Here is a 57,671-nt window from a genome sequence, read left to right on the forward strand (position 1 = left end):
TTGAGCTTGGCGCCGGTCACCCCGCCCTTGGCCCGGTTCTGGAGGGCGTGCGCCTCCCACAGCCACCAGCCGCCGGCCGCCAGCGCGACCGCGGTGTAGAACCAGCCGGTGTAGCCGAGCGGGGTGAGCAGCAGCGAGACCGCGACCATCACCCAGCTGTAGAGGACGATCTGCCGGGCGACGGCCGCGTTGCCCGCCACCACGGGGAGCATCGGCACTCCGACCCGCGCGTAGTCCTCGCGCACCTTCATCGACAGCGGCCAGTAGTGCGGCGGCGTCCAGAAGAAGATGACGAGGAAGAGGACGACCGCGGCCCAGGACATCGAGTTGGTGACCGAGGACCAGCCGATGAGGACGGGCATGCAGCCCGCGATGCCGCCCCAGACGATGTTCTGCGCGGTGCGCCGCTTGAGGATCATCGTGTAGACCACGACGTAGAACAGCAGCGCGCCGAGGGCGAGGGCCGCGGAGAGCCAGTTGACCAGCAGGCCGAACCAGAGGGTGGAGACGACCGCCAGGGTGAGGCCGAAGACCAGGCCCTCGCGCGGCGAGACCATCCCGGTGACCAGCGGACGCTGTGCCGTGCGGTCCATCAGCGCGTCGATGTCGCGGTCGATGTACATGTTCAGCGCGTTGGCGCCGCCCGCCGACAGGTAGCCGCCGAAGCAGGTGGCGAGCACCAGCCAGAGGTCGGGCACCCCCTGCTCGGCCAGGAACATCACCGGCACCGTCGTGATGAGGAGCAGCTCGATGATCCGCGGCTTCGTCAGGGCGACGAATGCCTTGACACGGGCCCCGAACGGTCGATGGCCCCCCGGGCCGGTGGCCAAGACGACCCCTGCGGGTCGGGACTCGACGGCCGTCACGTACACCCCTGACAGAGAAATCCCAGCAGGCCCCCGGGGAGGAGCCGCCCCTGCCGGTGGGCGAGGGGGGATATGGAGACCCGGTACGGCCTGCGCGTACCACGCCACTCTAGACGTTGCCCGTACGCCGATCTTCGCGGGGGTGGCCTCGTGTTGAGCCCCGCGCCGCCATCGCACGTACACATGCCCGACAGGCGAACGGCACACGGTGGGCGCACCCCCCGGCACCTGTCCGGGTGTGGGCCCGGCCGACTGGTAAGACGCTTGTACGAAGGGACGGGCTGTGCTGCGAGGGTAGGCTCGACAGCGCCCGGTACACCCCTCGTCACCGGGATTCGACATGTGGAGAGGAGCCCTGACCCAGGGTGAGCACCAAGCCGACCACCACAGACCTCGAGTGGGCCGAACTGGACCAGCGGGCAGTCGACACCGCCCGCGTCCTGGCCATGGATTCCGTACAGAAGGTCGGCAACGGCCATCCGGGTACGGCCATGAGCCTGGCCCCCGCCGCCTACACCCTCTTCCAGAAGGTGATGCGGCACGACCCGTCCGACGCCGACTGGACCGGCCGCGACCGGTTCGTCCTGTCCGCGGGCCACTCCTCGCTGACCCTCTACATCCAGCTCTACCTGGCCGGCTTCGGTCTGGAGCTGGACGACCTGAAGGCGTTCCGCACCTGGGGCAGCAAGACCCCGGGCCACCCGGAGTACGGGCACACCACCGGTGTGGAGACCACCACCGGCCCGCTCGGCCAGGGTGTCGCCAACGCGGTGGGCATGGCCATGGCGGCCCGTTACGAGCGCGGCCTGTTCGACCCGGAGGCGGCCCCGGGCACCTCCCCGTTCGACCACCACATCTTCGCCGTCGCGGGTGACGGCTGCCTCCAGGAGGGCATCTCCGCCGAGGCGTCCTCGCTGGCCGGCCACCAGAAGCTGGGCAACCTGATCCTGCTGTGGGACGACAACCACATCTCGATCGAGGGCGACACCGAGACCGCCGTGTCCGAGGACACCGTGAAGCGGTACGAGGCGTACGGCTGGCACGTCCAGCGCGTGGCGCCCAAGGAGAACGGCGACCTGGACCCGGCCGCCCTGTACACGGCGATCGAGGCCGCCAAGGCGGAGACCGGCCGGCCGTCGTTCATCGCGATGCGCTCGATCATCGCCTGGCCCGCCCCGAACGCGCAGAACACCGAGGCGGCGCACGGCTCGGCGCTGGGCGAGGAGGAGGTCGCGGCCACCAAGCGCGTCCTCGGCTTCGACCCGGAGCAGCACTTCGAGGTGTCCGACGAGGTTCTCGGCCACACCCGCGGGGCGCTCGACCGGGGCCGCGAGGTCCGGGCCGAGTGGGAGAAGGGCTTCGCACAGTGGCGTTCGGCCAACCCGGAGCGGGCGGCCGAGTTCGACCGGATCCGCGCGGGCGAGCTGCCGGCGGGCTGGGCGGAGAAGCTGCCCGAGTTCGAGACCGGCAAGGGCGTGGCCACCCGGGCCGCCTCCGGCAAGATCCTCCAGGCGCTCGGCGCGGTGATCCCGGAGCTGTGGGGCGGCTCGGCCGACCTCGCGGGCTCCAACAACACCACGATCGACAAGACCTCGTCGTTCCTCCCCGAGGGCAACCCGCTGCCGGAGGCCGACCCGTACGGCCGCACCGTGCACTTCGGCATCCGCGAGCACGCGATGGCCGCCGTGATGAACGGCATCGCGCTGCACGGCAACACCCGCATCTACGGCGGCACGTTCCTCGTGTTCTCCGACTACATGCGCAACGCCGTCCGCCTCTCCGCGCTGATGCACCTGCCGGTCACCTACGTGTGGACGCACGACTCGATCGGCCTCGGCGAGGACGGTCCGACCCACCAGCCGGTGGAGCACCTGGCCTCGCTGCGCGCGATCCCGGGCCTCAACGTGGTCCGCCCGGCGGACGCCAACGAGACCGCGGTCGCCTGGCGCGAGATCCTGCGCCGCTGGACCAAGCAGTACGGCGTGGGCGCCCCGCACGGCCTCGCGCTGACCCGCCAGGGCGTGCCCACCTACGAGCGCAACGAGGACGCGGCCAAGGGCGGCTACGTCCTCTTCGAGGCCGCCGGGGCGGACGGGCAGGACGCCGAGCCGCAGGTCGTGCTCATCGGCACCGGCTCCGAGGTGCAGCTCGCCGTCGAGGCGCGCGAGCAGCTCCAGGCCGCCGGGGTGCCCACCCGGGTCGTCTCGATGCCCTCGGTCGAATGGTTCGAGGAGCAGGACCAGGGGTACCGGGACTCGGTGCTGCCCCCGTCGGTGAGGGCGCGCGTCGCGGTCGAGGCCGGGATCGGGCTCACCTGGTACCGCTACGTCGGCGACGCGGGCCGCATCGTCTCGCTGGAGCACTTCGGTGCCTCCGCGGACGGCAAGGTCCTCTTCCGCGAGTTCGGCTTCACCCCGGAGGCGGTCGTGGCGGCCGCCCGGGAATCGATCGCCGCCGCCGCGCGCTGACGCCCGTACACGACAAACAGGAGATGCAATTCTCATGACAGACGCACTCAAGCGCCTCTCCGACGAGGGCGTGGCGATCTGGCTGGACGACTTGTCCCGCACGCGGATCACCTCCGGCAACCTCGCCGAGCTGATCGACCAGCAGCACGTCGTCGGTGTCACCACCAACCCGTCGATCTTCCAGAAGGCGATCTCCGAGGGCAGCGGGTACGACACCCAGCTCACCGACCTCGCCGCCCGCAAGGTGACCGTCGAGGAAGCCGTCCGCATGATCACCACGGCGGACGTCCGGGACGCGGCGGACATCCTGCGCCCGGTGTTCGAGGCCACCCAGGGCCAGGACGGCCGGGTCTCGATCGAGGTCGACCCGCGGCTCGCCCACAACACCCGGGCGACGGTGGCCGAGGCCAAGCAGCTCGCCTGGCTGGTGGACCGTCCCAACACCCTGATCAAGATTCCGGCCACCGAGGCGGGTCTGCCGGCGATCACCGAGGTCATCGGCCTCGGTATCAGCGTCAACGTCACGCTGATCTTCTCGCTGGAGCGCTACCGCAAGGTCATGGACGCCTACCTGGCCGGTCTGGAGAAGGCCAAGGAGCGCGGGCTCGACCTCTCCAAGATCCACTCGGTGGCGTCCTTCTTCGTGTCCCGGGTGGACACCGAGATCGACAAGCGCCTCGACGCGCTGGGCACCCCGGAGGCGAAGGAGGCCCGCGGCAAGGCGGCCCTCGCCAACGCCCGGCTGGCCTACGAGGCGTTCGAGGAGGTCTTCGGCTCGGACCGCTGGGCCGCTCTGGACAAGGCGCAGGCCAACAAGCAGCGTCCGCTGTGGGCCTCGACCGGTGTCAAGGACAAGGCCTACAAGGACACCCTGTACGTGGACGACCTGGTCGCCCCGGGCACGGTGAACACCATGCCGGAGGCCACCCTGGAGGCCACCGCCGACCACGGGCAGATCACCGGCGACACCGTGCGCGGTACCTACGACCAGGCGCGCGCCGACCTGGAGGCCGTGGCGAAGCTCGGGATCTCCTACGACGACGTCGTCCAGCTCCTGGAGGACGAGGGCGTGGAGAAGTTCGAGGCGTCCTGGAACGAGCTGCTGGCCTCGACCGAGGCGGAGCTCAAGCGCCTCGCTCCCTCGGAGGGCTGACCTACCTTGTCCGGTATTGACGGAGCCAATCCGCTCCGTGATGCTGCCGACCGACGGCTCCCGCGTATCGCGGGGCCGTCGGGCCTGGTCATCTTCGGTGTCACGGGCGACCTCTCCCGCAAGAAGCTGATGCCCGCGGTGTACGACCTCGCCAACCGGGGTCTGCTGCCGCCGGGCTTCTCGCTGATCGGGTTCGCCCGCCGCGAGTGGCAGGACGAGGACTTCGCGCAGGAGGTCCACGACGCGGTCAAGCAGCACGCGCGCACGCCGTTCCGTGAGGAGGTCTGGCAGCAGCTCATCCAGGGGATGCGCTTCGTGCAGGGCACCTTCGACGACGACGACGCGTTCGAGCAGCTCAAGTCGACGATCGAGGATCTCGACAAGAAGCAGGGCACCGGCGGCAACTTCGCCTTCTACCTGTCCGTGCCGCCGAAGTTCTTCCCCAAGGTCGTCCAGCAGCTCAAGAAGCACGGGCTGGCGGACCAGAAGGAGGGCTCCTGGCGGCGCGCGGTCATCGAGAAGCCGTTCGGCCACAACCTGGAGAGCGCCAAGGAGCTCAACCAGGTCGTGCACGAGGTCTTCCCGCCGCACGAGGTCTTCCGGATCGACCACTACCTGGGCAAGGAGACGGTCCAGAACATCCTGGCGCTGCGGTTCGCCAACACCCTCTTCGAGCCGATCTGGAACCGGTCCTACGTGGACCACGTGCAGATCACCATGGCCGAGGACATCGGCATCGGCGGCCGGGCCGGCTACTACGACGGCATCGGCGCGGCCCGGGACGTCATCCAGAACCACCTCCTCCAGCTCCTCGCCCTGACCGCCATGGAGGAGCCCTCCTCCTTCGACGCGGACGCCCTGGCGGCGGAGAAGACGAAGGTCCTGGGCGCGGTGAAGCTGCCGAAGGACCTGGCCGAGAACGCGGTGCGGGCGCAGTACACGGCGGGCTGGCAGGGCGGCGAGAAGGCGGTCCGCCACCTCCACGACCAGCGCATCGACACCCCCTCCAAGACCGACACCTACGCCGCGATCAAGCTGGAGATCGACAACCGCCGCTGGGCGGGCGTCCCCTTCTACCTGCGGACCGGCAAGCGGCTCGGGCGCCGGGTGACGGAGATCGCGGTGGTCTTCCAGCGCGCCCCGCACTCGCCGTTCGACTCCACCGCCACCGAGGAACTGGGCCAGAACGCCCTGGTCATCCGAGTCCAGCCGGACGAGGGCGTGACCATGCGCTTCGGCTCCAAGGTGCCCGGCACCTCGATGGAGGTCCGGGACGTGTCCATGGACTTCGCCTACGGCGAGTCGTTCACGGAGTCCAGCCCCGAGGCGTACGAGCGCCTCATCCTGGACGTCCTCCTCGGCGACTCCAACCTCTTCCCGCGTGTGGAGGAGGTCGAGCTGTCCTGGAAGATCCTCGACCCGATCGAGGAGTTCTGGGAGAGCAACGGCAAACCCGCGCAGTACCCGGCGGGCACCTGGGGCCCGGACGAGGCCGACGAGATGCTCGCACGAGACGGACGGAGCTGGCGCCGGCCATGAAGATCGACCTTACGGACACCACGGCCAGCAAGATCAACAAGGCGTTGGTGCAGGGCCGCCGCGCGATCGGCACCCCGGCCGTCGGCATGGTCCTCACCCTGGTCATCGTGACCGATGAGGAGAACGCCTACGACGCCCTGAAGGCGGCCAACGAGGCCTCCCGCGAGCACCCCTCGCGGACCCTCGTCGTCATCAAGCGCGTCTCGCGTTCGCCGCGCGACCGGGCGAAGGCCCGGCTCGACGCCGAGGTGCGGGTCGGCGCGGACGCCGGCACGGGCGAGACGGTCGTCCTGCGTCTCTACGGCGAGGTCGCCGACCACGCCCAGTCGGTGGTGCTGCCGCTGCTGCTGCCGGACGCGCCGGTGGTGGTCTGGTGGCCGGTGAACGCCCCGGCGGACCCGGCCTCCGACCCGCTGGGCGCGCTGGCCCAGCGCCGGGTGACGGACACCTACTCCGCGGAGGAGCCCGTGCGCGAGCTGGCCTCGCGGGCGCGGGCGTACACCCCCGGCGACACCGATCTGTCGTGGACCCGCATCACACCGTGGCGCTCGATGCTGGCCGCCGCGCTCGACCAGGTGGTCTGCGAGGTCACCGGCGTCGAGGTGGAGGGCGAGGAGTTCAACCCGAGCGTCGAACTGCTGGCGATGTGGCTGGCGGACCGGCTGGACGTGCCGGTGCTGCGCTCGCGCTCCTCGGGCCCGGGGCTGACCTCGGTCCGGATGGAGTCCACCTGCGGGCCGATCGTGCTGGACCGGGCGGACGGGGCGCTGGCGACCCTGTCCATCCAGGGCCAGCCGGACCGCGCGGTCGCCCTCAAGCGGCGCGACACCTCCGAGCTGATCGCGGAGGAGCTGCGCCGGCTGGACCCGGACGACACCTATGCCTCGGCGCTGCGCTTCGGCGTGGAGCGGCTGGGCGACAGGGCCGCGTCGTCCGCCGAGCCGGCGCAGGACCCGGCGGATCCCCCGGCCGGGGCGGAGGGCGTCACGGACTCCGGCGGCTCGCAGGAGGCGGCCCCCGCCGACGACAAGACCGCCAGGAAGCCCGCCCCCGCGAAGCGCGCGGCGGGCGCGAACCGGAAGGCGGCGGCCAAGTGAACGCCCCCCAGCTGGTCGTGCACCAGGACAAGGAGCTGATGGCCCGGGCCGCCGCGGCCCGGCTGATCACCCGGATCGTGGACGCCCAGGCCGCACGCGGCACGGCCTCGGTGGTCCTCACCGGCGGCCGGAACGGCAACGGCCTGCTGGCGGCCCTGAGTTCGGCACCGGCCCGGGACGCGATCGACTGGTCACGGCTCGACCTGTGGTGGGGCGACGAACGGTTCCTGCCGGAGGGCGACCCGGAGCGCAACGTCACGCAGGCCCGCCAGGCCCTGCTGGACGCCGTCCCGCTGGACCCGGCCAGGGTCCACGCCATGCCCGCCTCGGACGGCCCCCACGGCCCCGACGCGGACGCCGCCGCCGCCGCGTACGCGGCCGAACTGGCCGCCGCGGCCGGTCCGGAGGACCACGGTCCGGTGCCGGTCTTCGACGTGCTGATGCTCGGCGTCGGCCCGGACACGCATGTGGCCTCGCTCTTCCCCGAGCTGCCGGCCGTCCGGGAGACCGAGCGCACGGTGGTCGGGGTGCACGGTGCGCCGAAGCCCCCGCCGACCCGGGTCTCGCTGACCCTGCCGGCGATCCGGGCGGCCCGTGAGGTGTGGCTGCTGGCGGCGGGCGCGGACAAGGCGAAGGCCGTCCGTATCGCGCTCTCCGGGGCGGGTGAGGTGCAGGCCCCGGCGGCCGGGGCGTACGGCCGCGCCCGGACGCTGTGGCTGCTGGACTCGGCCGCCGCGTCGGAGCTGCCCCGGGACCTGCTGCCGCCCCCGGCGGCCTGACCCCGCCGGTCACCGCGTCCACGACGAGGCCCGGTCCGTTCCCCCACAGGAGCGGACCGGGCCTCGTCGTTCGCCCGCACCGGTGGGCTCAGTCCACGTCGCCGGGGCGCTCCAGGAAGGGCGCCAGCAGGCCCGGGACCGCCGCGTCGGCGAAGGCCAGGCCCTCGTCCCCATCCGCGTCGTGCACCGCGTAGGCGCCCGCGCCCGCCGCCGTGGTGGCCCACAGCGTGAGCAGTCCCGCGCGGCGCTGGAAGACGGACCGGCGGATGGTCCAGCCGATGATCCCGGTCCGCTGGAGGGCGACCGTGCTGCGGCGGACGCTGCCGGAACGGGTGAGCAGGTAGCCGCCCGAGACGGCGTGGCCCAGGGCCCGGTAGGCGTCCAGGGCGAGGAGTACGGCCACCGGGACGGCCACGGCGGCGAACCCGGCCGCGATCCACAGCAGGACGTCCGTGAACAGCGCGCCCAGGAGGGCCCCCAGCCCGGCGGGGAGCAGGACGGCGGTCAGCGCCCACCGCAGGCGCCTGCCGCGCGCCGCGCGGGGATGGCGGACGAGGTCGGTCGCGGTGGGGGCGTCTCTCTCGCGCAGGACCTGGGCGCCGACCCGGTCGGCGAGGGCCCGGGGGACGGCGGGCAGCAGGACGTTCAGGTCGGCGTGCTTGTCCTTCTGCTCGGTGGCCAGGCCGGTGGCGACCGCGTCCAGCCGCGCCCCGCCGAAGAGCCGTACGCCGAGGGGTTCCACGAGGTCCACTCCGCGCAGCCGGCGTTCCTCGATCGATATCGACCGGGCGGTCAGCAGCCCGCGCCGGACGCGCAGGGTGCCGCCGGGCTCCCGCTCCAGCCGGTAGTTCCACCACATCTCGATCCACAGGCCGAGCGCGCCGACCACGCCCGCGACGAGGGCGGCGACCAGCAGCACCAGGACCGCCCAGACCAGCGGGGTGTCCCGGAAGCGGTCCTTCACCCAGTCGATGACCTCGCCCTGGGCCCCGAACCACTGGCTGACCTGCATCACCGCGCCGACGGCCGCGCCGCCGAGCACGGGGGCGACGAAGGAGACCGGGGCGTAGCGGATCCAGCGGAGGTCGAGCGCGGCGAGGGTGCCGTCCACCGGGACGGACGCCCCGGCACCGGCCGGTCCCCGGTCCAGCAGTTCCCGCCGCAGCCGCTCCCCCTCGGCGCGGGACACCGCGTCCAGGACGAGGGTGGACTCGCCGCCGCCGGTGTGCTCGCCGGTCCCGATGCGGACCTTGACCAGGCCGAGGACGCGCAGCAGGAGGTTGGCGGTCAGGTCGACGCTGCGGATGCGCTCGCGGGCGAGTGAGCGGCGCTTGACGAGGAGCAGGCCGGTGCGCAGTTCGGCGCGGGCGGGGCCGATGCGGTAGCGGGTGCGGCGCCAGCGCACCCAGTCGGCGCCGGCGCCGGCCGCGACGAGCAGCACGGCGCCGGCCAGGACCCAGCCGAGGGCCCGCCACAGGGGCATGCCGCCGGCGAGGCCGAGCAGGGTGGGCAGTCCGGCGCCGCCGGCGACGGAGGCCATGACGGCGGCGGTGGCCAGCACGGTACGCCCATCGAGCCGGGACCAGGGCGGGGCTGCGGGGTTCCCGGCCGCAAACGCGGCGCTCGCTGCGTGCGCCGCGTTCGCCGGGCGCGGCGCCGGGCCGGCCAAGCCCGGCGCCGGGTCCGGACCCGGGCCCGGCGCTTCCGCTCCCGGAGCCGCCGGGTCCCGCGAGTCGGGCGCGCGGCCGGGGTCCGGGTCCGGGGGCCCGTCGTCCGGGGGCGAGTCCGGGAGCGGGTCCGGGGGCCCGTCGTCCTGGGGCGAGTCCGGGAGCGGGTCCGGGGGCCCGTCGTCCGGGGGCGAGTCCGGGGGCCCGTCGTCCGGGCCCGGGGCCGGGGAGCCGTCACTCGGCGTCGGGTCCGGGGAGCCGTCCCACGGGGTCCGGGCCGGGGGCCCGTCGTCCGGCCCCGGGGTGCTCATGTCGCGTCCCCGGGCGTGGTCCCCGTGATCCGGGTGAGCTGCTCGGCGAGGTCTGCGGCCACCTCGTGGTCCAGGCCCTCGATCCGCAGCGCGCCCTTGGCGGAGGCCGTCGTCACCGTCACCGTGGCCAGCCGGAACGCCTGCTCCAGCGGGCCGCGCACGGTGTCGACGGTCTGGATGCGGGACATCGGCGCGATCCGCCACTCCTGCCAGATCGCGCCGGTGCGCACGTACACCGCGTCCTCGGTGACCTCCCAGCGGTGCACCCGGTACCACCAGGCGGGGAAGAAGGCGGTGCAGGCGAGCCCGACCGCGCCGACGGCCGCCGCCGCGATCCACAGCCCGCTCCGGGCCGGGCCGATGAACGCGCCGAGGACCAGCAGGACGCCCGCCGGCACGGCCGCGACCAGCAGACAGGTCACCCGCCACCAGCCGACCGCCCGCGGGTTGACCCGGTTGACCGGCGGCCGGAGCCGTACCGCCTCCTCCCCCCGCATGCCCTACCGCCCCCGCAGCGCCCGGTAGCGGGCGGCCAGGGCCGCGGTGGAGCTGTCCAGGTCCTCGCCGCCCCTCCCCTCGGTGAGCACGGGCTCGATGCGCTTGGCGAGGACCTTGCCCAGCTCGACGCCCCACTGGTCGAAGGAGTCGATGTTCCAGACCGCGCCCTGGACGAACACCTTGTGCTCGTACAGCGCGACGAGCTGGCCCAGCACCGAGGGGGTCAGTTCGTCGGCGAGGATCGTGGTCGTCGGGTGGTTCCCGCGGAAGGTCTTGTGCGGGACCAGCTCCTCGGGCACGCCCTCGGCCCGGACCTCCTCGGGGGTCTTGCCGAAGGCCAGGGCCTGGGTCTGGGCGAAGAAGTTGGCCATCAGCAGATCGTGCTGGGGCACCAGAGCGTCGAGCAGTCCGGGCACGGGCCGGGCGAAGCCGATGAAGTCGGCCGGGATCAGCTTGGTGCCCTGGTGGATCAACTGGTAGTACGCGTGCTGCCCGTTGGTGCCCGGGGTACCCCAGACCACGGGCCCGGTCTGCCAGTCGACGGGGTTGCCCTCGCGGTCCACGGACTTGCCGTTGGACTCCATGTCGAGCTGCTGGAGGTAGGCGGTGAACTTCGACAGATAGTGCGAGTAGGGCAGGACGGCGTGCGACTGTGCGTCGTGGAAGTCGCCGTACCAGATGCCCAGCAGGCCCAACAGGAGCGGGGCGTTGGCCTGAGGCGGGGCGGTGCGGAAGTGCTCGTCGACGAGGTGGAAACCGTCGAGCATCTCGCGGAAGCGGTCCGGGCCGATGGCGATCATCAGGGAGAGACCGATGGCGGAGTCGTAGGAGTACCGGCCGCCGACCCAGTCCCAGAACTCGAACATGTTGGTGGTGTCGATGCCGAACTCCTCGACCTTCCCGGCGTTGGTCGAGAGGGCCACGAAGTGCTTGGCCACGGCCTCCTGGCCGGCTCCGAGCCCGGCAAGCAGCCAGTCGCGGGCCGAGGTGGCGTTGGTGATCGTCTCGATGGTGGTGAAGGTCTTCGAGGCGACGATGAACAGGGTCTCGGCGGGGTCCAGTCCGTGCACGGCCTCGTGCAGGTCCGCGCCGTCGACGTTGGAGACGAAACGGACCGTCAGATCCCGCTGGGTGTAGCCGCGCAGCACCTCGAAGGCCATGGCGGGGCCCAGGTCGGAGCCGCCGATGCCGATGTTGACGATGTTGCGGACGGGCCGGCCGGTGTGACCGGTCCACTCGCCGGAGCGGACGCGGTCGGCGAAGCGGGCCATCTTGTCGAGCACCGCGTGGACGGCCGGGACCACGTTCTCGCCGTCGACCTCGATCACCGCGTCGCGCGGGGCGCGCAGGGCGGTGTGCAGGACGGCACGGTTCTCGGTGATGTTGATCTTCTGGCCGCTGAACATGGCGTCGCGCAGCCCGGCCACGCCTGTGGCGTCGGCGAGTTGACGCAGCAGGGAGAGTGTCTCGTCGGTGACGAGGTGCTTGGAGTAGTCGATGTACAGATCGCCGACCTGGAGGGTGTACCCGCTGCCGCGGTCCGGGTCGGCGGCGAACAGCTCGCGCAGGCCGGTGCCGTCGAGCTGCTCGCGGTGCTTGGCGAGAGCGGCCCATTCGGGGGTCCGGTTGAGCCTCGGCCTCGTAGGACGTTCTGCGTTCATCTCGGACATCAGCCCACTTCTTCTCGTACGTGCGTGCATGCCCCGCTGCGCCTCCAACCTAATTGATCAGGGCGGCGGGGGCCGACAACCACGGGGCGGTACGGCCGAGATGAGCCCGGCCGGACGGCCGGGAGGGCCCGGTGCCGTGCGGCGGGGAGGGCCCGGTGCCGGACGGCGGGGAGGGCCCGGAAACGCAGAAGTCCGGCCGTCACCCTTCGGTGTCCGGCCGGACGTCGTCAGATCTCGCCCCGCAGTTTGGCGAGCGCCTCCGCGAGGATCGCCTCGCCGTCCGCGTCGCTGCGCCGCTCGCGCACATAGGCGAGGTGGGTCTTGTAGGGCTCGGTGCGCGGCGGGTCCGGCGGGTTGTCCCGGTCCTGACCGGCCGGGAACCCGCAGCGCGGGCAGTCCCAGGTGTCGGGGACCTGAGCGTCACTGGCGAAGCTCGGCTGCGTCTCGTGCCCGTTCGAGCACCAGAAGGAGATGCGCAGGCGCGGTGCGGACTCGCCCCGCTCCGCCTCGCCCATCGGCCCCGCTCCGACCCGGCTTCCCCGGATCGCGTTGCCACTTGCCACGGTCGTAACTCCCTGCGTGATGGTGCTGCACAGCGTCTCACAGCGCTGCGCCGCGAGTGCCCCAGTCTACGTAAGGCCCAACCGTCGTCCAGTGATTGGAGTGACCCGGCGGTCCGGAAGCCGTCGGAGTGGCGCGAGCGGGATGCCTCCTAGCTGTCCAGCTTCATCAGCAGACCGAGCACGACAATGCACGCGAACCAGAGCAGACCGACCACGACGGTGATGCGGTCGAGGTTGCGCTCGGCGACCGAGGAACCGCCGACGGAGGACTGCATCCCGCCACCGAACATGTCGGAGAGGCCGCCGCCCTTCCCCTTGTGCATCAGCACCAGCAGCATCAGCAGCAGACTGAAGACGATCAGGGCGATCGAGAACCCCATAACCACGGCTGGACCAACTTCCTCGGACTGATCGGTACGGAAAAGAAGCACGGAAAGAACTGCGGGGGCGGGCCCGGGTGAGCCCGGCCCCCGCAAGGGTACGCCGGATCGGCGCTACGGCATACTCGCCGGTCGCGCCGCCCGGCGGTTCACCGGCGGCTCACTGGTCGCGGAACCGGACGATCTTCACGAACTCCTCCGCGTCCAGCGCCGCGCCGCCGACCAGGGCGCCGTCCACATCGGGCTGGGCCATGATCGCGGCCACGTTCCCGGCCTTGACCGAGCCGCCGTACTGGATGCGGACCTTGCCGGCCAGCTCCGGCGAGTACAGCTCGGCGAGCCGCCCGCGGATCGCCCCGCAGACCTCCTGGGCGTCCTCTGGGGTCGCCACCTCGCCCGTGCCGATGGCCCACACGGGCTCGTAGGCGATCACGACCGACTCGGCCTGCTCGGCCGGGACGTCCTTGAGGCCGCCGTCGACCTGGGCGAGGGTGTACGCGACCTGCTCGCCCGCCTTGCGGACGTCCAGGCCCTCGCCGACGCAGAGGATCGGGGTGAGGCCGTGCCGGTAGGCGGCCTTGACCTTGGCGTTGCAGACCTCGTCGGTCTCGTCGTGGTACTGGCGGCGCTCGGAGTGGCCCACGGTGACGTAGGAGCACTTCAGCTTGGCCAGCATCGGGCCGGAGATCTCGCCGGTGTAGGCGCCCGAGTCGTGCGCCGACAGGTCCTGGGCGCCGTACTTGATCTTCAGCTTGTCGCCGTCGACCAGGGTCTGCACGGAGCGCAGGTCGGTGAAGGGCGGCAGTACGGCGACCTCGACGGCCTCGTAGTCCTTGTCCGCGAGGGCGAAGGCGAGCTTCTGGACGTGGGCGATGGCCTCCAGGTGGTTGAGGTTCATCTTCCAGTTGCCCGCCATCAGCGGGGTACGGCCCTGAGCGGGTGCTTCAGTCACTTTGGTTCAGTCCTCCAGTGCGGCGAGCCCGGGAAGCGTCTTGCCCTCGAGGTATTCGAGGCTCGCGCCGCCGCCGGTCGAAATATGGCCGAATGCATTCTCGTCGAAGCCCAGGATCCGCACGGCGGCGGCGGAGTCCCCGCCGCCCACCACGGAGAAGGCCGGGGAGTCGACGAGCGCCTGGGCCACGGCCTTGGTGCCCTCGGCGTAGTCGGGGTGCTCGAAGACGCCCATGGGCCCGTTCCAGAAGACGGTGGCCGCGTCGGCGAGCTTCGCTGCGTACAGCTTGCGGGTCTCGGGGCCGATGTCCAGCCCCTCCTGGTCGGCCGGGATCGCGTCCGCGGCGACCGTGGTGGGGTTCGCCGGGGCCTTGGTCTTCAGGTCCGGGAACCCGGGGGCGACCAGCACGTCCACGGGGAGCACGAACTCCACACCCCGCTGCTCGGCGCGCTTGAGGTACTCCTGGACCGCCGGGATCTGGTCCTCCTGGAGGAGCGAGGCGCCGACCTCGTGGCCCTGGGCCTTGAGGAAGGTGTACGCCATGCCGCCGCCGATCAGGATGCGGTCGGCCTTCTCCAGCAGGTGGTCGATCACGCCGAGCTTGTCGGAGACCTTGGCGCCGCCGAGGACGACCGCGTAGGGGCGCTCGACGTTCTCGGTGAGGCGCTTGAGGACGGAGACCTCGTTCGCGATGAGGTAGCCGGCGGCGTGCGGCAGGCGGGCGGGAAGGTCGAAGACGGAGGCGTGCCTGCGGTGCACGGCGCCGAAGCCGTCGCCGACGTAGAGGTCCGCGAGGGCGGCGAGGCGGTCCGCGAAGGCGCCGCGCTCGGCGTCGTCCTTGGCGGTCTCGCCGGGGTTGAAGCGCAGGTTCTCCAGGACGGCGACCTGGCCGTCCGCGAGGCCGGCCACGGCCCGCTGCGCCGACTCGCCGACCGTGTCGGTGGCGAACGCGACCTCGGCGCCGAGCAGTTCACCGAGGCGGGCGGCGGCCGGGGCGAGCGAGAAGGCCGGGTCCGGGGCGCCCTTGGGGCGGCCGAGGTGGGAGGCGACGACGACCCGGGCGCCGGCCTCGGCGAGCTTCGCGACGGTCGGCAGGACGGCGCGGATACGGCCGTCGTCGGTGATCGTGGTGCCGTCCAGCGGCACGTTCAGGTCGGCGCGGACGAAGACGCGCTTGCCGGCGACCCCGTCGGCCAGCAACTCGTCGATGGTCTTCATGTGGTTACGGCTCCTCGAAACTGCACGGTCGAACGGCACGGAGAAGGGCCCGGGCGGCGCGGCGTTGCGCTGCCCGAGCCCTGACTCTCACATCTGGGTGCTCTCGCTGCGGATCAGGTCAGACCCGTATATCAGAGCTGCTCGCCGACGAAGACGGTGAGGTCCACCAGACGGTTGGAGTAGCCCCACTCGTTGTCGTACCAGCCGAGGATCTTCACCGAGTTGCCCTCCTGGACCATGGTCAGGGAGGCGTCGAAGGTGCAGGAGGCCGGGTCGCCGGTGATGTCCGAGGAGACGATCTGGTCCTCGGTGTAGAACAGGACGCCCTTGAGGTCGCCGTCGTCGGCGGCCTTCTTGAACGCGGCGTTGACCTCGTCCTTGGTGACCTCGCGCTGGAGGGTGACGACCAGGTCGGTGGCGGAGCCGGTGGGGACCGGGACGCGCATCGCGATGCCGTCGAGCTTGCCCTTGAGCTGGGGCAGGACCAGGGCGGTGGCCTTGGCGGCACCGGTCGTGGTCGGGATGATGTTCTCGGCGGCGGCGCGGGCGCGGCGCAGGTCCTTGTGCGGGAAGTCCAGGATGCGCTGGTCGTTGGTGTAGGCGTGGACCGTCGTCATCAGGCCCTTGACGATGCCGAAGTTCTCGTCGAGGACCTTGGCCATCGGCGCCACGCAGTTGGTGGTGCAGGAGGCGTTGGAGATGATGTTGTGCGCCGCCGGGTCGTACTTGTCGTGGTTGACGCCCATCACGATGGTGATGTCCTCGTCCTTGGCCGGGGCCGAGATGAGGACCTTCTTCGCGCCGCCGGCGAGGTGCTTCTCCGCGTCCGCCTTGCTCGTGAAGATGCCGGTCGACTCGATGACGATGTCGACGCCCAGCTCGCCCCACGGGATGTCGGCGGGGTTGCGCTCGGACAGGACCTTGATGGTGTGGCCGTCGACGGTGATGGTGTCGGCGGTGTGGGACACCTCGGCCTTGAGACGGCCCAGGATGGTGTCGTACTTCAGCAGGTGAGCGGTGGTCGCGGTGTCACCCAGGTCGTTGACAGCCACGATCTCGATGTCAGCACCCTGCTCCAGCAGCGCGCGGAAGTAGTTACGACCGATGCGGCCAAAGCCGTTGATGCCTACGCGGATCGTCACGAACCGATCTCCTCGTCAGGTACGCCGGCCGTTGCCAGCCGGCGAGTTTTATAGGGATGTCCCCGACCGCCTCCGACCCTACCGCTCCGAGGGCCGCGTGGTGACATCGAGAGGCGTACGTATGCCGCGGCCCGCACCTTACCGGCCAGTAATCGCCCGGACCGTCCGAAACCGCTCGCATGAGCGGGCCCTCGCACACAAGACCGCCGGTGCCCGAACTGGGCACCGGCGGTGGTGAGTTGGGGTTCTTGCGGGAGTCCTGGCGTGAATTCGCTCGTCCTCGCGTGGCCGTGCTCGCCCGTGCTCGTCCGTGCGGACGGCGGGACCGGCGGGCGCGGGATCAGCCGACGAGGCCCTCCGCCATCTCCTCGGAGAGATTGGACTCGGTGCCGGGGATGCCCAGATCCTGGGCGCGCTTGTCCGCCATCGCCAGCAAGCGCCGGATACGGCCGGCGACCGCGTCCTTGGTCAGCGGCGGGTCGGCGAGGGCGCCCAGCTCCTCTAGGGACGCCTGCTTGTGCTCCATGCGCAGCCGGCCGGCCGCGGCGAGGTGCTCCGGCACCTCCTCGCCGAGGATCTCCAGGGCGCGCTGCACCCGGGCACCGGCGGCCACCGCCGCGCGGGCGGAGCGGCGCAGGTTGGCGTCGTCGAAGTTGGCCAGCCGGTTCGCGGTGGCCCGGACCTCGCGCCGCATCCGGCGCTCCTCCCAGGCGAGCACCGACTCGTGCGCGCCGAGCCGCGTCAGCAGCGCGCCGATCGCGTCACCGTCACGGACGACGACCCGGTCCACCCCGCGCACCTCGCGCGCCTTGGCGGCGATGGAGAGCCGCCGGGCGGCGCCCACCAGGGCGAGAGCGGCCTCCGGGCCGGGGCAGGTGACCTCCAGGGAGGAGGAGCGGCCGGGCTCGGTCAGCGAGCCGTGCGCGAGGAACGCGCCCCGCCAGGCCGCTTCGGCGTCGCAGGTGGCGCCGGAGACGACCTGCGGGGGCAGCCCCCGGATCGGCCGGCCGCGGCCGTCCACCAGACCGGTCTGCCGGGCGAGCTGGTCGCCGCCGGCGACCACCCGCACCACGAAGCGCGAGCCCCGGCGCAGCCCGCCGGGAGCCATCACCATCAGCTCGGAGCTGTGACCGAAGATCTCCAGGATGTCCCGCTTGAGGCGGCGGGCGGCGATGCCCGTGTCCAGCTCCGCCTCGATCACGATGCGGCCGCTGACCAGGTGCAGACCGCCGGCGAACCGCAGGATCGCCGAGACCTCGGCCTTTCTGCAGCAGGTCCGGGTGACGGGGAGCCGGGAGATCTCGTCCTTCACCGCTGCCGTCATCGCCATGGGCCGATCCTTCCATGCATCCGGAAAATACGGTCGTACGCGGCGGCCAACAGCTCCGGATCATGCTTCGGAGCGCCATCGGGAGAGGCCACCGGAGCCAGCTCGACCGCGGCGGACAGCCGCTTCGCGGCATCGTCGAGCGCCCCTCGGTCGGGCACTGCGGCCTCGTCGGCCAGCACCACGTCCAGGGCGAGTTTAGGGGCGTGTCGTGCCAAAACCTCCACATGACGCTGCGGGGAGAAGCCGGAGGTTTCGCCGGGCTGGGGCGCGAGGTTGAGGGAGAGGACCCGCCGCGCCCTGGTCTCCACCAGGGCATCCAGCAGTTCCGGCACCAGCAGGTGGGGGATGACCGAGGAGAACCAGGAACCCGGGCCCAGAACCACCCAGTCGGCGTCAAGGACGGCCTCCACGGCCTCCGGGACGGCGGGCGGGTTGTGCGGCACCAGATGGACCGACTGCACCTCCCCCGGGGTCAGCGCCACGGTCGCCTGCCCGCGGACCGTGTCCACCTCGCCGGGGCGCTCGGGGTCGTGGCCGCGCACCAGCGCCTGGAGCTCCAGGGGCACGGCGGACATCGGCAGCACCCTGCCGTGCGCGCCCAGCAGCTTGCCGACCAGGTCGAGGGCGCGCACCGGGTCCCCGCCGAGCTGCTCCCACAGGGCCACGATCAGCAGATTGCCGACCGCGTGGCCGTGCAGGTCGCCCTGGGTGCGGAAGCGGTGCTGGATGACGCGGGCCCAGGTCTGCCCCCAGTCGTCGTCCCCGCACAGGGCTGCCAGCGCCTTGCGCAGGTCGCCCGGGGGCAGCACGCCCAGCTCCTCGCGGAGCCGGCCGCTGGAGCCGCCGTCGTCGGCGACCGTGACCACGGCGGTCAGGTCGCCGGTGATGCGGCGCAGGGCCGCGAGCGACGCGGAGAGGCCCATGCCGCCGCCGAGGGCGACGACCTTGGGCTGTGCGCCGCGCTTCCGTGCGAGCGGTGTGTGCGCGCTCCGGCGCAGCCGCCGCAGACGGAGGGTGCGTCCGGTCACTCGCGCCCCATGTCCCGGTGGACGACCACCGTCTCGACCCCGGCGGCGGACAGCCGGGCGGCCAGCTTCTCGGCCGTGGCGACCGAACGGTGCTTGCCGCCGGTGCAGCCCACGGCGATGGTCACGTACCGCTTGCCCTCGCGGCGGTAGCCGGCGGCGATCAGCTGGAGCAGCTCCGTGTAGCGGTCCAGGAACTCCTTGGCGCCGGGCTGGTTGTAGACGTAGTTGGACACCTCCTCGTTCAGCCCGGTGAAGGGGCGCAGTTCGGGCACCCAGTGCGGGTTGGGCAGGAAGCGCATGTCGACGACGAGGTCGGCGTCGACCGGGAGGCCGTACTTGAAGCCGAAGGACATCACCGTGGCCCGCAGCTCGGGTTCCTCGTCGCCGGCGAACTGGGCGTCCATCTTGGCGCGCAGTTCGTGGACGTTGAGGCCGGAGGTGTCGATGACGAGGTCGGCGTCGCCCCGCAGTTCGCGCAGCAGGTCCCGCTCGGCGGCGATGCCGTCGGTGATGCGGCCGTCGCCCTGGAGGGGGTGCGGGCGGCGCACCGACTCGAAGCGGCGCACCAGGGCGTCGTCCGAGGACTCCAGGAAGACGATCCGGCGGGTGACCTGCTTGGCGTCGAGGTCGGCGAGGGACTCGCGGAGGTTGTCGAAGAACCGCCGTCCGCGCACGTCGACCACGACCGCGATGCGGGCCACATTGCCCTGGGAGCGGGCGCCCAGCTCCACCATGGTCGGGATCAGCGCGGGCGGCAGGTTGTCCACGACGAACCAGCCGAGGTCCTCCAGGCACTTGGCCGCCGTGCTGCGACCCGCTCCGGACATCCCGGAGATGATCACCAGCTCGGGGATGGCCGCGTCCGCGGCGGCCTCGGGCTCGGGCTCGGCCGTGTTGCCCGTACTCACGTCTGCTGCTCCGTCTCCGTCGTGCTCGGTCATGTCGTGGGGCCCCCGTCGTTCTCTTCCATGATCTCTCCTGTGGCGGTGTTCACGGCGGGTCCGGCCGGAACCGCCCCGGCCAGGGCCACGACGACGGACTCGGCCGTCTTGCGCCCCATGCCCGGGACCTCGCAGATCTGCTCGATTGTCGCCTGCCGCAGCCGCTTCACCGAGCCGAAATGCTTGATCAGCGCCTGTTTGCGGGTCTCGCCGAGGCCGGGGACCGCGTCCAGGGGGCTGGTGCGGATGCGTTTGGTCCGCTTTGAGCGCTGGTAGCGGATGGCGAAGTCGTGCGCGGTGTCACGGACCCGTTGCAGCAGGTAGAGGCCCTCGCTGGTGCGGGGCATCACCACCGGGTCGTCCTCGCCGGGCAGCCAGACCTCCTCCAGGCGCTTGGCGAGGCCGCAGACGGCGACGTCGTCGATGCCCAGTTCGTCGAGGGCACGGCGGGCGGCGGCCACCTGGGGCTGTCCGCCGTCGACGACGACGAGCTGCGGCGGGTAGGCGAACTTCCGGGGGCGGCCGTCGTCCTCGGCGGGGACGCCGGCGCTCGGCGCCTCCTCCGCCGGGTCGTCCTCGCCGATCCACTCCCCCGTGCGGTCCTTCTCCGCGAGGTAGCGGCGGAAGCGGCGGGTGACCACCTCGTGCATCGAGCGGACGTCGTCCTGGCCCTCGCCGTGCCAGAGCCGGGTGTCCCCGGCCCGGCCCTTGATCTGGAAGCGGCGGTACTCGCTCCTGCGGGGCAGGCCGTCCTCGAAGACGACCATGGAGGCGACCACGTCGTCCCCCTGGAAGTGGGAGATGTCGAAGCACTCGATGCGCAGCGGCGCGGAGTCCAGGCCGAGGGCCTCGGCGATCTCCTCCAGGGCGCGGGAGCGGGTGGTGAGGTCGCTGGCGCGCTTGGTCTTGTGCAGCGCGAGGGCCTGCTGGGCGTTGCGCCCGACGGTCTCCATCAGCGCCTTCTTGTCGCCCCGCTGCGGGACGCGGAGGGAGACGTTCGAGCCGCGCCGGCCGGTGAGCCACTCGGTGACGGCCATCTGGTCCTCCGGGAGGGCGGGGACCAGGACCTCCTTGGGCACCGCGTCGCCGGTCTCCTCGCCGTAGAGCTGCTGGAGGGCGTGCTCGACCAGGCCGGCGGTGTCGACGTTCTCCACCTTGTCGGTGACCCAGCCGCGCTGGCCGCGGACCCGGCCGCCGCGGACGTGGAAGATCTGGACGGCGGCCTCCAGTTCGTCCTCGGCGAGGGCGATGAGGTCGGCGTCGGTGGCGTCGGCGAGGACGACCGCGTTCTTCTCCAGGGCGCGGCGCAGGGCCTCTATGTCGTCCCGGAGGCGGGCGGCCCGCTCGTACTCCATCTCCTCGGCGGCCTCGGTCATCAGCCGCTCCAGGCGGCGCAGATAGGCGCCGGTGCGGCCGGCCATGAAGTCGCAGAACTCCTCGGCGAGTTCGCGGTGCTCCTCGGGGGTGACCCGGCCGACGCAGGGGGCCGAGCACTTGCCGATGTACCCCAGCAGGCAGGGCCGGCCCTTCTGGACGTGGTTGCGGAACACGCCCGCGGAGCAGGTGCGGACCGGGAAGACGCGCAGCATCAGGTCGACCGTCTCGCGGATGGCCCACGCGTGGCCGTACGGGCCGAAGTAGCGCACGCCCTTGCGCTTGGCACCGCGCATCACCTGGACGCGGGGGAACTCCTCGTTGAGGGTGACCGCGAGGTAGGGATAGCTCTTGTCGTCGCGGTACTTGACGTTGAAGCGGGGGTCGAACTCCTTGATCCAGGAGTACTCCAGCTGGAGCGCCTCGACCTCGGTGGAGACGACCGTCCACTCGACGGAGGCGGCGGTGGTGACCATGGTGCGGGTGCGCGGGTGGAGGCCGGCCAGGTCCTGGAAGTAGTTGGCCAGCCGCTGGCGCAGGCTCTTGGCCTTGCCGACGTAGATCACCCGGCGGTGCTCGTCACGGAACCTGTAGACCCCCGGCGAGTCGGGGATCTGTCCCGGCTTGGGGCGGTAGCTGGAGGGGTCTGCCATGCCGACCACCCTACTGGCGGGCACGGACAGCGCGGGGCCCGTCACGGCAGGGACATGACCAGCGAGTTCGGCCGGTGCGGACGGGGTTGGCGGCACCGGGCGGGGTCGGGACGGGGTTACGCCTCCGGGCCCGCGACGAGCCGGCCGCCCTCGGCGCGGATCGGGACGGCGGGCAGGGGCACGGTGGCCGGGCCCTTGAGCGCCTTGCCGGTGGTGACGTCGAAGCGGCTGCCGTGGCAGGGGCAGTTGCCCTCGGTGCCCTCCACCTTGTCGAGCACACAGCCGGCGTGGGTGCACTGCGCGCTGAACGCCGTGTACTCGCCCTCGGCCGGGCAGTGCACGAGGAGGCGCTGCTCGCGGTAGAGCCGGGTGCCGCCGACCGGGACCGCGTCGGCGGCGCCCAGGTCGACCGGCGCGGTGGGGGTGGGCACCTGGGCGTGGCCGACCTTGGACTCCGTGGAGCAGGCGGCGGCGCCGAGGCCGGCCGCCCCGGCGAGGGCGGCGCCCTTCAGGACGGTGCGGCGGGCGGTCGGCTGGCCGGGCATGGGGACTCCACAGGTCGTCGCGCCGGGCCGCGTGGAACGCGGCCCAGGTGGTACGGCCCCGACGATACCGGCGCAGACCGGACCCCTCGGGACCGGGTCGGCCGTCCCTGCCGGGGGCCGCTCGCGGGGGGCGTCGCGGCAGGGCCGGTCCCGGCCCGGTCCGCGCCGGGCGGCGGGTCGGGGGCGGGCCGCCGTGGCGGGTCGGGGGCGGGTCGGCAGGGGTGCGGACACACCCCTGCGAGGGGACCGGCCGCGGGCCGGGGCCCGGCTGTCCACGTCACCGTGCGCGCGGCCCGGCCGGAGCGCGGAAGCGGCCGGGCGCGCGCACGGCCCGGTCCGCAGGAGCACCCGGCGCGGTTGCGGGCCCGGGGCGCACGTCGTCCGGCCGGGTGGGCCCGGCCGCGGGGCGGGGCCGGGGGTGGGCCCGGCCCCGCCCAGCGTCAGGCCTTGCCCCGGCGCGGGGTGCGCGCCGCCGTCGTCGACTTCCTGGTGCCGGTGGCGGCCTTCGCCGCCCCCTTCGCCCCGCCCGCGGCCGTCTTGCGCGCCCGGCCACCCCGCGCGGGCACGGGTGCCGCCGCCGCGTCGCTGATGCGGTCCGCGTCCAGGATGTCCCGGAGGAACTTGCCGGTGTGGCTGGCCGGGACGCCCGCGACCTCCTCCGGGGTGCCCTCGGCGATCACCAGGCCGCCGCCGCTGCCGCCCTCGGGACCCATGTCCACGACCCAGTCCGCCGTCTTGATCACATCGAGGTTGTGCTCGATGACGATCACCGTGTTGCCCTTGTCGACCAGCCCCGAGAGGACCGTGATCAGCTTGCTGATGTCCTCGAAGTGGAGACCGGTCGTCGGCTCGTCCAGGACGTAGACCGTGCGGCCGGTGGATCGCTTCTGGAGCTCCGAGGCGAGCTTCACGCGCTGCGCCTCGCCGCCGGAGAGCGTCGGGGCGGGCTGCCCGAGGCGGACGTACCCGAGGCCGACCTCGTTGAGGGTGCGCAGATGGCGGGAGATCGTCGGCACCGCCTCGAAGAAGTCGAGCGCCTCCTCGATCGGCATGTCCAGCACCTCGGCGATGGACTTGCCCTTGTAGTGCACCTCCAGCGTCTCGCGGTTGTAGCGCGCCCCGTGGCAGACCTCGCAGGGGACGTACACGTCCGGCAGGAAGTTCATCTCGATCTTGATGGTGCCGTCGCCCGAGCAGTTCTCGCAGCGGCCGCCCTTGACGTTGAAGGAGAAGCGCCCCGGCAGATAGCCGCGGACCTTCGCCTCCATGGTCTCCGCGAAGAGCTTGCGGACGTTGTCGAAGACACCCGTGTACGTGGCCGGGTTGGACCGCGGGGTGCGGCCGATGGGCGACTGGTCGACGTGGACGACCTTGTCGACCAGGTCGTCCCCGTCGACCCGGGTGTGGCGCCCGGGCACCGACTTCGCGCCGTTCAGCTCGCGGGCGAGGTGGGTGTAGAGGATGTCGTTGACCAGGGTCGACTTGCCCGAACCGGAGACCCCGGTGACGGCGGTGAGGACGCCGAGCGGGAAGGAGACGTCGATGTCCCGGAGGTTGTTCTCCCGGGCGCCGTGGACGGTGAGGCGGCGCGAGGGGTCGACGGGCCGGCGCAGCTCCGGGGTGGGGATGGACCGCTTCCCCGCCAGGTACTGGCCGGTCATCGAGTCCTTGTTGCGCAGCAGCTCCTTCAAGGTCCCCGAGTGGACGACCTTGCCGCCGTGCTCGCCCGCGCCGGGGCCGATGTCGACGACCCAGTCCGCGACCTTGATGGTGTCCTCGTCGTGCTCGACGACGATCAGGGTGTTGCCCATGTCGCGCAGCCGGACCAGCGTCTCGATGAGCCGGTGGTTGTCGCGCTGGTGCAGGCCGATGGAGGGCTCGTCCAGCACGTAGAGCACGCCGACCAGGCCGGAGCCGATCTGGGTGGCGAGCCGGATGCGCTGGGCCTCGCCGCCGGAGAGGGTGCCCGCGGCGCGGTTGAGGGAGAGGTAGTCCAGGCCGACGTCGACCAGGAAGCGCAGCCGTTCGTTGACCTCCTTGAGGACCCGCTCGGCGATCTTCTTGTCGCGGGCGTTCAGCCGGAGGCGGCCGAGGAAGTCGGCGCAGTCGCTGATCGACATCGCGGAGACCTCGGCGATGGACTTCTCCATCACGGTGACCGCGAGCACGATCGGCTTGAGGCGGGTGCCCTCGCAGGTGGGGCAGGGCACCTCGCGCATGTACCCCTCGAAGCGCTCGCGGCTGGAGTCGCTCTCGGCCTCGGAGTGCCGCCGCTTGACGAACTGCACGGCGCCCTCGAAGGCGGGGGTGGTGTAGGCGCGCTCGCGGCCGTAGCGGTTGCGGTAGCGGACCTCGACCTGGGTCTTGTGGCCGTGCAGCAGGGCCTTCCTGGCGCGGGCGGGCAGCCCGGCCCACGGGATGTCGGTGCGGAAGCCGAGGGCCTGGGAGAGCCCGCCGATCAGGCGCCCGAAGTACTCCTTGGTGTGGCCGTGCGACCAGGGGTGGATCGCGCCCTCGTCGAGGGACTTGTCCTCGTCCGGGACGATCAGCTCGGGGTCGACCTCCATACGGGTGCCGATGCCGGTGCAGTCCGGGCAGGCGCCGAAGGGCGAGTTGAACGAGAAGGAACGGGGCTCCAGCTCCTCGAACGACAGGTCGTCGTACGGGCAGTAGAGGTGCTCCGAGTACATCCGCTCGCGCTCGGGGTCGTCCTCGGGGAGGTCGACGAAGTCGAGGACGACCATGCCGCCGGAGAGCCCGAGGGCGGTCTCCACCGAGTCGGTCAGCCGGCGCTTGGCGCTCTCCTTGACGGTGAGGCGGTCCACGACCACCTCGATGGTGTGCTTCTCCTGCTTCTTCAGCACGGGCGGCTCGGCGAGCTGGACGGTCTGCCCGTCGACCCGGGCCCGGCTGTACCCCTTGGTCTGGAGGTCCGAGAAGAGGTCGACGAACTCGCCCTTGCGCTCGCGCACCAGCGGCGAGAGGACCTGGAAGCGGCTGCCCTCGGGCAGCGCCAGCACCTTGTCCACGATCGCCTGCGGCGACTGGCGGGAGATGGGCCGGCCGCACTCGGGGCAGTGCGGCTTGCCGATCCGGGCGAAGAGGAGCCGGAGGTAGTCGTAGACCTCGGTGATGGTGCCGACCGTGGAGCGGGGGTTCCGCGAGGTCGACTTCTGGTCGATCGAGACGGCCGGGGAGAGGCCCTCGATGAAGTCGACGTCCGGCTTGTCCATCTGGCCGAGGAACTGCCGGGCGTAGGAGGAGAGCGACTCGACGTAGCGGCGCTGCCCCTCGGCGAAGATCGTGTCGAAAGCGAGGGACGACTTGCCCGACCCGGACAGCCCGGTGAAGACGATGAGGGAGTCGCGCGGGAGGTCGAGCGAGACGTTCTTCAGGTTGTGCTCGCGCGCGCCACGCACGATGAGACGGTCGGCCACGCCGGTCCGCACCTTTCTTGAGAGAAGCGGAGGCACAGCCCCCGTCCCGGACTGCTGTCGGAACGCGGGGGCCGCCAGGAAGCTGCATGCCTGACTTTCAAGGATGCCTCCATCGAGCCTATAGCACGCACATTCGATTTACGGACGCTCCGCACCCGCTTCACCCGATCGTGTGGCGCGGCTATCGTCAGGCGCATGATCGACCATGTGCATGACCTGGCCTCTGTACGTGAGGCGACCGACCGGCTGCTGAACGCAGCCGCCCGTATCGACAACGCGGGGGCGGCCGCGCCGTCACGCCTCCCCGGCTGGAGCCGGGGCCACGTACTGGCCCATCTCTCACGTAACGCCGACGCCCTCGTGAATGTTCTCCAGGACCGGCCGATGTACGTCAGCGGCGAGGCCCGGGAGGCAGACATCGAGCGCGACGCACCCCGTCCGGTGGCCGCCCAGCTCGACGACCTGGGCGGGAGTGCGGCCCGTTTCGACTCCGTGGCCGCGGCGCAGAACGACTGGGGGCGCACGGTCGAGCTGCGCAACGGGGTCACCGACCGGGCCGCCCGGATCCCGTTCCGCCGGCTCGTCGAGGTCGAGCTCCACCACGTCGACCTGGACGTCGGCTACGAGCTGGAGGACCTCCCGGAGGAGTTCACGGACCGCGAGACGGCGTTCCTCGCGGAGCGCTTCACCGGTCACGCGGACGTGCCGCCGACGCGGATCGTCACCGAGCGCGGGGAGTGGCGGACCGGGGGCACCCAGGGCGGCGAGGTGACCGTCACCGGCTCCCCCGCGGACGTGGTCGGCTGGCTCGCCGGCCGCCGTGACGGGGCGGCCCTGAAGACGGCCGGGGGCCCGCTGCCGGCCCTGCCCCCGCTGTAGCCGGCGAGCCCCCGGCTGCGGCCCCTGCGGGTGCTCGGGCCGCCGCCGGGGGCGGCGATAGGCTGAGACGCATGACATACAGCGGAGCGGTGAGGGTCGGCGGTCCTGCGGATGTGCACGAGCTGGCCGATCTGATGATCTCCAAGGTCGCCGTCGGCCCGATGGACAACAACTCCTATCTGCTCCGCTGCCGGGCCACCGGCGAGCAACTGCTCATCGACGCCGCCGCCGAGCCCGCCACCCTGCTCCGGTTCATCGGCGAGGGCTCGGTCGCCACGGTCGTCACGACCCACCGCCACGCCGACCACTGGGGCGCGCTGGCCGAGGTCGTGGCGGCGACGGGCGCCCGGACCTGCGCCGGACGGTACGACGCCGAGGGCATCCCGGTTGCGACGGACGTCCTGCTGGAGGACGGCGACACGGTCCGGGTGGGCCGGGTGGGGCTGACCGTCCGCCACCTGGTGGGCCACACCCCGGGCTCGGTGGCGCTGGTCTACGACGACCCCCACGGCCACCCGCACGTCTTCACCGGCGACTGCCTGTTCCCCGGCGGGATCGGCAACACCCACAAGGACCCGGTGGCGTTCGTCAGCCTGCTGGACGGCGTGGAGGAGAAGCTGTTCGGGCCGCTGGCCGACGAGACCTGGGTGTACCCCGGGCACGGCAGGGACACCACCCTCGGCGCGGAGCGCCCCCACCTCGCGGAGTGGCGCGCCCGGGGCTGGTAGTCACAGCACATCCCGGGCAGCGGATCGCATCCGTGCGCGCCGGCGTCCGCGAGAACGCCGGCGCAGCCGACTCCCCTCGGCTGTCACGACGATTTCCGGGCGTTTCCGCCCTCGAGTGGCCTGAACGCTGATTCGAGACGGTTCAGGCACAAAACCAGTCACCTTCAGCACTCTCCGCGACGCTGCGCGCACTGTCCGCCTAGATTCGGCCTTGCGCTCGGGCGCTCCTCGGCGCCCCGGGCCGAAGGCCCGTTCACTGAACTCGAAGGGGGAGTCGCATGCCTGACATCGATCTCGGAGTGGCGACGGACTGGGACGAGGGGGACACCCACGGACGCGTGAGGCTCCGGCAGAACCAGGTCTACCCGAACGCGCCCAAGAAGAAGGACGTGCTCATCAGCTCGCCGGTGAGCATCGAGCTCTCGGTGAACACGAACTACTCCACCTCCCAGGAGGCCGACAAGATCTACTTCACGACCCATCACGGCTCGACGAAGAAGATCATCGCGGTGCTCGACTCGGACGGGAACCTGCACATCGCCGGACGCCTGATCACCGAGCAGAAGGACCTCCGCTACTAGGAGGTGCCCGCCCCTCCCCACGGGGCCGACAGGGCCGCACACCCCAGTGAGCCGGCCTGTCTCCCACCCGCACAGCGCATGGGCCCGCGCGACCTGACCCCGGTCGCGCGGGCCCCTGTCGTGTCCGGGAATCCGTTGACCGGCCGTACCCGCAGGGTCACCCCGAGGTACGCCGCCGAGTCGACCACCTGCCCAAGGACCGCGGACCCGAAGTGCTCCGGGGTCTTCCTGCGCGAGGCAGCAGGCCCGCGCTACGTGATGATCGAGGGCACCGCCGCGTCTCACGAGCCTCGACGCCCCAAGAGGCCGTCCGGCGCGTGATCAGCGGAACGCGCGGCCGCCGCCGCGGCCGGGTCACAGGGCGCGCAGGGCACGGTCGGGGGCAGGGGTTGGTACGCGACCGGAGTAAGCGTTTCGCCGGGTGATGGAGTGCGGCCAGATGGGCGAGTGGGCGACGATACGGCGCCCGACCCTGGCTGCGGGGGACTACACAGCAGTCTGCGCCCCGGTTTACGGGACGCCCTTCGCACGCCGTGGTCCGTGTGCGCCGCCCGTACCCGCCCTCCGGGTCGGAGCCGCGCGACGCGGTCCGCATTCTTCGACGTCAGGAACGGTCCTCCATGAAGATCACGACAGTACGGCGCCTGCTCGCCGTGACCGCCCTCGCCTTCGCCACCGTTGCGAGTGCCACCACGCCCGGACAGGCGGAACCCGCCAAGCCCGCCCGCCCTGCCGTCGCGGCCGCGGCCGCCCTGCCCGGCTACCAGGTGATCAACGGCAGGGCGACCGTGGACAACTTCACCCGCGTGTATCTGAGCTGCCCGGCGGGGAAGGTCGTCGCGGGCGGCGGCGGCGAAGCCGAGGGCCCCAACGGTCTGCTCGTCGGCAGCTTCCCCAGCTACGTCAACGGCTCCTACCGGTGGAACATCGTGGCGCGCCAGCAGGACCAGAGCCAGGTGACCGTGACCGGACACATCGTCTGTGTCGACAGCGCCGCCCTGCCCGGCTACCAGATCGTCAACGTACCCTCCGCCAACATCTCCAACGGCGACGCGCGCGAGGTCGCCTGCCCGTCGGGGAAGGTCGTCGTGGGAGGCGGAGCGGAAGCCCGGGGATCCAGTGCGACGCTCCGCTTCAGCGTCCCCATCCCGGCCCAGAAGGTTCCGTACTACTCGTGGACGGCCAGCGGGCGGTCCCTCGCCGAGAACTCGGTCGGCCTGTCGGTCAACGCGATCTGCGCGAACCCTCTTCCCGGATACGAGATCGTCGAAATCCCCGTGGCCCAGACGCCCAACCCCAACCGGCTCACCGTGACCTGCCCCCAGGGCAAGGCCGTCCTCAGCGGAGGACCCGGGGGCTACAACACCGCGGTCGTCAGCGCCAGCCGTCCCGTCGTCGACTCCGCCAACGGCTACCGCTGGGTGACCTCCGTCCGCGAGCCCTCCCAGCCCGCCGCCATCAGCAACGCCGCCGCGGTCTGCGCCAGCATCTGACCCTTCCCCCCTGCCCCCGGACGCGACACGGCCACCTGCGTCCGGGGGCCTCATCCATGCGCGTGGCTGACAGCAGTTGCCGCACTCGACGTTCGACAGCAGCCCGACCGGCCCAGAACAGCCGGCCGTCGCAGTCCACGGCCGCACCCGTTCGAAGCCGAAGCGAGAGCGGTCGACGTCTTGGGGTCGGGCCGGCTCTCGTACGGCCCCGGGCCCTTCAGCCCTCGGTCAGCGCCAGGGCGTCGGCCGGTCCGGTGTCCGCCGGGCCGGTGTCCGCGAGCCGCCGGGCCACCTGCTCCGGGAGGGGCGTGAAGCCCAGCAGCCCCGTGACCAGCCGGGTGGTCAGGGTGTGCCAGGCGCCCGCGTCCCGCAGCATCGGGTGGTCGCCGCCCGGCATCCGCAGCGCGCAGGTCCGCGCGCCCGCCCGGCGGGCCCGGGCGGCGAGCCGCCAAGTCTCCTCCGGATCCGTGATCCGGTCCCGGTCGCCGTGCAGAAGGACGAGGTCCCGGCCCGCGAGGTGGTCCACCGGTTCGCCGTCGGGGCACCAGGGGGCGAGCGCCACGACCCCCCGGACGCCGGGCCGGCCGGCCGCGGCGAGGGCGGCCCGGCCGCCCATGGAGTGCCCGACCAGGACCACCGGGACGGGGCCGGTGGCCGCCGCCAGCTCCGCGAGGGCCCGTTCGGCGTCCCGGGCGGCGTCGGCGCGGGCGCCGTTCCAGCCCCGGTGGCGGTAGCGGACGCGGCCGACCGCGACGCCCTGCCCGGCGGTGGCGCGCAGCAGGGCGGCGGTGAAGGGGCGCATCCGCAGGCCGGGGAGGTTGACGGCGGTCGGCGGCCCGAGGCCGTCGGCCCGGCCGCCGTGCAGGACGAGGACGGCCGCCCGGGGCGCCGGCTCCGCGCGGTCGAGGACAAGGGCGGGCCGCTCGTCGGCGCGGGGCTGCGGTCGGATGGCGATGGCGGTCACGTCCTCGGTGGCGTCCGGTGCCGCCCGGTGGCCCGGGCCGGCGGAAGGTCTGTCCACGGTATTCGGAGCCGCGGCCCGGGAGGACTGGTGGTCCCCCGGTGGCCGCCCCGCCGCCGGGCCGGCCACGGAAGACGGACGGAACACGGAAGGAGCACGGAAGGAGCACGGAAGGAACGCGGAAGGACCCCGGACGGGCGGACACGAGGTCCGTCCCGCCGGGGTCCGGGGCGCCGGTTGTCAGGCCTCGACGCTGTCCTTCTTCGCGCCGTCCTCGGGACCGCCGTCGGTGGCACCGGAGACGGCCGCCTCGGCGGCTTCCCGCTCGGCCTGCTTCTTGGAGGCGATCAGGCTGGTGATCGTGGTGATCACCAGGACGCCGCAGATGACCGTCAGCGAGAACGGGATGGAGATCTCCGGGACGTGGACGCCGCTCTCGTGCAGCGCGTGCAGCACGAGCTTGACGCCGATGAACCCGAGGATCACCGAGAGGCCGTAGCTGAGGTGGACCAGCTTCTTGAGCAGTCCGCCGATCAGGAAGTAGAGCTGGCGCAGGCCCATCAGCGCGAAGGCGTTGGCCGTGAACACGATGTACGGGTCCTGGGTCAGGCCGAAGATCGCGGGGATCGAGTCGAGCGCGAACAGCACGTCGGTGGTGCCGATGGCCAGCATGACCACCATCAGCGGGGTGAGGACGCGCTTGCCGTTGACCTGGATGAACAGCTTGGTGCCGTGGTACCGGTCGGCGACGCCGAACTTCTTCTCGATCGACTTGAGGAGACGGTTCTCCTCGAACTCGTCCTCCTCCTCGTCCGCGCGGGCCTCCTGGATCAGCTTCCAGGCGGTGTAGATGAGGAACGCGCCGAAGATGTAGAAGACCCACGAGAAGCTGGCGATGATCGCGGCGCCGGCCGCGATGAAGATCGCGCGGAGCACCAGGGCGATCAGGACGCCGATCAGCAGCACCCGCTGCTGGAGGTGGGAGGGCACCGAGAACTTCGCCATGATCAGGACGAAGACGAAGAGGTTGTCCACACTGAGGGACTTCTCGGTGATGAAGCCGGCGAAGAACTCGCCGGAGGCCTGGGTCTCGCCCATGAAGAGCAGGCCCAGCCCGAAGAAGATCGCGAGGGCGATCCAGATCACGGACCAGATGCCCGCTTCCTTGATCGACACGTCATGGGGCTTGCGCCCGATGAAGAAGTCGACCGCGATGAGGGCGCTCAGACCGAGAATCGTGAGCAACCACACGTTGAATGAAACGTCCACTGCGCCTCCGGCGTCGTACGGCTACTGATCAGCGTCGTCGCTGCCGGAGGTCTCCTCCACCCGGCGCTCGCGCGCGCGGGCCGACGCCCCGGGACCTCTCTGTCGGTCCGTACTGACGGGCACGCCGCGAGTCGGGAGTACTCCCCTCCGCTGCGACGAACAGTACAGGTACAGCCAAGGAAAGGTAAAGAAAAGGGTAAAACCGCAGGTGGGAGGGGCGCTCAGCGCCCCCAGGACCGCCGGGCGGCCGTCACCCGGCCGAGCACCTCCCGCAGCACACCGCTGCCCGGCGGCACGGTGGCCGGCTCGTACGTCCACGCGTGGCGGACCCAGGGGTCGGCGAGGTGGTCGTCGGGCACGGGTGTGATCCGGAGCAGGGAGCGCCACAGCGGGTCGAGGACCGGGCCGTAGGCGCTCGCGTCCTCGCGGTCGGCGACCATCATCAGATGGACGCCAACGGACGGGCCCTCGTCGGCGAGGTAGCGGAGCTGGTTGACGGCCCGGTCGTCGAAGCCGTGCGGGAAGTCGTTGACGACGAGGAGCTGCTCCGCCCGGTCGAGATCCGGCGGCAGCGCGTCGGAGGCCCCGCCGCGCAGGGCCATGGACACCAGGTCGACCCGCTCGGTGAGCCGGGCGAGCACCGACTGCACACCGGCGGCGCCCGCGGCCGGGGGTGCGGCCAGCACCTCGGAGTCCACCAGTGGGGCCAGGGCGGCGGAGGCCGAGCCGGCGGGGTCGACGACATGGACGGTGAACTCGCCGGGCGGGTAGACGGCGATCAGGCGGGCGGCGAGCGCCACCGCCGTCTCGGCCGCCTGTCTGCGCAGGGCGCCCTCGTCCATCGCCAGGGCGGCGTCGGAGCTGGAGCGGCCGCTGTCGACCCACAGCCCCCGCTCCAGCGGCAGGCGCACCAGCAGGGGCAGCCTGAGCCGGGGGCTCTCCGGCAGATGGATGTCGCCTATCCGCAGGGCCATGGGGATCTCCATGGGGACGCGGTAGGCGTGCCAGACGGGGTTGTCCCAGCGGGCGTAGGCGGCGGGGAGGGCGGGCTCGACGACCTCGGACTCGGCGGTCAGCTGGGCCAGGTCGCGGTCGAGAACCTGGCGGGCCTGGTCGGCCAGCTCCTGGTACTGGGCGCGGGCGGCGGCCCGGGCCGCGTCGCCGCCGCTGCCGATACGGCTGCGCGGGTCGGACAGGGCCTGGTCCAGCTCCTTGTCCATCCGGTTCTCGGCGAACTCCAGCGCGCTGCGGTACGCGGCGACGGTCCGGGCCAGGTCCTCGAACATGCCCCAGACCTGGTTGTAGAGGCGCTCCTCCATGGACCAGCCGGTGGCGTCGCCGGCCACCGGCGCGGCCGGGCGGCCTGGCTCGGCGGGGCCCGGGGCGGGCGGCGGTACGGGTGGGGCGCCGGTCTGGCGGCGGGGGTGGGAGTAGTCGATGGGGCCGCCGGAGGGCACCTGCGGTCCGTCCGTCGGGGCGGTGGCGGAGTCGCCGGGGGCCGGGTTCCCGGCCGAGGCGGCGGCTGCCTGGGCGGCGGGCACGGACAGACCGCCGTCGCGGGCGGGGGTGGCGGGATGTGCCGGGTCGCCGGGCCGGCCGACGGCGCCCCCGCCCGTCGCCGGTGACGGGGCCGAGGACGGAGACGGAGACGGAGACGGAGCCGAGGCGGGCGCGGCCTGGGGCGGGCCGGCCTGGTCGGGCCGGGTGTGCACCCGGGCGGGCTCGGTGCGCGGGGCGGCGGGGGCCACCGCGGCCCGGGCGGCGGCGGCGAGGTCCTGGGCGAGGGCGGCCGTCAGGCCCTGGTCGGCCAGGAGGGCGGCCAGGCCCCCGTCGTAGCCCTGGCCCACCGCGCGGACCTTCCAGGCGCCCTGGCGGCGGTACACCTCGACGGCGACGACGGCGGTCTCCGAGTCGAGGTCGGTGACGGTGAAGCTGGCGATCTCCTCGCCGCCCCGGCCGGACACGGCGACGAAGGGCGCGGCCGTCGCGCCGAAGCGGTCGGGGGCGCCCGAACCGGTCAGCGCCAGCAGCACGTTGACCTGGTGGACGTCGCCGGGGAGGGCGTCCAGATCGAGGCCGTAGCGGGGTGTCCGGTCCGCCGAGGACGGGACCTCGACGCCGGGCAGGGCCGGGGAGCCGGGGTGGGCGATCCACTCCGGGCGGGCGGTGGCGCCGGCGTCCACACAGGAGACGCAGGCCATGACCGGGTGGGCCGCGGACACCCGGATGTCCAGTCGGGTGTGGGGCAGCGGGTGGTTCTGCCCCCGGACCAGCTCGGCCGTCATGCTCGGTGTCCCCTCGGTGCTCTGCCGTGTCGTGCCGTGTGGTGCGCTCTGTGGAGTGGTGCGGTGCCGTGCTGCGGTGCGGTGCTGGTGGTGCTGCGGTGCGGGTGGCGCTTGTGGCGCGGTGCCGTGTGGTGCCTGTGGGGGCGCCGCGTCGTGCGGGGACGCGGGCGGGCAAGCGGTGCAGCTCCCGGCGGCCGTTGCCTCCGGGAGCTGCGGGTCCGCGGCCCCGGGTGCCGGGGCCGGTGGCGCCTACAGGTGCGGCAGGATCGCCGGCATCAGGTCCTGGAAGGTGCGCCCGTTGGCCGGGTTGCCGAGGGCCGTCATCTTCCAGCCGCTTCCGGCGCGGTGCACCTTGGCCATGATCTGGGCCGTGTACTGGCCGCCGCCGTCGAGCGTGTAGCGGGCCAGCTCCTGGCCGTTGGTCTCGTCGACGATGCGGCAGAAGGCGTTCTGCACCTCCTGGAACGTCTGGCCGGTGAAGGAGTTCACCGTGAAGACGATCTGGTCGATGTGGACCGGGACCCGCTGGAGGTCCACGAGAATCGCCTCGTCGTCGCCGCCGGAGCCGGCGCCGCCCACCAGGTTGTCACCGGTGTGCTTGACCGAGCCGTCGTCGCTGACGAGGTGGCGGAAGAAGACCACGTCCACCGGCTGCTTGTCGGCGAAGAGCACCGCCGACGCGTCCAGGTCGATCTCGCGGGTGCGCGAGCCGAACAGACCGCGGCGAGGCGCCGCCTGCCAGCCGAGCCCCATCCGCACAGCCGTGAGGGTGCCCCCGTCGCTCTTCTGCAGGCTGATGGCCTGGCCCTTGGTCATGTTGACCGTCACGCGCTGTCCCCTTCTTCGGATTGCCACCGCTTTCCTACGCGGTTGACCTGCACCCTACGAGTGGTGACGGCGGTGCAGCACCGTCCGCCCGAATTTGTGTCGGTCTTGCAACACACCGTCCGGGCGCGGCTCAGGCGAGCCCCGCCTCCTTCATCTGGCGCAGCTCCTTCTTCAACTCCCCCACCTCGTCGCGCAGTCGTGCCGCCACCTCGAACTGCAGCTCCGCGGCGGCGGCGCGCATCCGGTCGGTCATCTCCTCGATGATCGCGGCCAGTTCGGACGCGGGGCGGTCGGTGAGCACCTCGCCCTTCTTGCCGCCGGTGCGGCCGCCGAGCGCGGGCACCGGGGCCTTGCCGCCCTTGCCGGCCCGCTCGGGGCTCGCCTGGCGGTAGCCGGTGCCGAGCAGTTCCTCCGTGTCGATCTCCTCGCGCGCGATGGTCGCGACGATGTCGTTGATCTTCTTGCGGAGCGGCTGCGGGTCGATGCCGTGCTCGGTGTTGTACGCGATCTGCTTCTCGCGGCGGCGGTTGGTCTCGTCGATGGCCTTCTCCATCGCGGGCGTGACCTTGTCCGCGTACATATGGACCTGGCCGGAGACATTGCGCGCCGCGCGGCCGATGGTCTGGATCAGGGAGGTGCCGGAGCGCAGGAAGCCCTCCTTGTCGGCGTCGAGGATGGCCACCAGGGAGACCTCGGGGAGGTCCAGGCCCTCTCGCAGGAGGTTGATGCCCACGAGGACGTCGTACTCGCCGGCCCGCAGCTCGCGCAGCAGCTCGACCCGGCGCAGGGTGTCGACGTCGCTGTGGAGGTAGCGGACCTGGATGCCCAGTTCGAGGAAGTACTCGGTGAGGTCCTCGGCCATCTTCTTGGTGAGGGTGGTGACGAGGACCCGCTCGTCCTTCTCGGTGCGCAGCCGGATCTCGTGCACCAGGTCGTCGATCTGGCCCTCGGTCGGCTTGACCACGACTTCGGGGTCGACCAGGCCGGTGGGGCGGATGATCTGCTCCACATGGCCGTCCGAGCGGGAGAGTTCGTAGGCGCCGGGCGTGGCGGACAGATAGACGGTCTGACCGACCCGCTCGGTGAACTCCTCCCATTTCAGCGGCCGGTTGTCCAGGGCGGAGGGGAGCCGGAAGCCGTGGTCCACCAGGGTGCGCTTGCGGGAGGCGTCGCCCTCGTACATCGCGCCGATCTGGGGGACGGTGACATGGGACTCGTCGATGACCAGCAGGAAGTCCTCGGGGAAGTAGTCGAGGAGGGTGTTGGGCGGGGAGCCCGGGTCGCGGCCGTCGAAGTGGAGGGAGTAGTTCTCGATGCCGGAGCAGGAGCCGATCTGGCGCATCATCTCGATGTCGTAGGTGGTGCGCATGCGCAGCCGCTGGGACTCCAGCAGCTTGCCCTGCTTGTCCAGCTCGGCGAGGCGCTGCTCCAGCTCGGCCTCGATGTCGTTGACCGCGCGCTCCATGCGCTCCGGGCCGGCGACGTAGTGGCTGGCCGGGAAGACGTAGAGGGACCGGTCGTCGCTGAGGATCTCGCCGGTCAGCGGGTGGAGGGTGGAGAGGGCCTCGATCTCGTCGCCGAACATCTCGATGCGGACGGCCAGTTCCTCGTACACCGGGAAGATCTCGATGGTGTCGCCGCGGACCCGGAAGGTGCCGCGCTGGAACGCGGTGTCGTTGCGTGTGTACTGGATGTCGACGAAGCGGCGCAGCAGCTGGTCGCGGTCGATCTCGTCCCCGACCGTGAGGGGGACCATGCGGTCCACGTACTCCTGCGGGGTGCCGAGGCCGTAGATGCAGGAGACCGAGGCGACCACCACGACGTCGCGGCGGGTGAGCAGCGAGTTCGTCGCGGAGTGCCTCAGGCGCTCGACCTCCTCGTTGATGGAGGAGTCCTTCTCGATGTAGGTGTCCGACTGCGGGACGTACGCCTCGGGCTGGTAGTAGTCGTAGTACGAGACGAAGTACTCCACCGCGTTGTTCGGCAGGAGCTCGCGGAACTCGTTCGCCAGCTGGGCGGCCAGGGTCTTGTTCGGCGCCATCACCAGGGTGGGGCGCTGGAGCTTCTCGATCATCCACGCCGTCGTCGCCGACTTGCCGGTGCCGGTGGCGCCGAGCAGGACGACGTCCTGCTCGCCCGCGCGGATGCGCCGCTCCAGGTCGGCGATGGCCGTCGGCTGGTCGCCGCTGGGCTGGTAGGAGCTGACGACCTCGAAGGGCGCCACCGAACGTTCGATCTTGGAAACGGGCCGCATGGTCTCCACGGTACGACCCGCCACCGACAACGGGCGCGGAGAAGCACCGGGGGCAGGGCGGGGCCGGGGGCAGGGCGGGGGTGGGGGTGGGCTCCGGGCCCGGCGGCAGCAGGCGGGGCGCCGGTGGATGCCGCGCGAGCGGGGCCGGGGTCAGTAGTCGTGGCCCGGGCGGTCGGACGGTTCGCCGTAGCCGTGGCGGCGGGCGGCGTCGGCGGCCCAGGCCGCGCGCCCCGGGGGCGGTTGCGCCGTGCGCTGGGCGGGGATGCCCGGGCGGCGGTTCTCCTCCGCCCGGTCGTCGCGGGCGTCCGCGCCGCCCGTCACCAGCAAGGGGTCCCACAGCACCACGACGGCGGCCAGCAGCAGGAAGACCACCGGGCCGACCAGGACCGGCGCGAGCAGGGTGGTGGCCGGCTCCCCCGCGTCGCCGGGCCCGGTCGCGGGGTGGAGGTGGACGCTCACGGCGGCCATGCCCGCGTAGTGCATCCCGCTCACCCCGACACCCATCACCAGGCTCGCGGCCAGGGTCGTGCGCAGCCCGTGCAGCGACACGGCAGCCCAGAGGGCGGCGGTCGCGGCGACCACCGCGATCAGAACCGACAGCGCGACGAGGAACGTGTTGTACTCCAGAGTCCCCCGCAAGCGCATTCCGGCCATTCCGAGGTAGTGCATCGACGCGATGCCGAGGCCGGTGAGCATACCGCCGGTGACCAGCGCCATCACGGTCGCGCGACGGCGCCCGACGACGAAGATCCCGACACCCACCATCACGACGGCCACGGCCAGTGAAGCGAAGGTGGTGGCCCGGTCGTAGCCGATCGGGGCCTCGGCGACGCTGAAGCCCATCATCGCGACGAAGTGCATGGTCCAGATCCCGGAGCCGATGGCGGCGCTGCCGAGCGCGAGCCAGAGCGGCCGCTGCCGTCCGCCGCGGCGGACGGCTCTGGTGGTGCAGCGCAGCCCGAGGGCCGCGCCGAGGCAGGCCATCAGATAGGCCACCACCGGGGTGACCAGCCCGTACTCGAATCCGTCCACCGTGCCCTGCATCCGTACGCCTTCCGCCCCGCGTGCTTCCCCTGCGTCCCCCGGCCCCGTCCGTCCCGGTCCCCGCGCTCCGCCGGCGATCCCCGCGATCGCTGATGGCGTCCGTTTCGGGCGAGACTACGACCCCGCGGGACGGTTGGAAACGGGGGGACGGCGTCGGGCGGCCAGCTCGGGCCCCCGGCGACACCGCGTGCCTGCCCGGATGCCCGCGGTGGCTGGTTCTCGACTGTCCCCGCCCGCACGGCCGCCGGAGGCAGCCGCACGCCCCGGCCCGCTGTCGGTGCCGGGTCCTACCGTGGGTTCATGAGCACCTTCGAATGGGACGTCCTGGACACCGCCGTGGGGCCGCTGCTGCTCGCCGCGAGCGGCGAGGGGCTGGTCACCGTGGTCTTCCACGCGGACGAGGCGGTCCGCGACCGGGCGGTGGCACAGCTCGCGGACCGGCTCGGTGCGGAGCCGGTCCACTCCGGTTCCGGCCGGCTCACGGAGGCGATACGCCAGCTCCGGGCGTACTTCGGGGGTGGGCTGCGGGAGTTCGACCTCCCACTGGACTGGTCCCTCTCCGGCGGCTTCAACCGCCAGGTGCTGGGCGAGCTGACGGCCGCCGCCCCGTACGGCACCGTAGTCGGGTACGGGGACCTCGCCGCGCGGGTCGGCCAGCCGGGCGCGGCCCAGGCGGTCGGCGCGGCGATGGGCTCCAACCCGCTGCCGGTGGTGGTGCCGTGCCACCGGGTCGTCGAGACGGACGGCGGGCTCGGCGGCTTCGGGGGCGGCCGGGAGACCAAGCGGCGGCTGCTCGCGCTGGAGGGGGTGCTGCCGGAACCGCTGTTCTGACGGCGGGAGCCGTTGCTCCGACGGCAAGAGGGCGGCGCTGCCGCCGCTGCCAGGCCCGGCGGCCGGGCACCGGCCCGTTCCCGTGGTGGTGGGGTGCTGGCACACTGCGTCGGTGACTCTCCGGCCCGACGCACCCGACGCACACCACGCCCCTGACACCCCCGGCGGCACCCTCCACGACGCTTCCGGGGCGGTGCTCGACGCCCCGTCCGTGGCGGCCGCGGACCTGCCCGCGCTGCGACGGCGGATCAACGCGGTGCTCGTCGCGGGCCAGATCCTCGGCGGACTCGGTGTGGCGACCGGCATCGCGCTCGCCACAGTCCTGGCCCAGGAGGTCAGCGGCACGGAGGCGCTCGCCGGTCTCGCGCCGACGGCAACCGTGGCGGGTACGGCGGTCCTCTCGGTGCCGATGGCCGCGCTGATGACCGCCCGCGGGCGGCGCCCGGGCATCGCCCTCGCCTACCTCGTCGGCGCGCTCGGGGCGGGCGTCGTCGTGCTCGCCGCCGTGATCGGGAACTTCCCGCTGCTGCTGGCCGGGATGGCCGGATTCGGGGCGGCCTCCTCGGCCAATCTCCAGGCGCGCTTCGCCGCGGCGGACCTCGCCGAACCGGAACGCCGGGCGCGAGCCATCTCCCTGGTGGTGTGGGCCACGACGATCGGCGCGGTCCTCGGCCCGAACATCGCCCCACCCGCGGGCGACAGCGTCTCCGGACTCGGCGTCCCCGCCGCCGCGGGCCCCTTCGTGTGGGCGGCCGGGGTCTTCCTGGCCGCCGCGGTCCTGGTGCTGGTGCTGCTGCGTCCCGACCCGCTGCTCACGGCGCGTGCGCTGGCACCGGAGGACCACTCGCCGGCCGGGCGCTCCCTGCGGGCCGGTCTCGCGGCCGTACGCGCCTCCCCCACGGCGCGCCTCGCCCTGGTGACGGTCGCGGTCTCGCACACGGCGATGGTGTCGATCATGTCGATGACGCCCGTGGCACTCGGGCACCACGGGGCGGACATCCAGCTCATCGGCCTGGTCATCAGCGGCCATATCGCGGGTATGTACGCCTTCTCCCCGCTGATGGGCTGGCTCGCCGACCGGATCGGCAGGCTTTCGGTGATCGGTCTCGCGGCCGGCCTGCTGGCCGTCGCGGCGCTGCTCGCCGGGACGGCCGGGGCCGACCACACCCGCACCGCGCTCGGTCTGTTCCTGCTGGGCCTCGGCTGGTCGGCCGGGCTGGTGGCCGGCTCCGCGCTGCTCACCGACGCCGTCCCGCAGCCCTCCCGGGCGGCGGCGCAGGGCCTGTCGGACCTGACGATGAACACGGCGGCGGGCATCGGCGGGGCGGCGTCCGGACTGATCGTCGCGCAGGCGGGATACGGGTGGTTGAACGCGGTCGGGGCACTGTTGCTGCTGCCGATGGCCGCGCTGGCGATCCACCGGGCGACCGCCCGCGACTGAGGGCCCGAGGCCCGCGACGCGCGCCCCTGGCCACCCGGCGGGCGCAGGGACACGCGCCTCTCCGCGTACTCCGGCGCAGGGGCAACACCCCTACCGCGCGGGGGTGTCCGAAGGCCGCCGGGTCAGGGACGGCGGGTGTTTGGGTGCCGTGCCGCCGTGCCAGGGATGAGACATGCCGAACACCGCCGCAGAAGTCTCCGCAGAGGTACGCACGGCCCTCGACTCCGGCGCCCCCGTGGTCGCCCTGGAGTCGACGATCATCGCGCACGGCCTCCCGCGGCCCCGGAACCAGGAGGTCGCGCACGAACTGGAGGAACTGGTACGGGCGCAGGGCGCGGTGCCCGCCACCGTCGCCGTCCTGGACGGCCGGCTCCATGTCGGCCTGGACAAGTCCGGCCTGGAGCGCGTCGCGAGCGATCCGGGGATGCGCAAGCTGGGGCACCGCGACCTGGCGCCCGCCCTGGCCGCCGGTGCGAGCGGCGCGACGACCGTCTCGGGCACCGCCTTCGCCGCCGAGGCCGCCGGCATCCGGGTCTTCGCGACGGGCGGACTCGGCGGCGTCCACCGGGGCTGGACCGACACCCAGGACGAGTCCGCCGACCTGCGCCTCCTCGCCCGGGTCGGGGTGACCGTGGTCTGCGCGGGCGTCAAGTCGATCCTGGACGTGCCCGCCACACTCCAGCGGCTGGAGACGCTGGGCGTGGGCGTCCTCGGCTACGGGACCGATCACTTCCCCGGGTTCTACCTCGCCTCCTCCGGGGAACCGGTCGACTGGACCGTGCGCACCCCGCAGGAGGTCGCCGCCGTGATGCGGGCGCAGGACCTGCTGGGCGCGCCGCGCGCGGCCCTGGTGGTGGCCAACCCGGTGCCGGTGGCCGACCAGTTGGACCCGGAGCTGCACGACCGGGTGCTGGCGCGGGCGCTGGCGGAGGCGGAAGGCGCGGGGATCACCGGCCAGGCGGTCACCCCGTTCCTCCTGGAGCGGCTGACGCGCTGGACGGAGGGCGCGTCCCTGGAGGCCAACCTCGCGGCGGTGCGCGGGAACGTCGTGCTGGCGGCCCGGATCGCCGCCGCCTACGCGTGACCCCCGGCCAGGGCTCGACCCGCGGCACGGACGCGCGCGGGCTGCTCGTCGTCGGCGATGTCGTCACGGACGTGGTGGCCCGGTACGAGGCGCCACTGGCGACGGGGACGGACACCGCCGCGCGCATCCGGATCGTGCCCGGCGGCGCGGGGGCCAATGTGTGCTGCTGGGCGGCGGAACGCGGCTGCGAGGACGTCCGGCTGCTCGCCCGGACCGGGGCGGCGGACGTGGCCTGGCACGCCGAGCGGCTGCGGTCGGCCGGCGTGCGCCCGCTGCTGGTACCGGACGCGGAGGCGCCGACGGCGACGGTCATCGCGCTCGTCGACCGATCGGCCGAGCGCACCTTTCTCACTGACAGCGGGGCGGTTCTGCGGTTGTCCCGCACGGACTGGGCACCCGAACTCCTGGAGGGCGTCGGACATCTGCACCTGTCGGGCTATCTGTTCTTCGCCGACAGCAGTGCGGAGGCGGCCCACCGCGCGATGCGCTCGGCCCGGGAGCGGGGCATTCCGGTGAGCGTGGACCCCGCGTCGGCCGGATTCATCGCCGAGCGCGGGCCCGACCGGCTGCTGGCCGCTCTCGACGGCACGGATGTGCTCCTCCCGAACGCGGACGAGGCGCGCCTGCTGACCGGCCTGCCGGACCCGTACGAGGCGGCGGTCCGGCTCAGCCGGACCGCACGGCTCACGGTCGTCACCCTGGGCGGGCAGGGGGCGCTGGTCGCGGAGTCGGGCCGGGTCACCGCCCGGGTCCCGGCGGTGCCCGCCCGGGCGGTGGACTCGACGGGCGCGGGCGACGCGTTCACGGGGGCGTTCCTCGCCGCCCGGTTGCGGGGCGCGGACGCCACGTCCGCGGCGCGGGAGGGCTGCCGGGCGGGGGCGCGGGCGGTCGCCGTGGTGGGCGGGAGGCCCGGGCGGGCGGAGTCGGTGGAACCGGGCGGCTGAGCGCCGGGCGGGTCGGGGCGACGGCGCGGTCGGTGGTTGAGCGGCCCTGGCCGGTCGCAGGCCGCGATCGCGGGTCGGCAGGCCGGTCCAGGCCGGTCCAGGCCGGTCCAGGCCGGTCCAGGCCGACAGGCTGGTTCAGGTCGGCAGACCGGTTCAGGTCGGCAGACCGGTCCAGGCCGGGCGGCGGGGATCGTCGGCGCGGACCACGACATCGGCCGAGTGCTCCGGGTCGGTCTCCGACTCGTAGCGGGCGAAGGCGGGCAGGGTCCAGCGCTCGTCCTGCGGGGTCCGGCGCTCCAGGGCGGCCGGGGAGAGCCGCAGATGCACGGTCAGGTCGAACGGGAACCAGTGCCCGAGCAGCAACGGCCCGTGCAGCAGCAGCACTCCGCCCGGCGGCAGGGTGACACGCGGGGAGCGGGTGGCCCGGTCGGTGGCCGGGTCCCACAGGTCGGGCAGGACGCGGCCGTCCCCGTCGGCGTCCAGCGGACCGATCACCTCGCGCCAGAGGGCGCCCGTGTCGAACCAGCCGCCGTAGTAGGTGTCCGGGTCCTCGCGCCCGTACTCGTACCGCAGTGAGGCGGGGCGCAGAAAGCCGTCGGTGCCGACGACCAGGACGCCGTGCCCGGCCAGGCGCAGTTCCTCGCCGATGCGCGCGGCCAGTTCGCCGGGACGGGCGGCAGGGGCGCCGTCGACGCCGACGCGCAGCCAGGGGCCGTCATCGGCGGGCCGCGCGTCCCGGAGGCGTTCCGCGATCCGGGCGGCCAGCAGGTCCCAGGTGATCGGCTCGACTCGCACGGCTCCATCATCGCCCGGGGCGGGGGTGGGTGGGCCGGGGGCTGCCCGGACGGACGGACGGCGGGTGCGCGGGCAGCCGGGGTGTGCCACCGGGGGCGGGTCGCCGGGCCCCGGGCCGAGGCAGGTCGCCGGGCCCGGGGCCGAGGCGGGTCGCCGGGGACCCGGCCAGGGCCAGGACCGCCGGGACCCGGTGCCGTAGGGCCGCCCGGGCCGCTCAGGCTCCTCAGGCCGGGGTCGGGGCAGGGGCCGGATCAGGGGCCGCGCCGATGAGGGCCGCGTCGCCCTCGGCCTTGATCCGGCCGGCGCCCACACCTTCCCCGAGGGTCAGTTCACCGGCGATCAGCTCCCGGCATGTCTTTGTGTCGAGCGTCAGCACCGCGCCGGGCGACGTGGCAGGGCCGTCCCCGTAGGGCCCGTCCGCGTCCGCCACCGCGCCGAGCCGCACATGGAAGACGCCCTCGTCGACCCGGACCTCGACCACCCCGGACCGGCCGTCGACCGGGGCTCCCGCCGCCAGCAGGCCGAGCAGGGGCACGGCGAACCAGTGCGCCCGCACCGCGTCCGTGGGCCGGGGCGCGCCGAGTTCGGGAGCGCCCCAGCCGGCGAGCGCGTCGAGCACGGGCAGCAGCGCCCGCCCGCGGGCGGTGAGTTCGTACACCGAGGCGGCGGCGGGAGGCGGCAGTCGGCGGCGCGTCGCGAGGCCCGTCTGTTCCATGTCCTTGAGTCGCGCCGCCAGGACGTCGGTGCTGACGCCGGGCAGATCCGCGTGGAGGTCGGTGTAGCGGCGGGGTCCGGCCAGCAACTCCCGTACGACGAGCAGCGTCCAGCGGTCTCCGACGACATCGAGGGCGCGGGCTGCGGCGCAGTACTGGTCGTAGCTCCGGCGGCGGGTCTGACGTGGCATACGACGCAGTCTAGACATGTTGTTGGACTTTCCAAGCTTCTACTTGGTAAAACCAAGTACGCCATTTCAGTCCTGGGAGGCCACGGCATGGAGTTCCGGCAGTCGAGCAAACTCAGCGAGGTCTGCTACGAGATCCGCGGCCCGGTGATCGAGCACGCCAACGCGCTGGAGGAGGCAGGCCACAGCGTCCTGCGGCTGAACACCGGCAATCCGGCCCTCTTCGGCTTCGAGGCGCCGGAGGAGATCGTCCAGGACATGATCCGGATGCTGCCGCAGGCACACGGCTACACCGACTCCCGGGGCGTCCTCTCCGCCCGTCGCGCCGTGGTCCAGCGCTACCAGGCGATGGGCCTCGCGGACATCGACGTGGACGACGTGTTCCTCGGCAACGGAGTCTCCGAACTGGTCTCCATGGCCGTCCAGGCCCTGCTGGAGGACGGCGACGAAGTGCTGATCCCCGCACCGGACTTCCCGCTCTGGACGGCGGTGACGACGCTCGCCGGGGGCAGGGCCGTGCACTATCTGTGCGACGAGGAGTCGGACTGGTACCCGGACCTGGACGACATGGCCGCGAAGATCACCGACCGGACGCGCGCGGTGGTGATCATCAACCCCAACAATCCCACCGGCGCCGTCTACCCGCGCGAGGTGGTCGAGGGCATCCTCGAACTGGCCCGGCGCCACCAGCTGATGGTCTTCGCCGACGAGATCTACGACCAGATCGTCTACGACGACGCCGTCCACCACCCCACCGCCACCCTCGCCCCCGACCTCGTGGTGCTGACCTTCGGGGGGCTGTCCAAGACCTACCGGGTCGCCGGGTTCCGCTCCGGGTGGCTCGTCGTCAGCGGCCCGCGGCACCACGCCCGGAGCTATCTGGAGGGGCTCACGATGCTGGCCTCGATGCGGCTGTGCGCCAACGCGCCCGCGCAGTACGCCATCCAGGCCGCGCTCGGCGGACGGCAGTCCATCCGGGAGCTGGTCGCCCCCGGCGGGCGGCTCCACGAACAGCGTGAGCGGGCCTGGCAGCGGCTGAACGAGATCCCGGGAGTCTCCTGTGTGAAGCCGAAGGGCGCGCTGTACGCGTTCCCGAGGCTGGATCCGAAGGTGTACCCGATCCACGACGACGAGAAGTTCGTGCTCGACCTGCTGCTGCGGGAGAAGATCCAGGTCGTGCAGGGCACGGGGTTCAACTGGCCGCGCCCGGACCACTTCCGGATCCTGACCCTCCCGTACGCGGACGACCTCGACGCGGCGATCAGCCGGATCGGACGGTTCCTCAAGGGCTACCGGCAGTAGGCGCTGCCGGGGCGCGGGCCGCTCGGCCGGGGGGCTCGGCAGCCGGGTTTCCAGCCGCCGGGCCGGGTTTCAGGCGGTCAGGCCCGGTTTCAAGCCGCCGGGCCGGTTTCAAGCCGCCGGGGCGACGAGGACGCGGACGGGGTCGCCGGCCAGGTAGGCCGCGATGTCCTCGACCGCCTCACGGAAGTAGCCCCGGTAGTTGCGTCCGGTCACATAGCCGAGGTGGGGCAGCCCGAGGAAGTGGGGCGCGGTGCGCAGAGGGTCGTCCGCGGGCAGGGGTTCGTGCTCGAAGACGTCCGCCCCCGCTCCCGCGATCCACCCCTCGCGCAGGGCGTCCAGCAGGGCCGCCTGGTCGACGATGGCGGCGCGCGAGGTGTTGACCAGGTACGCGGTCGGGCGCATCCGCTTCAGCTCGTCGGCCCCGATCAGCCCGCGGGTCCTGTCGTTGAGTTGCAGATGCACGGAGACGACGTCCGACCGCTCAAGCAGCTCGCCGAGGGAACCGGCCCGGACCGCCCCGTGCTCGGCGGCCCGTTCGTCGGTGAGGTGGCGGCTCCACGCCATGACCTCCATACCGAACGCCCGGCCCACCCGGGCGACCTGCGCGCCGATCTTCCCGAGGCCCAGCAGGCCGAGCCGGGCGCCGTGCAGATCCATGCCGAGGGTGGACTGCCAGGGCCCGCCCTCGCGCAGGGCCGCGTTCTCGGCGGGGACATGACGGGCGAGGCCCAGGATGAGCGCCCAGGTCAGCTCGGCCGGCGGTTCGGAGTTGCTGGCGGTGCCGCAGACGGTGACTCCGTGACGGGAGGCCGCCTCCAGGTCGATCGAGGCGTTGCGCATCCCGGAGGTGACGAGCAGCCGCAGCCGGGGCAGCCTGGCCAGGAGCGACGCGGTGACCGGGGTGCGCTCGCGCATCACGACGAGGATCTCGCAGTCGCCGACCTCCCGCACCAGGGCGTCCTCGGAGGTGAAGTGCTCCTGGTGGGAACGGACTTCGACGCGGTCGCCGAGGACGCTCCAGTCGGCGAGGGTGAGGGCGACCCCCTGGAAGTCGTCGAGCACGGCGCAGCGCAGGGTCATGGGAGCCGAGCGTACCCGGTGGGTAGAACTCCCCCATGGCGCCGGTGGTCTTCCAGCTGCGCAGGGGGCGGCACTGCGCCGGGTGCCGACGGGGACCGCTGCCGATGCACACGGTGGAGGCCGGTGTGCCCGTCTGTCTGGACTGTGCCGATCTCGGCCATCTGGTCTTTCTGCCGCGTGGCGACGCGGCGCTCACGCGCCGGGCCCGCACGCGCAGTTCGCTGTTCGCCGTCGTCGTCCAGCCGGACCGGCGCCACGGCCGGCTGGAGCGGCTGGGGCTGCTCGTGGAGCAGGCCGCGCTCGCCGCGGCGGAGGCCGCCTGCCTGGCCGACGCGGGTGCGCGGGCCCGGCGGCGCGCTCGGGACGCCGAGCGCCGGGCGGCCGGGGACCGCCGTTTCACCGAGGCGCTGGCCGCCGAGATCCGGCAGCTGTACCCGGGGTGTCCCGAGGAGCGGGCCGCGGGGATCGCGGCTCATGCCTCGGTGCGGGGCAGCGGCCGGGTCGGCCGGACCGCCGCGGGACGCGCCCTCGATCCGGGCGCGGTGACGGCGGCGGTGCGGGCCTCGGTGCGCCATCTGGACACGCCGTACGACGCCCTGCTCGCGGCCGGGGTCGCCCGCCACCGGGCGCGGGCGCGGGTGGCGGACGCGGTGGACGCCGTGCTGGCCTCCTGGCGGACCGCACCGGCGACGCGGCCGCCGCCGGGAGACCGACGGCCTCCGTCTCAGGCGGAGGCGCCGCGGGACGCGGGGCGGAAGCGGCGGTAGAGGACGGCACCGCCGAGGAGCATCGCGGCACCGGCCGGTACGGCGAAGGCCAGAGAGTCGGCGCCGGTCTGGGCGAGGGAGGCGCCGGCGGGCGCGGGCTCCTCCGCCGGGGCGGCGGGCTTCTGCGGAGCGGCGGGCTTCGGGCTCTGCGGGGTGGGCTTGGCGGGGGTGGCCGGCTTCACCGGGGGGTTGCCCGGGACATTGGTGGAGGTGTTGCCCACCGCGGGGTTGCCGATGCCGACGACGTTGACCGAGTTGCCGCTGGCGTTGACCGGGAGGTCGACGGGGAGCTTCACGCCGTTGCCGGAGAGGGCACCCGGGGAGTTGGCGGTGTCGCCGCCGGCCGTGGCGCCGCCGCCGGAGTTGTGTGTGCCGGAACCCTGCTGGGAGCCCCCGCCCTGCTGTGAACCGCCGCTCTGCGAGCCCCCGTTCTGGGAACCACCGCCCGAGTGCGAGCCGCCGCCCTGTGAGACGTTGGCGCAGGAGTTACCGGCGGCCGGGTTGAGCAGGCCGACGACGTTGACCGTGTTGCCGCAGGCGTTGACCGGGACGTGCACGGGCACCTGGACGGAGTTGCCCGAGAGGACGCCCGGGGAACCGGCCGCGGTACCGTCCGCCGTCGAGTCCGCCTGCGCCCACCCCGTGGACATGGCCAGCGCGCCACCCGTGAGCATCACGGTGACCAGCCCCTTTCGGTGAACCTGCCTCATGCGTCGTCCCTGCCTTCAGAAGTACCTCGCGGGGCACTTGCCCGCACCGGACTCAACGCCGCCGCACGGCTGGAAGGTTCGGCCGATCGGGTTCTTCACCCCTTGGTGTGAGAACTCTCGAACGCCGGGAACCGGAGGCGGCGTACGAGCGTCACGCGCGAGCGTCGGACCAGGCATCCGGGGCCGGGCCCGGGGCCTCGTACGCGCCCGCCTCGAAGTCCGGGGCCGGGTCGGGGGCGAAGTCCGGGGCCGGGTCGGGGGTGGGGAGGTCCCCGCCGAGGACGGTCGCGAGGGTGGCGGCCGGGTCCGCGCCGGGAGTGCCACGCGGCCACCAGTCCTCGCGCCCGCTGTCCGACTCATAGCCGTACCAGAGCCCGTCCCGCCCCAGGCGCAGTTGGAGGGCCGGGGCGGAGAGCCGGTTGCGCCAGGGGCGGAAGGCCGCCAGGCCGGCCGCGGCCAGTGCGGGCCGTGCCCGGTCGAAGGGGCCGGCCGGGGGGTCCCACGGCTCCTCCAGCACCTCCAGCGCGACGGCTCCGCCCTGGCGCCAGGCCGCGACCGCGCGGGCGAGGTCCGTCGGTGTGCGGCCGGTGGCGGCGGCCAGGTCGCGGTAGAGGGCGCGAGTGGAGGCGGTGAGCCCGGATCCCGGGTGGGCGGCGGCCAGCCGGACGGCGTCCTGCCACGGGGTCAGTCCGGCGACCGGATCGACTCCGGTGGTCAGCAGCGCGTGGGCCCGGGCCGCCGCCTCACCCGCCAGGAGGTCGAGGGCGAGCGGATCGGGTGCGCCGGGCGCGTCCGGGCAGGCGGGGGGACGTCCGGGCCCGGGCAGCGGGGGGAACGGCGGCGGCAGGGCGGACCGGCCGGCGGCATGGACCGCTTCCCGGGCGGTCACCGTCGCCTGCGGGGCGGGCATCCGGGCGCGCTCGGCGGCGGAGCGGCCCGCGTTGCGGCGGGCGAGGTCGGCCAGGATCCGGCGCTCGCCGCGGCCCCGCATCAGGAAGAGCACGAAGGGGTCCTCGTCGAGGAGGGCGGCCGTGCGGTAGCAGAGGGCGGCGGCGTGTTTGCAGGGCAGGCCGTCGTCCGGGCAGGAGCAGTCGGTGACCAGGTCGCCGGGGGCCGGCAGCAGGCCGGCGGTGGCGGCGAGGGCGTGCGGCACCTCCTTGTCGAGCAGCGCGGCGATGTGGTCGGGCCGGGCGGCGGCCTCGTCGAGCAGGTGGCCCCACTCCTCGTCGCCGAGGGTGCGCAGCCGGATCTCGGTGCGGTACGGGCGGATGCGGCTGCCCTGCACATAGGCCGTGACCCGGCCGGGTGTGACGGTGACGGACGCGACCATGCCCTGGCGCGCGTAACGGCGGCCGCGCTCCAGGCGGGCCGCGTCGAGGGCGGTGTCCTCCAGGGCGGCCACCCAGGCGCTCCCCCACCAGGTGCCGGCGCTCCCCGTGCCACCGGCCTCCGCCCCGCCGTCGGCCTCCGCCCCGGCGGCGAAGGTCTCGGCACCGAAGGTCTCGGCGCCGAAGGTGCGGCGCAGGTCGTCGGAGGCCGGACGGGCGGGCCCGGCGGCCCCGGCCCGGCGGCGCCGTGGAGACGAGTGGGGTGGGCGTGGTGGGGGCGGGGTCATGACGCCCTCCGGAGCGAGACGAGATCGGTCAGTTCACGGTCGGTCAGCTCGGTGAGCGCCGCCTCGCCGGAACCGAGCACGGCGTCGGCGAGGGCCCGCTTCCCGGCGAGCATCTCGGCGATGCGGTCCTCGACGGTGCCCTCGGTGACCAGCCGGTGCACCTGGACGGGCCGGGTCTGCCCGATGCGATAGGCCCGGTCGGTGGCCTGCTCCTCCACGGCCGGGTTCCACCAGCGGTCGAAGTGGACGACATGGCCGGCCCGGGTGAGGTTCAGCCCGGTGCCCGCGGCCTTCAGGGAGAGGATGAACACCGGGACCTCGCCGGACTGGAAGCGGTCCACCATGCGTTCCCGTTCGGCTACCGGGGTGCCGCCGTGCAGGAGCTGGACGGGGACCGCGCGGGAGGCGAGGTGGTCCGCGAGGAGGCGGGCCATGGCGACGTACTGCGTGAAGACGAGGACCGAGCCGTCCTCGGACAGGATGGTGTCGAGCAACTCGTCCAGCAGGGCGAGCTTGCCGGACCGCCCGGTGAGCCGGGCCGGACCCGCCGCGCCGGTGCCCCGGGTGCCAGGGCCGCTGCCGCCGTGCTCCTTGAGGAACTGGGCGGGGTGGTTGCAGATCTGCTTGAGGGCGGTCAGCAGCTTCATGATCAGACCGCGCCGGGCCATGCCGTCGGCCGCCTCGATCGCGGCCATGGTCTCGCGGACCACGGCCTCGTACAGGGACGCCTGCTCCCGGGTGAGCGGCACCGGGTGGTCGGTCTCGGTCTTCGGGGGCAGTTCGGGCACGATGCCCGGGTCCGACTTCCGCCGGCGCAACAGGAAGGGCCGGACGAGACGGGCGAGCCGCTCGGCCGCGTCCGGGTCCTCTCCGCTCTCCACCAGCCGCGCGTGGCGGGCGCGGAAGGAGGTGAGCGGGCCCAGCAGCCCCGGGGTCGTCCAGTCCAGCAGTGCCCACAGTTCGGAGATGTTGTTCTCCACGGGGGTGCCGGTCAGGGCGACCCGGGCGGGCGAGGGAATCGTCCGGAGCGCCTTGGCCGTCGCGGAGAGGGGGTTCTTGACGTGCTGGGCCTCGTCGGCGACGACCATCCCCCAGGCGTGCCCGGCCAGCCGCTCGGCACTGCCGCGCATGGTGCCGTAGGTGGTCAGGACGAAGCCGCCGCCGGACTCGGGGAGTTCGCGGTCCGTGCCGTGGAAGCGGTGGACGGGCACGCCGGGCGCGAACCGGGTGATCTCCCGCTGCCAGTTGCCGAGGAGGGAGGCCGGGCACACCACGAGGGTCGGCTCCGGGCGGGCGCGTCTGAGGTGGAGGGCGATCACCGTGACGGTTTTGCCGAGTCCCATGTCGTCGGCCAGGCAACCTCCGAGGCCGAGCGAGGTCATCAGGTCCAGCCAGCCGAGCCCCCGGAGCTGGTAGTCGCGCAGGGTCGCGGCGAGCCCCGGTGGCTGGGACACCGGCGCGGTGCCGGACGCGAGCCGGTCGCGCAGGGCGGCGAGGGCACCGGTCGGGACGGCCTCGACCGTCTCCCCGTCCACCTCCGCCGTGCCGGTGAGGGCGACGGCGAGCGCGTCGACCGGTGCGAGGAGGCCCAGTTCCCGCTTGCGTGCCTTCCGGACGAGGTCCGGGTCGACGACCACCCACCGGTCGCGCAGGCGCACCACCGGCCGGTGTGCCTCGGCGAGGGCGTCCATCTCGTCCGGGGTGAGGGGATCGCCGTCGAGCGCGAGCTGCCAGTGGAAGGCGAGCAGTTCCGTGCTGTCGAAGAAGGAGGTGCCGTCCGTCGCCGATCCGGGGGCGGGGCGGACCACGGCGGCGGCGCTGAGGGTGCGGGCGAGTTCCCGTGGCCAGTGGACGGCGATCCCGGCTGCGTCCAGCCGGGCGGCGCCCGGTCCGAGGAGGTCGTACAGCTCGGCCTCGGTGAGGGCGAGGACGTCCGGGGCGTCCTGTTCCAGCAGCCGGCCGAGGGGCGGCCAGACCCGCACGGCGCGGCGGAGGGCGAGGAGGGCGTCGATCCGGGCGCGCGGCCCGAACTGCTCCTCCGCCTCGCCTGCCCACAGGCCGGCGGCGTCGACGACCAGTGCGGCGTCGGCGAGGCTGTGGACCTGGACGACGGCGGCGGCCGCGTTGCGCCGTGCGTCCTCCTTGGCGAGGCCGCCCCTGCCGGGGGCCGCCTCCGGCGGGTCGGCCGTGTCGAAGAGGGTGAAGGCCGAGAGGTCGAGCCGGAGGGAGACACGCACGCCCGCGTCCATCCCGGCGGCGGCCTCGGCGGCCCAGGCCCGGGCGTGGGGCAGGTGCTGCGGGGCGGTGGCGGCGAACGGCGCGCCCGCCGCGTGGGCGGCGGCCGGGGTGCGGGGCAGGGCGTCGGCGACGGCGTCGAACAGCTGCCGGACGAGGGCTTCCGGCTCGGGCAGCCGCAGCGGGGGCGGACCGGGGACCGGGACGGCGTGCGCCTCGGGGGGCATGGCGGCGGCGATGGCGCGCAGCTGCGCGATGTCGTCGGCGTCCAGCGGGCCGGCCCGCCAGGCGTCGTGGTCGGTGTCGGTCAGACCGGGCAGGAGGCGGCCGCGCGCCACGAGGTGCAGCGCGTGCAGGGCGGCCGCGCCCCAGCAGGCGGCGGCCGGGTGGGCGTGGGAGGTCTGGCGGGCGGCGACGAGCACGGGGAGGGCGTCGGTGACGGCGAGCAGGCGGGCGGGCACGGTGCGGCTGCGGACGCCCCGGCCGTGGGCGCGGACCACGGTGACAGAGCCGTCGGCGCCCGGGACCTCGCCGCCGTCCACGGCCCAGAAGGCGACCCGCCCCTCGCGCGGCAGGGCTCCCGGGAGGAAGACCGCGGCGCACCGGAGGAGGGAGGGCGCGACCGCGCGGACGCTCTCGGGCGCGCTGGGCTCGGTCATGACGGACACCTCCTCCCCCGGTCGGACGGCACGCCTCACGCGCCCGTCCGCCGAACTCCGCTGACACATCTGACGACAAGGACGACCTTACGGGCGGGGTCTGACAATGCCCGGCCGCGCGCCGCTGACCTGCGCGTATCCGTCGGTTGATCGCCGCGATGCGCCCGGTCCGGGGCGTGGCGCGCCGAGGGTCCGGCGAGTCCGGCGGGAGGGGCGGCGCATGGCGGGTACCCGCGGGGGTGACGGGTGCACGCTGGAGTCGGGAGGCGACAGCCATGCGATCAGGAAACGAGCCGGCCACCGCCCGCAGCGCGCTGCGGATGCGTCTGGTGCTCGGCGTGTGGGGCCTGCTCTGGGCGGCCGGCGGCACGGTCGCGTTCGCCCTCGTGGGGCGGACCGGCTGGGCCGTGGCCTGCGGTGTGCTGTTCCTGGTGGTCGTCGTGGACGTGGTGATGGTCGTCCGGCACATCCGCCAGGGGCCGCGCTACCAGCCGGGCCGGGACGTCCCGCCGTACGAACCGGACCGCGAGTGACCCTGCTCCGCCTGCGCACCGCGCCCGGCACCGCCGTGAGCGCGGGCGTCGTCGACCTGCCGGGCGTTCAGGCGTCGTCGAAACGGGCCGCGCGCAGGTACTCCGGGTTGGGGTCGAGGGCCGCCGCCAGCCGGAAGTGGCGTTTGGCCTGCTCGGGGCGGCCGGAGCGCTCGAAGGTGCGGGCCAGCGCGAAGTGGGCGAAGGCGTTGTCCGGCTCGCGTTCGAGCACCAGCTCGAACTCCAGCTCCGCCGGTCGCAGTTGCGCCGCCGCGAAGAACGCCCGGGCGCGCAGCAGTCGGGCGGCCGTGTTCTCGGGATGGGCGGCGATCACCGAGTCCAGCAGCTTCACGGCACCCCGGGGGTCCCGCGCGGCGAGCAACTGCTCGGCGGCCCGGAAGTCGATGACATGGGTCTCAGGGTTGCTGTCGGGCACGCTCGGATCCTTCCCCTCGTCCGGTGGTCCGAACACCGGAGCCGGAGGGGCTATTCCACGGACCGGCCCCGGGTTCCACGGGCACGGCCCGGGTTCCAGGGGCTCAGCCCCGGGTTCCACGGGCCCGGCCCCGCGTTCCGTGGCCCGGCCCGTCAGGCGGTCGCGCGGCGGACCAGTTCCTCCCAGACCTTGCGGACCTGGGGCTCCAGCTCGGCGAGCGGCCCGTCGTTGTCGATCACGTGGTCGGCGATGGCGAGCCGTTCCTCGCGGCCCGCCTGCGCCGCCATGCGCGCCCGTGCCTCGGTCTCGGACATCCCGCGCAGCGTCATCAGCCGGTCGAGCTGCGTCTCCGGCGTCGCGTCCACCACCACGACGACGTCGTAGAGACCGGCGAGCCCGTTCTCGGTGAGCAGGGGTACGTCGTGGACCACGACGGAGTCCGGGGCGGCGGCGGCCTGGAGTTCCTGGGAGCGGGCGCCGACGAGGGGGTGCACGATCCCGTTCAGCGCGGCCCGCTTCTCGGGGTCCTCGAAGACGATCGAGCCCAGCCGGGGCCGGTCAAGGGTGCCCTCGGGTGTGAGGACCCCGGGTCCGAAGGTCTCGACGATCGCCGCGAGGCCGGGGGTTCCGGCTTCGACGACCTCGCGCGCGATCAGGTCGGCGTCCACCAGCACGGCCCCGTACGACACCAGAAGCCGGGACACCTCGCTCTTCCCGGCGCCGATCCCACCGGTCAGGCCCACGGTCAGCACGGCAATGCCTCCACTCGCGCACACCCTTCACTCGCTCGGGGACGCCACTCGCTCGGGACGCCCGCCCCTCATGGCAGCCCGAAGCCCGCCGCCCGACGCCCCGGGAGCGGCGAGCGCAGCCTAGCCGATCACCCGGTGTCGCCCTCGCGTTCGGCCAGGAAGCGCTCGAACTGGAGGCCGATCTCGTCGGCGGAGGGGAGGTCGACGGGCTCGGCGACCAGGTTGCCCCTGGTCTCGGCTCCCGCGACCGCGTCGTACTGGTGCTCAAGCCCCTGGACGAGGGCCACCAGTTCCTCGTCCCCCTCGCCGATCTGGCGCTCGATCTCGGTCTGGGTGCGGTGGGCGGCGGTCCGCAGGGTGTGCGCCACACCGGGCAGGACCAGTCCGGTCGCCGCGGTGATCGCCTCCAGGGCGGTGAGCGCCGCGTCCGGGTAGGCGGAGCGGGCCACATAGTGCGGGACGTGGGTGGCGACGCCGAGGACGTCGTGGCCGGCTTCCATCAGCCGGTACTCGACCAGGGCCTCGGCGCTGCCGGGCACCTGCGCCTCGTCGAAGGGGCTGCGGTGGCCCGGCACCAGGTCGGTGCGGTTTCCGTGCGGGGTCAGGCCCACGGGGCGGGTGTGCGGGACGCCCATGGGGATGCCGTGGAAGTTGACCGAGAGGCGTACCCCGAGGCGTTCGACGATCTGGCGCACGGCGGCGGCGAAGCGCTCCCACTCGACGTCCGGCTCGGGGCCGGAGAGAAGGAGGAACGGGGCGCCGGTGGTGTCCTGGACGAGACGCACCTCCAGTGTGGGGGCGTCATAGCCGGCCCAGCGGTCGCGGCGGAAGGTCAGCAGCGGGCGGCGGGCGCGGTAGTCCACGAGCCGGTCGTGGTCGAACCGCGCGACGACCTGGTGCGGGAGCGTGCCGAGCAGGTTGTCGACGATCTGCTCACCCGTCTCCCCCGCGTCGATGTAGCCCTCGAAGTGGTACAGCATGACCAGGCCGGCCGACTCCTGCGCGAGAGCCATGTCGACGACCGCGAGCCCCTTGGGGTCCCATTCGTACAGTCCCTGCGGATCAAGCACGATTACCGCTCCTCCTCGTGTCCGCTTGCGTCAACGCCCGGTGACGGAGGGGCATTCCCGGGCCACGGAGGTCAACGGGCCCGGATTACCGCCCGGTGAGCGGCAGGGCGGGAGGAACCGCCGCGAGGGGGCCGGGAACGCGGCGAGGCCCGCCCCCTCGAAGGGGAGCGGGCCTCGCTTCAGCGTGCGACAGCCGGGGCCGGAGCGTCAGCTCTGGCCGCCCGCCAGCTTCTCGCGCAGGGCGGCGAGCGCCTCGTCCGACGCCAGGGCGCCGGAGTTGTCGTCCGACTCCGAGGAGTAGGAGCCACCGGTCGGCGCGGCGGCCGGAGCGGCGGCGCCACCCTCGGCAGCGGCGGCCTCGTCGGCCTCGCGGGACTTGATGACCTGGGCCTGGTGCTGCTCGAAGCGCTGCTGCGCCTCGGCGTACTGGGTCTCCCACGCCTCGCGCTGGGTCTCGTAGCCCTCGAGCCAGTCGTTGGTCTCGGGGTCGAAGCCCTCGGGGTAGATGTAGTTGCCCTGGTCGTCGTAGGACGCGGCCATGCCGTACAGGGTCGGGTCGAACTCGACCGAGGCCGGGTCGGCACCGAAGGACTCGTTGGCCTGCTTCAGCGAGAGGCTGATGCGACGGCGCTCGAGGTCGATGTCGATGACCTTGACGAAGATCTCGTCGTTGACCTGGACGACCTGCTCCGGGATCTCCACGTGGCGCTCGGCCAGCTCGGAGATGTGCACCAGACCCTCGATGCCCTCGTCCACGCGGACGAACGCACCGAACGGAACGAGCTTGGTGACCTTGCCGGGAACGACCTGGCCGATCTGGTGGGTCCGGGCGAACTGCTGCCACGGGTCCTCCTGCGTCGCCTTCAGCGACAGGGAGACACGCTCGCGGTCCATGTCCACGTCGAGAACCTCGACGGTGACCTCCTGGCCGACCTCGACGACCTCGGACGGGTGGTCGATGTGCTTCCAGGACAGCTCGGAGACGTGCACCAGGCCGTCGACGCCGCCCAGGTCCACGAAGGCACCGAAGTTGACGATCGAGGAGACGACGCCGGAGCGGACCTGACCCTTCTGCAGGGTCGTGAGGAACGTCTGGCGGACCTCGGACTGGGTCTGCTCGAGCCAGGCGCGGCGGGACAGGACCACGTTGTTGCGGTTCTTGTCCAGCTCGATGATCTTGGCCTCGAGCTCCTTGCCCACGTAGGGCTGGAGGTCGCGGACACGGCGCATCTCGACGAGGGACGCGGGCAGGAAGCCGCGGAGGCCGATGTCGAGGATGAGACCACCCTTGACGACCTCGATGACGGTACCGGTGACGATGCCGTCCTCTTCCTTGATCTTCTCGATGGTGCCCCAGGCGCGCTCGTACTGGGCGCGCTTCTTCGAGAGGATCAGGCGGCCTTCCTTGTCCTCCTTCTGGAGAACCAGGGCCTCGATCTCGTCGCCGACCTTGACGACCTCGTTCGGGTCGACGTCGTGCTTGATCGAGAGCTCGCGGCTCGGGATGACACCTTCGGTCTTGTAACCGATGTCGAGCAGGACCTCGTCCCGGTCGACCTTCACGATGACGCCGTCGACGATGTCGCCGTCGTTGAAGTACTTGATCGTCTCGTCGATCGCGGCGAGGAAGGCTTCCTCGTTACCGATGTCGTTGACCGCAACCTGCGGGGTGGTGGCGGTGGTCTCGGTGCTGCTCGTCATGTGGGAAAGGGCTCCGGTACGGACATTGAAGTCGTAGGTACTGCTACGCCGAGAGCCCGTGCCGCAGCTGCAGAAGTCGGACAGCCTAGGAAGCGCCGACCGGGAACTCCCGGGGCGCCTCGTGAACCGAGGGGACATACATACAGTTGCGAGCGCGGCCTGCTCGGTCTGAGGCGCGCAGGCCCGCAGCGCAACTTGTAGCATACGGGGGCCGCCGGGGGCGGTCAATGCGCGAAGCCGCCCACCCGGGGCGGAACGCCCCATTCCCGGCACAATTCATGTCCGCCGAGGCCACGGTGTCCGGTAGGACCGGCCCATACGACCGTCCGGTGCGAGGCGGCGCGAAGCGGCGCGTTCGACGCGGGGGCGGCCACGCGGTGGCGGTACGAAAACTACAACGACGGTGACGATGAGCCAAGATTTCGAACCGGAAGCGACCCGGCGTGACGCGGGGGAAGCGGAGAGCAGCCGGGCAATGCGCGGCTGGTGGGACCGGAACGCAGACGAGTACCAGCAGAACCACGGCTCGTTCCTCGGCGACGACCGCTTCGTATGGGGACCCGAGGGGCTGGACGAGGCGGAGGCCGGACTCCTCGGCCCGGCGCCGTCGCTGAAGGGGCTCTCGATCCTGGAGATCGGCGCGGGCGCCGCCCAGTGCTCGCGCTGGCTGGCCGCCCAGGGAGCCCGGCCGGTGGCGCTCGACCTCTCCCACCGCCAGCTCCAGCACGCGCTGCGCATCGGGGGCGGTCCCGGCGGTGGCGTCGGCGGCCTTTCCCTGGTCGAGGCGGACGCCGGGGCGCTCCCCTTCCGTGACGGCTCCTTCGACCTGGCCTGCTCGGCGTACGGGGCGGTGCCGTTCGTCGCCGACCCGGCCGGGGTGTTCCG

Annotated in this window: 48 protein-coding genes (2 of these 48 running past the window's edge); 17 read left to right on the forward strand and 31 right to left on the reverse strand. The window is 72.9% G+C overall.

Annotated features, from left to right (window positions below; genetic code table 11):
- A protein-coding gene (locus C593_RS0117615; protein WP_018848625.1) for a heme o synthase crosses the window boundary here: on the reverse strand, nt 1-872 show its 5' portion. 82 nt of this gene lie to the left of the window's left edge; the window shows 872 of its 954 coding nt (coding positions 1-872); the start codon lies at nt 870-872; its stop codon lies beyond the left edge, outside the window.
- Between the two features lie 359 nt (nt 873-1,231).
- Here C593_RS0117615 and tkt point away from each other — a divergent pair, with 359 nt between their 5' ends.
- The 5 genes from tkt to pgl are packed head-to-tail and all read left to right on the forward strand — an operon-like array spanning nt 1,232 to nt 7,902.
- The gene (gene tkt / locus C593_RS0117620) at nt 1,232-3,334 is read left to right on the forward strand and encodes a transketolase (RefSeq protein WP_018848626.1); all 2,103 of its coding nucleotides are present in this window, start codon (nt 1,232-1,234) and stop codon (nt 3,332-3,334) included.
- Nucleotides 3,335-3,368: 34 nt separating this feature from the next.
- Nucleotides 3,369-4,487, forward strand: coding sequence for a transaldolase (tal, locus tag C593_RS0117625; protein ID WP_018848627.1), 1,119 nt, complete (start codon nt 3,369-3,371; stop codon nt 4,485-4,487).
- Between the two features lie 15 nt (nt 4,488-4,502).
- Nucleotides 4,503-6,026 (forward strand): glucose-6-phosphate dehydrogenase, encoded by a 1,524-nt coding sequence (zwf, locus tag C593_RS0117630; protein ID WP_486591151.1) that lies wholly within the window; start codon nt 4,503-4,505, stop codon nt 6,024-6,026.
- A complete protein-coding gene (gene opcA / locus C593_RS0117635; RefSeq protein ID WP_018848629.1) occupies nt 6,023-7,123 on the forward strand; it encodes a glucose-6-phosphate dehydrogenase assembly protein OpcA in 1,101 nt (366 codons plus the stop codon). The genes zwf and opcA overlap by 4 nt, the downstream gene beginning before the upstream one ends.
- Nucleotides 7,120-7,902 carry a 6-phosphogluconolactonase gene (gene pgl, locus C593_RS0117640; RefSeq protein WP_018848630.1) on the forward strand — a complete coding sequence of 261 codons (783 nt, stop codon included), beginning with the start codon at nt 7,120-7,122 and terminating at the stop codon, nt 7,900-7,902. Before opcA ends, pgl begins: the two co-directional genes overlap by 4 nt.
- Before the next feature lie 88 nt (nt 7,903-7,990).
- Here pgl and C593_RS29950 read toward each other — a convergent pair whose 3' ends face one another.
- The 14 genes from C593_RS29950 to uvrA form a co-directional block, all read right to left on the reverse strand.
- Nucleotides 7,991-9,880: a PH domain-containing protein gene (locus C593_RS29950; protein WP_018848631.1), complete on the reverse strand. Its 1,890-nt coding sequence runs from the start codon at nt 9,878-9,880 to the stop codon at nt 7,991-7,993.
- Nucleotides 9,877-10,377, reverse strand: coding sequence for a PH domain-containing protein (locus C593_RS0117650; RefSeq protein WP_018848632.1), 501 nt, complete (start codon nt 10,375-10,377; stop codon nt 9,877-9,879). The genes C593_RS29950 and C593_RS0117650 overlap by 4 nt, the downstream gene beginning before the upstream one ends.
- A gap of 3 nt (nt 10,378-10,380) precedes the next feature.
- The gene (gene pgi / locus C593_RS0117655) at nt 10,381-12,048 is read right to left on the reverse strand and encodes a glucose-6-phosphate isomerase (RefSeq protein ID WP_018848633.1); all 1,668 of its coding nucleotides are present in this window, start codon (nt 12,046-12,048) and stop codon (nt 10,381-10,383) included.
- 227 nt (nt 12,049-12,275) lie between these two features.
- Nucleotides 12,276-12,611, reverse strand: a complete 336-nt coding sequence (locus tag C593_RS0117660; protein WP_003957010.1) for an RNA polymerase-binding protein RbpA — start codon at nt 12,609-12,611, stop codon at nt 12,276-12,278.
- 149 nt (nt 12,612-12,760) lie between these two features.
- Nucleotides 12,761-12,991 (reverse strand): preprotein translocase subunit SecG, encoded by a 231-nt coding sequence (secG, locus tag C593_RS0117665; RefSeq protein WP_018848634.1) that lies wholly within the window; start codon nt 12,989-12,991, stop codon nt 12,761-12,763.
- A gap of 160 nt (nt 12,992-13,151) precedes the next feature.
- Nucleotides 13,152-13,907 (reverse strand): triose-phosphate isomerase, encoded by a 756-nt coding sequence (gene tpiA, locus C593_RS0117670; RefSeq protein ID WP_018848635.1) that lies wholly within the window; start codon nt 13,905-13,907, stop codon nt 13,152-13,154.
- Between the two features lie 42 nt (nt 13,908-13,949).
- The gene (locus C593_RS0117675; RefSeq protein ID WP_018848636.1) at nt 13,950-15,161 is read right to left on the reverse strand and encodes a phosphoglycerate kinase; all 1,212 of its coding nucleotides are present in this window, start codon (nt 15,159-15,161) and stop codon (nt 13,950-13,952) included.
- A 131-nt stretch (nt 15,162-15,292) separates the two neighbouring features.
- A complete protein-coding gene (gene gap, locus C593_RS0117680; RefSeq protein ID WP_018848637.1) occupies nt 15,293-16,303 on the reverse strand; it encodes a type I glyceraldehyde-3-phosphate dehydrogenase in 1,011 nt (336 codons plus the stop codon).
- Between the two features lie 340 nt (nt 16,304-16,643).
- On the reverse strand, nt 16,644-17,633 hold the full coding sequence (whiA, locus tag C593_RS0117685; RefSeq protein WP_018848638.1) for a DNA-binding protein WhiA: 990 nt from the start codon (nt 17,631-17,633) through the stop codon (nt 16,644-16,646).
- Nucleotides 17,624-18,661, reverse strand: coding sequence for a uridine diphosphate-N-acetylglucosamine-binding protein YvcK (locus C593_RS0117690; protein ID WP_018848639.1), 1,038 nt, complete (start codon nt 18,659-18,661; stop codon nt 17,624-17,626). The genes whiA and C593_RS0117690 overlap by 10 nt, the downstream gene beginning before the upstream one ends.
- Nucleotides 18,658-19,602: an RNase adapter RapZ gene (rapZ, locus tag C593_RS0117695; protein ID WP_026277798.1), complete on the reverse strand. Its 945-nt coding sequence runs from the start codon at nt 19,600-19,602 to the stop codon at nt 18,658-18,660. The genes C593_RS0117690 and rapZ overlap by 4 nt, the downstream gene beginning before the upstream one ends.
- Nucleotides 19,599-21,629 (reverse strand): excinuclease ABC subunit UvrC, encoded by a 2,031-nt coding sequence (gene uvrC, locus C593_RS0117700; RefSeq protein WP_018848641.1) that lies wholly within the window; start codon nt 21,627-21,629, stop codon nt 19,599-19,601. Before uvrC ends, rapZ begins: the two co-directional genes overlap by 4 nt.
- A 116-nt stretch (nt 21,630-21,745) precedes the next feature.
- Entirely contained in the window at nt 21,746-22,174 is a 429-nt protein-coding gene (locus tag C593_RS0117705; RefSeq protein ID WP_018848642.1) for a Rieske (2Fe-2S) protein, read from the reverse strand.
- Between the two features lie 440 nt (nt 22,175-22,614).
- Nucleotides 22,615-25,611 carry an excinuclease ABC subunit UvrA gene (gene uvrA, locus C593_RS0117710; protein ID WP_018848643.1) on the reverse strand — a complete coding sequence of 999 codons (2,997 nt, stop codon included), beginning with the start codon at nt 25,609-25,611 and terminating at the stop codon, nt 22,615-22,617.
- Between the two features lie 195 nt (nt 25,612-25,806).
- Here uvrA and C593_RS0117715 point away from each other — a divergent pair, with 195 nt between their 5' ends.
- The 4 genes from C593_RS0117715 (at nt 25,807) to C593_RS31050 (ending at nt 29,292) form a co-directional block, all read left to right on the forward strand.
- Nucleotides 25,807-26,490, forward strand: a complete 684-nt coding sequence (locus C593_RS0117715) for a maleylpyruvate isomerase family mycothiol-dependent enzyme (protein WP_018848644.1) — start codon at nt 25,807-25,809, stop codon at nt 26,488-26,490.
- Nucleotides 26,491-26,561: 71 nt separating this feature from the next.
- On the forward strand, nt 26,562-27,218 hold the full coding sequence (locus C593_RS0117720) for an MBL fold metallo-hydrolase (protein ID WP_026277799.1): 657 nt from the start codon (nt 26,562-26,564) through the stop codon (nt 27,216-27,218).
- A 278-nt stretch (nt 27,219-27,496) separates the two neighbouring features.
- Nucleotides 27,497-27,799 (forward strand): DUF6342 family protein, encoded by a 303-nt coding sequence (locus C593_RS0117725; RefSeq protein ID WP_018848646.1) that lies wholly within the window; start codon nt 27,497-27,499, stop codon nt 27,797-27,799.
- Between the two features lie 620 nt (nt 27,800-28,419).
- On the forward strand, nt 28,420-29,292 hold the full coding sequence (locus C593_RS31050; protein ID WP_018848647.1) for a hypothetical protein: 873 nt from the start codon (nt 28,420-28,422) through the stop codon (nt 29,290-29,292).
- A 217-nt stretch (nt 29,293-29,509) separates the two neighbouring features.
- On the opposite strand, the gene C593_RS0117735 is transcribed toward C593_RS31050, so the two are convergent.
- From C593_RS0117735 to C593_RS0117760, 6 genes are all read right to left on the reverse strand, one after another.
- Nucleotides 29,510-30,313, reverse strand: coding sequence for an alpha/beta fold hydrolase (locus tag C593_RS0117735; protein WP_018848648.1), 804 nt, complete (start codon nt 30,311-30,313; stop codon nt 29,510-29,512).
- Nucleotides 30,314-30,493: 180 nt separating this feature from the next.
- Nucleotides 30,494-31,522: a TerC/Alx family metal homeostasis membrane protein gene (locus C593_RS0117740; RefSeq protein ID WP_026277800.1), complete on the reverse strand. Its 1,029-nt coding sequence runs from the start codon at nt 31,520-31,522 to the stop codon at nt 30,494-30,496.
- A 221-nt stretch (nt 31,523-31,743) separates the two neighbouring features.
- On the reverse strand, nt 31,744-33,807 hold the full coding sequence (locus C593_RS0117745; protein WP_018848650.1) for a TerD family protein: 2,064 nt from the start codon (nt 33,805-33,807) through the stop codon (nt 31,744-31,746).
- A 249-nt stretch (nt 33,808-34,056) separates the two neighbouring features.
- Entirely contained in the window at nt 34,057-34,635 is a 579-nt protein-coding gene (locus C593_RS0117750) for a TerD family protein (protein ID WP_018848651.1), read from the reverse strand.
- Between the two features lie 130 nt (nt 34,636-34,765).
- Entirely contained in the window at nt 34,766-36,889 is a 2,124-nt protein-coding gene (uvrB, locus tag C593_RS0117755; protein ID WP_018848652.1) for an excinuclease ABC subunit UvrB, read from the reverse strand.
- Nucleotides 36,890-37,039: 150 nt separating this feature from the next.
- Nucleotides 37,040-37,933, reverse strand: coding sequence for an MHYT domain-containing protein (locus C593_RS0117760; RefSeq protein ID WP_018848653.1), 894 nt, complete (start codon nt 37,931-37,933; stop codon nt 37,040-37,042).
- Between the two features lie 300 nt (nt 37,934-38,233).
- On the opposite strand from C593_RS0117760, the gene C593_RS0117765 reads away from it, so the two are divergent.
- From C593_RS0117765 to C593_RS0117780, 4 genes are all read left to right on the forward strand, one after another.
- Nucleotides 38,234-38,764, forward strand: coding sequence for a methylated-DNA--[protein]-cysteine S-methyltransferase (locus tag C593_RS0117765; protein WP_018848654.1), 531 nt, complete (start codon nt 38,234-38,236; stop codon nt 38,762-38,764).
- A gap of 193 nt (nt 38,765-38,957) precedes the next feature.
- On the forward strand, nt 38,958-40,205 hold the full coding sequence (locus tag C593_RS0117770) for an MFS transporter (RefSeq protein WP_020610344.1): 1,248 nt from the start codon (nt 38,958-38,960) through the stop codon (nt 40,203-40,205).
- Between the two features lie 172 nt (nt 40,206-40,377).
- The gene (locus tag C593_RS0117775; protein WP_018848656.1) at nt 40,378-41,289 is read left to right on the forward strand and encodes a pseudouridine-5'-phosphate glycosidase; all 912 of its coding nucleotides are present in this window, start codon (nt 40,378-40,380) and stop codon (nt 41,287-41,289) included.
- The gene (locus tag C593_RS0117780; protein WP_018848657.1) at nt 41,286-42,233 is read left to right on the forward strand and encodes a sugar kinase; all 948 of its coding nucleotides are present in this window, start codon (nt 41,286-41,288) and stop codon (nt 42,231-42,233) included. The genes C593_RS0117775 and C593_RS0117780 overlap by 4 nt, the downstream gene beginning before the upstream one ends.
- A 153-nt stretch (nt 42,234-42,386) precedes the next feature.
- On the opposite strand, the gene C593_RS0117785 is transcribed toward C593_RS0117780, so the two are convergent.
- Nucleotides 42,387-43,028, reverse strand: a complete 642-nt coding sequence (locus C593_RS0117785; RefSeq protein WP_018848658.1) for a hypothetical protein — start codon at nt 43,026-43,028, stop codon at nt 42,387-42,389.
- Between the two features lie 223 nt (nt 43,029-43,251).
- Complete coding sequence (locus C593_RS0117790; protein ID WP_018848659.1) at nt 43,252-43,932, reverse strand: transcriptional regulator; 681 nt, start codon at nt 43,930-43,932, stop codon at nt 43,252-43,254.
- Between the two features lie 87 nt (nt 43,933-44,019).
- Between C593_RS0117790 and C593_RS0117795 the strand changes: the two genes are divergently transcribed.
- Complete coding sequence (locus C593_RS0117795) at nt 44,020-45,231, forward strand: pyridoxal phosphate-dependent aminotransferase (protein WP_018848660.1); 1,212 nt, start codon at nt 44,020-44,022, stop codon at nt 45,229-45,231.
- A gap of 108 nt (nt 45,232-45,339) precedes the next feature.
- Here C593_RS0117795 and C593_RS0117800 read toward each other — a convergent pair whose 3' ends face one another.
- Nucleotides 45,340-46,311, reverse strand: coding sequence for a D-2-hydroxyacid dehydrogenase family protein (locus C593_RS0117800; protein WP_018848661.1), 972 nt, complete (start codon nt 46,309-46,311; stop codon nt 45,340-45,342).
- A 35-nt stretch (nt 46,312-46,346) separates the two neighbouring features.
- Between C593_RS0117800 and C593_RS29960 the strand changes: the two genes are divergently transcribed.
- Nucleotides 46,347-47,078 carry a DUF2293 domain-containing protein gene (locus C593_RS29960; protein WP_078521639.1) on the forward strand — a complete coding sequence of 244 codons (732 nt, stop codon included), beginning with the start codon at nt 46,347-46,349 and terminating at the stop codon, nt 47,076-47,078.
- Here the strand turns inward: C593_RS29960 and C593_RS0117810 are convergent.
- From C593_RS0117810 to C593_RS0117820, 3 genes are all read right to left on the reverse strand, one after another.
- Nucleotides 47,036-47,788: a chaplin gene (locus tag C593_RS0117810; RefSeq protein ID WP_020610345.1), complete on the reverse strand. Its 753-nt coding sequence runs from the start codon at nt 47,786-47,788 to the stop codon at nt 47,036-47,038. The genes C593_RS29960 and C593_RS0117810 overlap by 43 nt on opposite strands.
- Nucleotides 47,789-47,939: 151 nt before the next feature.
- Complete coding sequence (locus C593_RS0117815) at nt 47,940-49,403, reverse strand: SWIM zinc finger family protein (protein WP_018848664.1); 1,464 nt, start codon at nt 49,401-49,403, stop codon at nt 47,940-47,942.
- Nucleotides 49,400-52,297 carry a DEAD/DEAH box helicase gene (locus C593_RS0117820; RefSeq protein ID WP_018848665.1) on the reverse strand — a complete coding sequence of 966 codons (2,898 nt, stop codon included), beginning with the start codon at nt 52,295-52,297 and terminating at the stop codon, nt 49,400-49,402. Before C593_RS0117820 ends, C593_RS0117815 begins: the two co-directional genes overlap by 4 nt.
- 275 nt (nt 52,298-52,572) lie before the next feature.
- Here C593_RS0117820 and C593_RS0117825 point away from each other — a divergent pair, with 275 nt between their 5' ends.
- Nucleotides 52,573-52,830, forward strand: a complete 258-nt coding sequence (locus tag C593_RS0117825; RefSeq protein ID WP_026277801.1) for a DUF6343 family protein — start codon at nt 52,573-52,575, stop codon at nt 52,828-52,830.
- A 67-nt stretch (nt 52,831-52,897) separates the two neighbouring features.
- Here the strand turns inward: C593_RS0117825 and C593_RS0117830 are convergent, their stop codons facing one another.
- From C593_RS0117830 to rpsA, 4 genes are all read right to left on the reverse strand, one after another.
- Nucleotides 52,898-53,263: a tetratricopeptide repeat protein gene (locus tag C593_RS0117830; RefSeq protein ID WP_018848667.1), complete on the reverse strand. Its 366-nt coding sequence runs from the start codon at nt 53,261-53,263 to the stop codon at nt 52,898-52,900.
- A gap of 152 nt (nt 53,264-53,415) precedes the next feature.
- Nucleotides 53,416-54,015, reverse strand: a complete 600-nt coding sequence (coaE, locus tag C593_RS0117835) for a dephospho-CoA kinase (protein ID WP_018848668.1) — start codon at nt 54,013-54,015, stop codon at nt 53,416-53,418.
- A 128-nt stretch (nt 54,016-54,143) separates the two neighbouring features.
- Nucleotides 54,144-55,028 carry a PAC2 family protein gene (locus C593_RS0117840; protein ID WP_486591152.1) on the reverse strand — a complete coding sequence of 295 codons (885 nt, stop codon included), beginning with the start codon at nt 55,026-55,028 and terminating at the stop codon, nt 54,144-54,146.
- A 264-nt stretch (nt 55,029-55,292) separates the two neighbouring features.
- Nucleotides 55,293-56,786 (reverse strand): 30S ribosomal protein S1, encoded by a 1,494-nt coding sequence (gene rpsA / locus C593_RS0117845; RefSeq protein ID WP_018848670.1) that lies wholly within the window; start codon nt 56,784-56,786, stop codon nt 55,293-55,295.
- A 409-nt stretch (nt 56,787-57,195) separates the two neighbouring features.
- Between rpsA and C593_RS0117850 the strand changes: the two genes are divergently transcribed.
- Nucleotides 57,196-57,671, forward strand: partial view of a class I SAM-dependent methyltransferase gene (locus C593_RS0117850; RefSeq protein ID WP_026277802.1) — the 5' portion only. 349 nt of this gene lie beyond the right edge of the window; the window shows 476 of its 825 coding nt (coding positions 1-476); the start codon lies at nt 57,196-57,198; the stop codon falls past the right edge of the window.

The organism is Streptomyces sp. CNT372 (genome assembly GCF_000377145.1).

What these genes read in the sequence shown, in the direction of transcription:
- rapZ (WP_026277798.1), bottom strand. Translation starts at nt 19,602, where the DNA reads ATGACCGAGCACGACGGAGACGGAGCAGCAGACGTGAGTACGGGCAAC.
- uvrB (WP_018848652.1), bottom strand. Translation starts at nt 36,889, where the DNA reads ATGCGGCCCGTTTCCAAGATCGAACGTTCGGTGGCGCCCTTCGAGGTC.
- C593_RS0117800 (WP_018848661.1), bottom strand. Translation starts at nt 46,311, where the DNA reads ATGACCCTGCGCTGCGCCGTGCTCGACGACTTCCAGGGGGTCGCCCTC.
- whiA (WP_018848638.1), bottom strand. Translation starts at nt 17,633, where the DNA reads ATGGCGATGACGGCAGCGGTGAAGGACGAGATCTCCCGGCTCCCCGTC.
- opcA (WP_018848629.1), top strand. Translation starts at nt 6,023, where the DNA reads ATGAAGATCGACCTTACGGACACCACGGCCAGCAAGATCAACAAGGCG.
- tpiA (WP_018848635.1), bottom strand. Translation starts at nt 13,907, where the DNA reads ATGGCGGGCAACTGGAAGATGAACCTCAACCACCTGGAGGCCATCGCC.
- C593_RS0117720 (WP_026277799.1), top strand. Translation starts at nt 26,562, where the DNA reads ATGACATACAGCGGAGCGGTGAGGGTCGGCGGTCCTGCGGATGTGCAC.
- C593_RS0117715 (WP_018848644.1), top strand. Translation starts at nt 25,807, where the DNA reads ATGATCGACCATGTGCATGACCTGGCCTCTGTACGTGAGGCGACCGAC.
- C593_RS29950 (WP_018848631.1), bottom strand. Translation starts at nt 9,880, where the DNA reads ATGAGCACCCCGGGGCCGGACGACGGGCCCCCGGCCCGGACCCCGTGG.
- C593_RS0117745 (WP_018848650.1), bottom strand. Translation starts at nt 33,807, where the DNA reads ATGACGGCCGAGCTGGTCCGGGGGCAGAACCACCCGCTGCCCCACACC.
- uvrC (WP_018848641.1), bottom strand. Translation starts at nt 21,629, where the DNA reads ATGGCAGACCCCTCCAGCTACCGCCCCAAGCCGGGACAGATCCCCGAC.
- C593_RS0117815 (WP_018848664.1), bottom strand. Translation starts at nt 49,403, where the DNA reads ATGACCCCGCCCCCACCACGCCCACCCCACTCGTCTCCACGGCGCCGC.
- C593_RS0117765 (WP_018848654.1), top strand. Translation starts at nt 38,234, where the DNA reads ATGAGCACCTTCGAATGGGACGTCCTGGACACCGCCGTGGGGCCGCTG.
- C593_RS0117725 (WP_018848646.1), top strand. Translation starts at nt 27,497, where the DNA reads ATGCCTGACATCGATCTCGGAGTGGCGACGGACTGGGACGAGGGGGAC.
- C593_RS0117820 (WP_018848665.1), bottom strand. Translation starts at nt 52,297, where the DNA reads ATGACCGAGCCCAGCGCGCCCGAGAGCGTCCGCGCGGTCGCGCCCTCC.
- C593_RS0117810 (WP_020610345.1), bottom strand. Translation starts at nt 47,788, where the DNA reads ATGAGGCAGGTTCACCGAAAGGGGCTGGTCACCGTGATGCTCACGGGT.
- C593_RS0117775 (WP_018848656.1), top strand. Translation starts at nt 40,378, where the DNA reads ATGCCGAACACCGCCGCAGAAGTCTCCGCAGAGGTACGCACGGCCCTC.
- C593_RS29960 (WP_078521639.1), top strand. Translation starts at nt 46,347, where the DNA reads ATGGCGCCGGTGGTCTTCCAGCTGCGCAGGGGGCGGCACTGCGCCGGG.
- C593_RS0117650 (WP_018848632.1), bottom strand. Translation starts at nt 10,377, where the DNA reads ATGCGGGGGGAGGAGGCGGTACGGCTCCGGCCGCCGGTCAACCGGGTC.
- rpsA (WP_018848670.1), bottom strand. Translation starts at nt 56,786, where the DNA reads ATGACGAGCAGCACCGAGACCACCGCCACCACCCCGCAGGTTGCGGTC.
- pgi (WP_018848633.1), bottom strand. Translation starts at nt 12,048, where the DNA reads ATGTCCGAGATGAACGCAGAACGTCCTACGAGGCCGAGGCTCAACCGG.
- C593_RS0117825 (WP_026277801.1), top strand. Translation starts at nt 52,573, where the DNA reads ATGCGATCAGGAAACGAGCCGGCCACCGCCCGCAGCGCGCTGCGGATG.
- C593_RS31050 (WP_018848647.1), top strand. Translation starts at nt 28,420, where the DNA reads ATGAAGATCACGACAGTACGGCGCCTGCTCGCCGTGACCGCCCTCGCC.
- C593_RS0117675 (WP_018848636.1), bottom strand. Translation starts at nt 15,161, where the DNA reads ATGAAGACCATCGACGAGTTGCTGGCCGACGGGGTCGCCGGCAAGCGC.
- secG (WP_018848634.1), bottom strand. Translation starts at nt 12,991, where the DNA reads ATGGGGTTCTCGATCGCCCTGATCGTCTTCAGTCTGCTGCTGATGCTG.
- C593_RS0117790 (WP_018848659.1), bottom strand. Translation starts at nt 43,932, where the DNA reads ATGCCACGTCAGACCCGCCGCCGGAGCTACGACCAGTACTGCGCCGCA.
- C593_RS0117705 (WP_018848642.1), bottom strand. Translation starts at nt 22,174, where the DNA reads ATGCCCGGCCAGCCGACCGCCCGCCGCACCGTCCTGAAGGGCGCCGCC.
- C593_RS0117795 (WP_018848660.1), top strand. Translation starts at nt 44,020, where the DNA reads ATGGAGTTCCGGCAGTCGAGCAAACTCAGCGAGGTCTGCTACGAGATC.
- C593_RS0117760 (WP_018848653.1), bottom strand. Translation starts at nt 37,933, where the DNA reads ATGCAGGGCACGGTGGACGGATTCGAGTACGGGCTGGTCACCCCGGTG.
- tal (WP_018848627.1), top strand. Translation starts at nt 3,369, where the DNA reads ATGACAGACGCACTCAAGCGCCTCTCCGACGAGGGCGTGGCGATCTGG.
- C593_RS0117840 (WP_486591152.1), bottom strand. Translation starts at nt 55,028, where the DNA reads ATGGCTCTCGCGCAGGAGTCGGCCGGCCTGGTCATGCTGTACCACTTC.